The 53,561-nt window shown below is 66.0% G+C and carries 50 protein-coding genes; 26 read left to right on the plus strand and 24 right to left on the minus strand.

Going from position 1 to position 53,561, the window contains the following annotated elements; translation table 11 throughout:
* Positions 1-89: 89 nt before the first annotated feature.
* Positions 90-1,589 carry a basic amino acid/polyamine antiporter gene (locus tag H8S61_RS09285; protein WP_186938769.1) on the minus strand — a complete coding sequence of 500 codons (1,500 nt, stop codon included), beginning with the start codon at positions 1,587-1,589 and terminating at the stop codon, positions 90-92.
* A 78-nt stretch (positions 1,590-1,667) separates the two neighbouring features.
* Entirely contained in the window at positions 1,668-2,621 is a 954-nt protein-coding gene (gene hdcA, locus H8S61_RS09290) for a histidine decarboxylase, pyruvoyl type (RefSeq protein WP_160941180.1), read from the minus strand.
* A 212-nt stretch (positions 2,622-2,833) separates the two neighbouring features.
* Between hdcA and H8S61_RS09295 the strand changes: the two genes are divergently transcribed.
* The 5 genes from H8S61_RS09295 (at position 2,834) to H8S61_RS09315 (ending at position 6,429) form a co-directional block, all read left to right on the plus strand.
* Entirely contained in the window at positions 2,834-3,391 is a 558-nt protein-coding gene (locus H8S61_RS09295; protein ID WP_160941179.1) for a TetR/AcrR family transcriptional regulator, read from the plus strand.
* Positions 3,392-3,447: 56 nt separating this feature from the next.
* Positions 3,448-4,272 carry a 4Fe-4S binding protein gene (locus H8S61_RS09300; protein WP_186938770.1) on the plus strand — a complete coding sequence of 275 codons (825 nt, stop codon included), beginning with the start codon at positions 3,448-3,450 and terminating at the stop codon, positions 4,270-4,272.
* Positions 4,269-4,775, plus strand: a complete 507-nt coding sequence (locus H8S61_RS09305; protein ID WP_186938771.1) for a flavodoxin family protein — start codon at positions 4,269-4,271, stop codon at positions 4,773-4,775. The genes H8S61_RS09300 and H8S61_RS09305 overlap by 4 nt, the downstream gene beginning before the upstream one ends.
* Entirely contained in the window at positions 4,772-5,419 is a 648-nt protein-coding gene (locus H8S61_RS09310; RefSeq protein WP_186938772.1) for an NADPH-dependent FMN reductase family protein, read from the plus strand. The genes H8S61_RS09305 and H8S61_RS09310 overlap by 4 nt, the downstream gene beginning before the upstream one ends.
* Positions 5,420-5,619: 200 nt before the next feature.
* Positions 5,620-6,429, plus strand: coding sequence for a MerR family transcriptional regulator (locus H8S61_RS09315; RefSeq protein ID WP_255466552.1), 810 nt, complete (start codon positions 5,620-5,622; stop codon positions 6,427-6,429).
* 94 nt (positions 6,430-6,523) lie between these two features.
* Here H8S61_RS09315 and H8S61_RS17460 read toward each other — a convergent pair whose 3' ends face one another.
* From H8S61_RS17460 to H8S61_RS09330, 3 genes are all read right to left on the minus strand, one after another.
* Positions 6,524-6,859, minus strand: a complete 336-nt coding sequence (locus H8S61_RS17460) for a DUF1016 N-terminal domain-containing protein (RefSeq protein ID WP_366458172.1) — start codon at positions 6,857-6,859, stop codon at positions 6,524-6,526.
* Between the two features lie 105 nt (positions 6,860-6,964).
* The gene (locus tag H8S61_RS09325) at positions 6,965-8,479 is read right to left on the minus strand and encodes an AAA family ATPase (RefSeq protein ID WP_186938773.1); all 1,515 of its coding nucleotides are present in this window, start codon (positions 8,477-8,479) and stop codon (positions 6,965-6,967) included.
* An 11-nt stretch (positions 8,480-8,490) separates the two neighbouring features.
* Positions 8,491-10,059 carry a vWA domain-containing protein gene (locus H8S61_RS09330; RefSeq protein ID WP_186938774.1) on the minus strand — a complete coding sequence of 523 codons (1,569 nt, stop codon included), beginning with the start codon at positions 10,057-10,059 and terminating at the stop codon, positions 8,491-8,493.
* A 171-nt stretch (positions 10,060-10,230) separates the two neighbouring features.
* Between H8S61_RS09330 and H8S61_RS09335 the strand changes: the two genes are divergently transcribed.
* Positions 10,231-12,153, plus strand: coding sequence for a leucine-rich repeat protein (locus tag H8S61_RS09335; RefSeq protein ID WP_186938775.1), 1,923 nt, complete (start codon positions 10,231-10,233; stop codon positions 12,151-12,153).
* Positions 12,154-12,187: 34 nt separating this feature from the next.
* On the opposite strand, the gene H8S61_RS09340 is transcribed toward H8S61_RS09335, so the two are convergent.
* Positions 12,188-13,534 carry an MFS transporter gene (locus H8S61_RS09340; RefSeq protein WP_186938776.1) on the minus strand — a complete coding sequence of 449 codons (1,347 nt, stop codon included), beginning with the start codon at positions 13,532-13,534 and terminating at the stop codon, positions 12,188-12,190.
* 292 nt (positions 13,535-13,826) lie between these two features.
* Between H8S61_RS09340 and recN the strand changes: the two genes are divergently transcribed.
* A complete protein-coding gene (gene recN / locus H8S61_RS09345) occupies positions 13,827-15,512 on the plus strand; it encodes a DNA repair protein RecN (RefSeq protein ID WP_186938777.1) in 1,686 nt (561 codons plus the stop codon).
* Positions 15,513-15,534: 22 nt separating this feature from the next.
* On the opposite strand, the gene H8S61_RS09350 is transcribed toward recN, so the two are convergent.
* From H8S61_RS09350 to H8S61_RS09365, 4 genes are all read right to left on the minus strand, one after another.
* Positions 15,535-17,019, minus strand: a complete 1,485-nt coding sequence (locus H8S61_RS09350) for an MFS transporter (RefSeq protein ID WP_186938778.1) — start codon at positions 17,017-17,019, stop codon at positions 15,535-15,537.
* Between the two features lie 272 nt (positions 17,020-17,291).
* Complete coding sequence (locus H8S61_RS09355) at positions 17,292-17,819, minus strand: PadR family transcriptional regulator (RefSeq protein ID WP_160941169.1); 528 nt, start codon at positions 17,817-17,819, stop codon at positions 17,292-17,294.
* A 94-nt stretch (positions 17,820-17,913) separates the two neighbouring features.
* Complete coding sequence (locus H8S61_RS09360) at positions 17,914-19,302, minus strand: hypothetical protein (RefSeq protein WP_186938779.1); 1,389 nt, start codon at positions 19,300-19,302, stop codon at positions 17,914-17,916.
* A 153-nt stretch (positions 19,303-19,455) separates the two neighbouring features.
* Positions 19,456-21,429: an MDR family MFS transporter gene (locus H8S61_RS09365; RefSeq protein WP_186938780.1), complete on the minus strand. Its 1,974-nt coding sequence runs from the start codon at positions 21,427-21,429 to the stop codon at positions 19,456-19,458.
* 212 nt (positions 21,430-21,641) lie between these two features.
* Here H8S61_RS09365 and H8S61_RS09370 point away from each other — a divergent pair, with 212 nt between their 5' ends.
* Complete coding sequence (locus H8S61_RS09370; RefSeq protein ID WP_186938781.1) at positions 21,642-22,280, plus strand: TetR/AcrR family transcriptional regulator; 639 nt, start codon at positions 21,642-21,644, stop codon at positions 22,278-22,280.
* A 117-nt stretch (positions 22,281-22,397) separates the two neighbouring features.
* Positions 22,398-26,357 (plus strand): S8 family serine peptidase, encoded by a 3,960-nt coding sequence (locus tag H8S61_RS09375; protein ID WP_186938782.1) that lies wholly within the window; start codon positions 22,398-22,400, stop codon positions 26,355-26,357.
* Between the two features lie 9 nt (positions 26,358-26,366).
* Here the strand turns inward: H8S61_RS09375 and H8S61_RS09380 are convergent, their stop codons facing one another.
* A complete protein-coding gene (locus H8S61_RS09380; protein WP_186938783.1) occupies positions 26,367-27,026 on the minus strand; it encodes an HXXEE domain-containing protein in 660 nt (219 codons plus the stop codon).
* A gap of 131 nt (positions 27,027-27,157) precedes the next feature.
* Here H8S61_RS09380 and H8S61_RS09385 point away from each other — a divergent pair, with 131 nt between their 5' ends.
* The 5 genes from H8S61_RS09385 (at position 27,158) to H8S61_RS09405 (ending at position 31,490) form a co-directional block, all read left to right on the plus strand.
* Positions 27,158-27,736 (plus strand): TetR/AcrR family transcriptional regulator, encoded by a 579-nt coding sequence (locus H8S61_RS09385; protein WP_186938784.1) that lies wholly within the window; start codon positions 27,158-27,160, stop codon positions 27,734-27,736.
* A 475-nt stretch (positions 27,737-28,211) separates the two neighbouring features.
* Complete coding sequence (locus H8S61_RS09390; protein ID WP_186938785.1) at positions 28,212-28,838, plus strand: tryptophan transporter; 627 nt, start codon at positions 28,212-28,214, stop codon at positions 28,836-28,838.
* A 191-nt stretch (positions 28,839-29,029) separates the two neighbouring features.
* A complete protein-coding gene (locus tag H8S61_RS09395) occupies positions 29,030-29,869 on the plus strand; it encodes an energy-coupling factor ABC transporter ATP-binding protein (protein ID WP_186938786.1) in 840 nt (279 codons plus the stop codon).
* Positions 29,866-30,723 carry an energy-coupling factor ABC transporter ATP-binding protein gene (locus H8S61_RS09400; RefSeq protein WP_186938787.1) on the plus strand — a complete coding sequence of 286 codons (858 nt, stop codon included), beginning with the start codon at positions 29,866-29,868 and terminating at the stop codon, positions 30,721-30,723. The genes H8S61_RS09395 and H8S61_RS09400 overlap by 4 nt, the downstream gene beginning before the upstream one ends.
* Positions 30,720-31,490: an energy-coupling factor transporter transmembrane component T family protein gene (locus H8S61_RS09405; protein WP_186938788.1), complete on the plus strand. Its 771-nt coding sequence runs from the start codon at positions 30,720-30,722 to the stop codon at positions 31,488-31,490. Before H8S61_RS09400 ends, H8S61_RS09405 begins: the two co-directional genes overlap by 4 nt.
* A 6-nt stretch (positions 31,491-31,496) precedes the next feature.
* On the opposite strand, the gene H8S61_RS09410 is transcribed toward H8S61_RS09405, so the two are convergent.
* Positions 31,497-31,946, minus strand: coding sequence for a GNAT family N-acetyltransferase (locus H8S61_RS09410; protein ID WP_186938789.1), 450 nt, complete (start codon positions 31,944-31,946; stop codon positions 31,497-31,499).
* Between the two features lie 94 nt (positions 31,947-32,040).
* On the opposite strand from H8S61_RS09410, the gene H8S61_RS09415 reads away from it, so the two are divergent.
* On the plus strand, positions 32,041-32,499 hold the full coding sequence (locus tag H8S61_RS09415; RefSeq protein ID WP_186938790.1) for a GNAT family N-acetyltransferase: 459 nt from the start codon (positions 32,041-32,043) through the stop codon (positions 32,497-32,499).
* On the opposite strand, the gene H8S61_RS09420 is transcribed toward H8S61_RS09415, so the two are convergent.
* The 3 genes from H8S61_RS09420 to H8S61_RS09430 all read right to left on the minus strand — a co-directional run bounded on the left by H8S61_RS09420 (position 32,496) and on the right by H8S61_RS09430 (position 35,178).
* Positions 32,496-33,146 carry an SdpI family protein gene (locus tag H8S61_RS09420; protein ID WP_186938791.1) on the minus strand — a complete coding sequence of 217 codons (651 nt, stop codon included), beginning with the start codon at positions 33,144-33,146 and terminating at the stop codon, positions 32,496-32,498. The genes H8S61_RS09415 and H8S61_RS09420 overlap by 4 nt on opposite strands.
* 105 nt (positions 33,147-33,251) lie before the next feature.
* On the minus strand, positions 33,252-34,412 hold the full coding sequence (locus tag H8S61_RS09425; protein ID WP_186938792.1) for an ABC transporter permease: 1,161 nt from the start codon (positions 34,410-34,412) through the stop codon (positions 33,252-33,254).
* The gene (locus H8S61_RS09430) at positions 34,405-35,178 is read right to left on the minus strand and encodes an ABC transporter ATP-binding protein (protein WP_255466542.1); all 774 of its coding nucleotides are present in this window, start codon (positions 35,176-35,178) and stop codon (positions 34,405-34,407) included. Before H8S61_RS09430 ends, H8S61_RS09425 begins: the two co-directional genes overlap by 8 nt.
* A 125-nt stretch (positions 35,179-35,303) precedes the next feature.
* On the opposite strand from H8S61_RS09430, the gene H8S61_RS09435 reads away from it, so the two are divergent.
* Complete coding sequence (locus H8S61_RS09435; RefSeq protein ID WP_186938793.1) at positions 35,304-35,918, plus strand: TetR family transcriptional regulator; 615 nt, start codon at positions 35,304-35,306, stop codon at positions 35,916-35,918.
* Here H8S61_RS09435 and H8S61_RS17710 read toward each other — a convergent pair.
* The gene (locus H8S61_RS17710) at positions 35,881-36,168 is read right to left on the minus strand and encodes a GNAT family N-acetyltransferase (protein ID WP_186938794.1); all 288 of its coding nucleotides are present in this window, start codon (positions 36,166-36,168) and stop codon (positions 35,881-35,883) included. The genes H8S61_RS09435 and H8S61_RS17710 overlap by 38 nt on opposite strands.
* A gap of 86 nt (positions 36,169-36,254) precedes the next feature.
* Here H8S61_RS17710 and H8S61_RS09445 point away from each other — a divergent pair, with 86 nt between their 5' ends.
* The 5 genes from H8S61_RS09445 to H8S61_RS09465 all read left to right on the plus strand — a co-directional run bounded on the left by H8S61_RS09445 (position 36,255) and on the right by H8S61_RS09465 (position 39,739).
* A complete protein-coding gene (locus H8S61_RS09445) occupies positions 36,255-36,902 on the plus strand; it encodes a LysE/ArgO family amino acid transporter (protein WP_222617649.1) in 648 nt (215 codons plus the stop codon).
* Positions 36,903-37,046: 144 nt separating this feature from the next.
* The gene (locus tag H8S61_RS09450; RefSeq protein WP_186938795.1) at positions 37,047-37,886 is read left to right on the plus strand and encodes a deoxyribonuclease IV; all 840 of its coding nucleotides are present in this window, start codon (positions 37,047-37,049) and stop codon (positions 37,884-37,886) included.
* Between the two features lie 52 nt (positions 37,887-37,938).
* Complete coding sequence (locus H8S61_RS09455) at positions 37,939-38,775, plus strand: deoxyribonuclease IV (RefSeq protein ID WP_186938796.1); 837 nt, start codon at positions 37,939-37,941, stop codon at positions 38,773-38,775.
* 323 nt (positions 38,776-39,098) lie between these two features.
* Complete coding sequence (locus H8S61_RS09460) at positions 39,099-39,446, plus strand: type II toxin-antitoxin system RelE/ParE family toxin (RefSeq protein WP_186938797.1); 348 nt, start codon at positions 39,099-39,101, stop codon at positions 39,444-39,446.
* Positions 39,447-39,451: 5 nt separating this feature from the next.
* Positions 39,452-39,739, plus strand: coding sequence for a helix-turn-helix transcriptional regulator (locus H8S61_RS09465; protein ID WP_222617650.1), 288 nt, complete (start codon positions 39,452-39,454; stop codon positions 39,737-39,739).
* A gap of 9 nt (positions 39,740-39,748) precedes the next feature.
* Here H8S61_RS09465 and H8S61_RS09470 read toward each other — a convergent pair whose 3' ends face one another.
* A complete protein-coding gene (locus H8S61_RS09470) occupies positions 39,749-40,615 on the minus strand; it encodes a C39 family peptidase (RefSeq protein WP_186938798.1) in 867 nt (288 codons plus the stop codon).
* A 250-nt stretch (positions 40,616-40,865) separates the two neighbouring features.
* Here H8S61_RS09470 and H8S61_RS09475 point away from each other — a divergent pair, with 250 nt between their 5' ends.
* A complete protein-coding gene (locus H8S61_RS09475; RefSeq protein ID WP_186938799.1) occupies positions 40,866-41,675 on the plus strand; it encodes a MerR family transcriptional regulator in 810 nt (269 codons plus the stop codon).
* Positions 41,676-41,739: 64 nt separating this feature from the next.
* Here the strand turns inward: H8S61_RS09475 and H8S61_RS09480 are convergent, their stop codons facing one another.
* From H8S61_RS09480 to H8S61_RS09490, 3 genes are read right to left on the minus strand one after another with little or no spacing between them, the layout of a single operon-like run.
* Positions 41,740-43,158: an aldehyde dehydrogenase gene (locus tag H8S61_RS09480; protein ID WP_222617652.1), complete on the minus strand. Its 1,419-nt coding sequence runs from the start codon at positions 43,156-43,158 to the stop codon at positions 41,740-41,742.
* 36 nt (positions 43,159-43,194) lie between these two features.
* Positions 43,195-44,382, minus strand: a complete 1,188-nt coding sequence (locus H8S61_RS09485; RefSeq protein WP_186938800.1) for an iron-containing alcohol dehydrogenase — start codon at positions 44,380-44,382, stop codon at positions 43,195-43,197.
* A gap of 29 nt (positions 44,383-44,411) precedes the next feature.
* Complete coding sequence (locus H8S61_RS09490; protein WP_186938801.1) at positions 44,412-44,951, minus strand: D-alanyl-D-alanine carboxypeptidase; 540 nt, start codon at positions 44,949-44,951, stop codon at positions 44,412-44,414.
* 204 nt (positions 44,952-45,155) lie between these two features.
* Between H8S61_RS09490 and nrfD the strand changes: the two genes are divergently transcribed.
* Genes nrfD through H8S61_RS09505 form a run of 3 tightly spaced genes read left to right on the plus strand, consistent with a single transcriptional unit; the run spans position 45,156 to position 47,372 of the window.
* Positions 45,156-46,028: an NrfD/PsrC family molybdoenzyme membrane anchor subunit gene (gene nrfD / locus H8S61_RS09495; RefSeq protein ID WP_186938802.1), complete on the plus strand. Its 873-nt coding sequence runs from the start codon at positions 45,156-45,158 to the stop codon at positions 46,026-46,028.
* Positions 46,029-46,044: 16 nt separating this feature from the next.
* Positions 46,045-46,422: a GntR family transcriptional regulator gene (locus H8S61_RS09500; protein ID WP_186938803.1), complete on the plus strand. Its 378-nt coding sequence runs from the start codon at positions 46,045-46,047 to the stop codon at positions 46,420-46,422.
* A gap of 23 nt (positions 46,423-46,445) precedes the next feature.
* Positions 46,446-47,372: a slipin family protein gene (locus H8S61_RS09505; RefSeq protein WP_186938804.1), complete on the plus strand. Its 927-nt coding sequence runs from the start codon at positions 46,446-46,448 to the stop codon at positions 47,370-47,372.
* Between the two features lie 66 nt (positions 47,373-47,438).
* On the opposite strand, the gene H8S61_RS09510 is transcribed toward H8S61_RS09505, so the two are convergent.
* The 3 genes from H8S61_RS09510 to H8S61_RS09520 form a co-directional block, all read right to left on the minus strand.
* On the minus strand, positions 47,439-48,056 hold the full coding sequence (locus H8S61_RS09510; RefSeq protein ID WP_186938805.1) for a TorD/DmsD family molecular chaperone: 618 nt from the start codon (positions 48,054-48,056) through the stop codon (positions 47,439-47,441).
* Positions 48,057-48,118: 62 nt separating this feature from the next.
* Positions 48,119-48,736 (minus strand): 4Fe-4S dicluster domain-containing protein, encoded by a 618-nt coding sequence (locus H8S61_RS09515; RefSeq protein ID WP_186938806.1) that lies wholly within the window; start codon positions 48,734-48,736, stop codon positions 48,119-48,121.
* 13 nt (positions 48,737-48,749) lie between these two features.
* Positions 48,750-51,161: a molybdopterin-containing oxidoreductase family protein gene (locus tag H8S61_RS09520; RefSeq protein ID WP_186938807.1), complete on the minus strand. Its 2,412-nt coding sequence runs from the start codon at positions 51,159-51,161 to the stop codon at positions 48,750-48,752.
* A gap of 477 nt (positions 51,162-51,638) precedes the next feature.
* On the opposite strand from H8S61_RS09520, the gene H8S61_RS09525 reads away from it, so the two are divergent.
* Positions 51,639-53,099, plus strand: coding sequence for a S1C family serine protease (locus tag H8S61_RS09525; RefSeq protein WP_160941147.1), 1,461 nt, complete (start codon positions 51,639-51,641; stop codon positions 53,097-53,099).
* Between the two features lie 124 nt (positions 53,100-53,223).
* Here the strand turns inward: H8S61_RS09525 and H8S61_RS09530 are convergent.
* Positions 53,224-53,561: aldehyde ferredoxin oxidoreductase C-terminal domain-containing protein (locus H8S61_RS09530; RefSeq protein WP_301332064.1), on the minus strand; the 338-nt coding region annotated here is incomplete at its 5' end.

Here is a 53,561-nt window from a genome sequence, read left to right on the forward strand (position 1 = left end):
GCGCGGTGCCTCGACCTGCGGCGCAAAAAGGCCCGGGGCCGCGGGGCGGCCTCGGGCTTGGGGACGAGCAAGCGCGGAGCGAGCAGGCGCTAGATATGGATGTTCCCGAACGTGATGACCGAGTAGACGAGGCCGGCGATGCCGAGCGCCAGCACCACGGCCAGGATGATCTTGTCGGACCTCTTCTCGAACAGCTTCCCCTTCGGGTCGTGCTCGCGCACGCCCACGATGTACAGCGGCAAGCCGATGGCGTACACGATGCAGGCCACCATGAGGTAGTTGAGGCCGGCGGCGTAGATGAGCCAGATGCCGTACAGCGAGCCGGCCGCGCCGGTGAAGATGGCCATGCTGCGGCTGGCGAAGATGCCGGAGGGGTATTCCTTCTTGATGGCGATCTTGAACAGGAACAGGGTGCAGAAGAAGTAGCACGGAAGTGCCATGACGCTCGTGATGCTGATCATCGTGGTCCAGGCGTTGCTGCCGATGAAGAACGAGATGATGAGCACCACCTGCACGACGATGGTCGTCCACAGCAGCGCGGTGGAGGGCGAGCCGTTCTTGTTCTCCTTCACGAACATCTTGGGGAAGATGCCGCTCTTGGAGGCTGCCAGCGGCATCTCGCCCAGCATGAGCATCCACACGAGCCAGGAGCTCAGCACCGAGATGATCACGCCGGCGTTCACCATGATCTCGCCCCATTTGCCGAACGAGTCCAGCATGATGGCGGCCATGGACGGGTCGGCCATGTTGCCGATGGTCTCCTGCGAGTACACGCCCAACGGCAGCAGCGACACGACGATGTAGAGGGCCAGCGTGACGAGGAAGCCGATGGTGGTGGCTTTGCGCACGGCGGCCTGCGACTTCGCCTTGCCCGACACGACCACGGCGCCCTCGATGCCGAGGAACAGCCACAGCGTGACCAGCATGGTGGAGGATACCTGCGGCATGACGTTGTCGAAGTTCAGCGTCAGCGCGATGCCGTCCTTCATGCCCCAGAAGCCTTCCATGAACACCGAGAACTTGAAGATGGTGGCCACGGCCAGGATGAAGATGATGACGGGCACGAGCTTGCCGATGGTGCCGATGATGTTCAGGAAGCTCGTGGACTTCGCGCCGCGCAGGGCGAGCAGGTACATGATCCACGTGATGATGGACCCGCCGATGATGGACGGGATGTTGTTGCCGCCCGAGAAGTCGGGCACGAAGTAGTTCAACGTGGCCATGACGAGCACTGAGTAGGCAACAAGCGCGAAGCAGTTGCAAATCCAGTAGCCGTACGCCACGAAGAAGCCGATCAGCTTGCCGAAGCCCTTTTCGGCGTACGTGTACAGGCCGTTCGTGAGCTCGGGTCGTGCGGCCGACAGGATGCGAAACGTGTTCGCGATGAACCAGATGCCGATGCCGGTGACGACCCAGGCGATGATGATGGCTCCTGCGGAGGCGTCTGCCGCCATGTTCTGGGGGAGGTTGTAGATGCCTCCGCCGATCATGGCGCTTATGACGATGCCAACCAGGCCGATCAGGCCAACTTTTTTCGAGCTGGCCTGGGCTGATGATCCGCCGGAACCGGAAGCGGTTTTATCTGCCATGTTTCCAGTCCTTGTCTAAACGTGATCGAGCCGCCCGGGGACCACCTGGACGGCTCGAAAGATGAAAAATGCCGTCGATTACGCGATGTCGGTGAGAGGCTCGAAGTCCATGTCCTTCAGCCAATCGGTGAGATGCATGTTGTTGAGCGAGCCGAAGCCGGTGGCAGGCACGGCGTTGCGGGCCAGCGTGACGTAGGGGCCGACGGTGATGGCGTTGCCGATCTCGCCCGGCTTCATGATGCGGTGCGCGAAGCCCACGTAGGTGCGGTCGTACAGGACGTTCTGGTCGCGGCCGCATTCGACGACGGACCAGACGATGGCCTTGCGGTGCTGCTCGAGGAAGGCGACCATGTCCTCTTCGCTGTCGTTCTCGGTCCAAATGCCGGCGTCCTCGATGAACAGGTCGGCTGCGAAGTCGCGGTCGGCGGACAGGGAGATGGCGATGAAGGACCACACGCCGTAGCCTTCGCCCTCCTTGAGCGCACGGTCGGTCTTCGGGCGGTAGGCGACGACGCCCTTGTTCGCGCAGATGGTGTGCGCACCCGGGATGGGGTGGTAGCGGCGGTTCTGCTCGGTGCCGAACAGCTCGACGCCGGCGCTCAGCAGCGGGGCGGCGTCGTACACTTCCAGCTCGCGGCCGTTCCACTGTTTTTCGGTGAACAGCGGCTTGCTCTTGCCGTTGTCGACGGAGTCGTGACGGGCGAGGTCGTAGCCCCATACCTGGCCGGCCATGCCGCAGAACGACGAGGCGGTCAGCATGTTGATCTGGCCGACGTAGGCGTCGGCGGCCTCGGCCTTGTCGTAAGCGACGATGCGGTCGACCAGCTCGTCGTTGGTCTTCTCCACCGTGCCGGCCGAAACCTTCAGCACGGACACGTAGCCGTTGCCGTAGGCGCCGGGCATGCCGTAGCCGTCGCAGTAGTCGTCGTACGGGCTGATGGCCGTCTTGTCGATGTGCGGCGCGCGCATGGTTGCATGCTGATCGGCCTCGCGGGCGATAGTGCGGTTGCGTCGCTCCTCAACGTTCTTCATGGATGGGTCTCCTTTCGTATGTGAACGATTTCAGCGCCGATTGTAGGGCCCTTCGCGCGCGCTGAATTTCGAATACGGGTTTCGATGGCGAGCCGTGCCTTCCCCGATGACTGGTCGTCATGCGCTCGAAACGGGGGCGTGATCTTGACAAGCCGGTTGAGAGGTGTATATTACAACTGTAATATAACAGATGTTATACACGGGAGGAACGTATGCCGGAACAGCGGGTGAGCAGGGAGCAGGTGCTCGATGCGGCGCTTGCCATCGTGCGCGAGCAGGGGGAAGCGGCGCTGAGCGCGCGGTCGGTGGCGCAGCGGGCGGGATGCTCGGTGCAGCCGATCTACAGCCTGTTCGGCGACATGCAGGAGCTTGTGCGGCAGCTGTACGACCACGCCCGCGCATGGGTGGGCGCCTACAACCGCGAGCACCGGCACGATGGGGACAACGCGTTCGAGTCCAACGGCCTGTCGCACCTGCGGCTCGCGCGCACGGAGCGCGCGCTGTTCCACTTCCTGTACCTGTCGCCCCACATGGAGGCGACGGGCTTCAACGAGGTGTACGAGAGCGTCGCCATCGACGGCGTGCAGCAGTGCATCGAGGAGCTGGGGCACCTGTCGCCTGAGGCGGCGCGCGAGCTGTACCTCAACATGATCGTCTTCGTACACGGCATGGCCGCGATGCTGGCCACGGGCGCGCAGTTCTCCGACGAGGAGCTGCACGCGCGCATGGACCGCGCGTTCGAGGGCTTCGTCGCGATGGTGCGCTCGTGAGCGCCCCGGACGCCTGCACCGATGTTTCACGTGAAACATCTGGTCGTACAGAACGAATGTTTCACGTGAAACATGCAGCGGCGGCATGCGACGCCGCCGAGGGTTCCCGCGGGGCGACGGCCGGGCTGCGCGAGCGGCGGGCGCGCGGGCGGAGGCGCCAGAGGGTGCGGCGGCTGGTGTTGCTCGTGTCGTTCCTGCTGTTCCCGATCACCATCTTCTACTTCTCGCCCGTGCTGGTCATCGAGGGCGCCCTGTCGGGCGCGGTGGTGGGCAGCACGATCGCGTTCGGCCTGCAGTTCTTGCTGGCGATCGTGCTGCGCCGCGCGTGGTGCGGGTGGCTGTGCCCGGCGGGCGGCCTGCAGGAGCTGGAGGCCGACGCGGTGGGCAAGCCCGCGAAGCTGGGCTGGAGGGTGCGCATCAAGTACGTCATCTGGGTGCCGTGGATGTGCTCCATCGCCGCGTGCGCGTGGGTGGCCGGCGGCTTCGCGCTGGTGGACCCGTTGGCCGGCATCCCGGGCGGCGTGTCGATGAACAACCCGCTGGGGCTGCCCATCTACTTCGGCATCGTGGCGCTGTTCTTCGTTCCCAACCTGGTTCTGGGTCGGCGCGCCATGTGCCACTGCATCTGCTGGATGGCGCCGTTCATGGTGCTGGGCGAGAAGCTGGGGAGCGCGCTGCGCGTCCCGCAGCTGCACGTGAGCGCCGAGGCCGACCGCTGCGTCGGCTGCGGGAAGTGCGACCGCGCCTGCCCGATGAGCCTGCCGGTGGAGCAGCTGGCGCAGGGCGGCGCGATCGTCGACGCCGAGTGCATCCAGTGCGCCGCCTGCGCCGACGCGTGCCCCAAAGACGTGTTGAAGCTGCGCATGGGAGGCGTGCGATGAGCGGGCGGTTGATCGTGTACGATGCGGGCGAGCGGGATGCGGGGGAGTTCGCTCGCGGCTTCGGGGCCGACGACGCGCTGTTCTCGGCGACGCCCCCGGTGAAGACGTGCGTGGGCTGCTTCGGCTGCTGGGTGAAGACGCCGGGCCGCTGCGTGATCGCCGACCGGGCCGTCGACATCCCCGCGCTGTTCGCGCGCAGCGACGAGGTGGTCGTCGTCAGCCCGCTCGCCTGGGGCGGTTACTCGCGCAACGTGAAAGCGGTGCTCGATCGCTCGATCGGCTACCTGTTGCCGTTCTTCCGCACGGTGGACGGCGAGATGCACCATCGCATGCGCCACGACCACGCCTTCGCCTTCGCCGTGCATTTTTACGGCGAAGCAGCGCCGACCGCGCGGGAGAACGCGCGGCGCCTCGTGGAGGCGAACGCCGTGAACCTGGGCGCCCGCAGCGTCGACGTGCGGTTTCACGAGGGGATCGCGGCGGCGAAGGAGGCCGTGCTATGACGGCGCGCAGGGTGCTCTTGCTGTGCGGCAGCCCGCGGCCGAGCGGCAGCAACTCAGCCGCCCTGCTGAACGGGCTGCGGGACAGGTTGGACGGCCGCGCGGAGACGACGCTCTGCCGGGCTGCGGACGTGCTCAAGGAGTCGCGCGGGCCGTCGGCAGCGGAGGTGCTTGCCTTCGACGCGGCGGTGCTCGCGTTCCCGCTGTATGTGGACGGCGTTCCGGCCAGCTTGTACGATCCGCTCGAGGCGATCGGGCGGGCGGCGGCGAACGATCCGGAGGTGGCGCGCACGCTGCGGTTCCACGCGATCGCGAACAACGGCTTCTACGAGGCGCGGCAGAACGCCGTGGCGCTCGATATGCTGGGGAGTTGGTGCGACGCGTGCGGCATCGCGCGCGGTCGCTCGCTCGCGCTGGGCGCGGGCGAGATGGCGCAGGCGGCGCCCATTGGCCGCGGGCCGTTGACCAGCCTGGGGAAGGCGCTCGACCGGCTGGCGGACGATGTCGCGGAAGGCCGTCCGGGCGAGCCTCTGTTCGTCGAGCCCGATTTCCCCCGCGCCCTCTACCAGCTGGCCGGCCACGCCCAATGGAAGCGCCAGGCGAAAGCCAACGGCCTCAAGCCGAAGGAACTGCTGCGGCGCGGGTAGCGTTTGCATCGAGGTGTGGAGGACGGAGAACGGAAAGGGGGAGGCACGAACGTGGTCGCGGGCATCTTGTCGATAGCGTCGTTGAGCGGGGTATTCTCGTCGTTGAGCACCGTCTGGCTGTTGCTCTTGGGGGCTTGTCTTCTCTAGGGATCGAAATTCACCCTTGACCCTTACGTTACGTGAGGGTGTAGGCTGTGAGCATGATCGCGATCGAAGGAAGGAGGCTGCTCATGGAGCGCGAGCGGGAAGGCGACGGCTACACGGTTCACGAGCTGGCTGCGTTGTCGGGATGCACGGTGCGCACGCTGCATCACTACGACGAGCTGGGGCTGGTGAGGGCGCGGCGCGCGGCGAACGGGTACCGTCGCTACGGGCCCGCCGAGGTGGACCGGCTGCAGCAGGTGCTGCTGTATCGCGAATGCGATATGCCGCTGGCCGACATCGGGCGGCTGCTGGACGACCCGGCGTTCGACGCGCGCGATGCGCTGGCCGGTCATCTGCACGAGCTGCATGCGCGCAAGGAGCGCCTCGACGGATTGATTGCGAGCGTGGAGAAAACGCTCGCCTGTATGGAAGGTTCCACCGTCATGGAAGACCAGGAAAAATTCGAGGCTTTCAAGCAGGGCCTTGTCGACGAGAACGAGCGGCGGTACGGCGAAGAGGTGCGCGAGCGCTGGGGCGACGACGCCGCCGACGCGAGCAACGCGAAGCTCATGGGCATGAGCGTGGAGCGGTACCGCCAAACCCAGGAGCTTGAGCAGGGCGTCAAGGACGCGCTGCGGGCGGCGATGGAGGCGGGCGATCCGGCGGGCGAGGACGCGCACCGCGCGGCCGACCTGCATCGCCAGTGGTTGTGCGCCTTCTGGAAGGACGGCACGTACTCGAAGGCTGCGCATCAGGGCCTCGCCGAGATGTACGTGGCCGACGACCGCTTCAAGGCCTACTACGAGGCCGTCGCGCCCGGCGCCGCCGAATTCCTCCGCGACGCCATCCGCGCCTACTGCGCGTAAAGCGTCCGCCCGCGTCCCGTCGGTGAGTGCGGAATACCTGGCAACCGCCTCGTTGCGATTCGCACAGAGGACGATGCCGATCGTGGGATTGTCGTCAGGCTGGGTGCATTGATCGCTCCTTGACGGCGGAGCGTACGTAAAAGTCGCGACGAATAGGGTCTTCTATACGGATGATCAGGCGATAATGCGACCAGCTCAATTCGGCACACAGTGTGTGCCGAATTGGGAAGGCCAGATACAGTTGCCGCATGGCGCGAAGGTTTCTCTCTGTAAACCCCTTGCCGAACTCGGTTGTCAGCCGCTCTGACAGATACTCCATCAGATGCTTGCCGTATTCGGCGCGATCCCCCTGCGCTTCGGCGATTTCGAGCGTGTCACGAACGGATTGATAGACGGCTTCGTCCGGGGTGGGGTCGTAAATCTGTTCCACGGACAGCCTCCTTTCAAGAAGGCGGCTGTCCTTTGCGGGAAAGTTAGGATAGCACCCAGCCAAGGTATACGATGCACTCCATTATATAGAACACAAGTTCGTATTTCAAGCGTTTTCTTCCGTCAGATCGAGGCGGTTGATGCGGTCGACCAGGTCGGAGCCTCGTTCGTAGAACAGGAGGTCCTCGTTGTGGGCGAAGTAGCGCTCGCAGCCGTGGTCGTTGATGAAGGCCATGCCGTAGCGGTTGACGGACAGGTCGGTGACGAGCAGCAGCATCTCCTGGCCGCCGCCGAACGCGTCCTCGACGAAACGGAAGGCGTTGTCGAGCGCGCTCGAGGTGGCTGCGATGCGCGCGTCGAGCGCGTCGATCTGCTGGGAAAACAGCTCTTTGACGCGCGAGAACGGCACGCCGCCACCCGCCGCGTCGCAGCGCAGCGCGCGGTCGATCAGCGCGAGCGTGCGCTCGTACGCCACGTACTTCTCATCCGACAGCAGCCCCGCTTTGCGCTCGGTGGTCAGCCGCGCCTGCAGCGAGGCGGCTTCTTCGCGCAGGAGGGGCAACGCGTTCGCGTCATCGCCTTCGAGCGCGTCGCGCATCGCGGCCAGCCTCCCGTGCATGAACGCCACGGCGCGCTCCTCCAGCACGGCGTCGCGCAGGCGGCTACCGAGGGCGTCGGTGATGAGGCCCATGAGCGAGACGCGCTCGTCGAAGGCGGCCTCGCGGGCGCGGTCGAGCACGGAGGCGTCGGCCTCGCCGGCCAGGATGCGGTCGATCTGGTAGTCGGCGCGGTACTTCGTGAACAGGTCGTAGTACACGCTGAACCGCTTCGCGATCTCGGCGTTCTGCACGTATTGGCCGATCAGCAGCTCGTCCACGGGAATGTCGCGCTCCTCGTAGAGCTTCATCATGGCCGAGAGGTCGTCCCAGCCGCGCGCCGTGACGAACGACTTGCCGTCCACGGTGGTCTCCACGCGGTAGAAGTGATCGCGCTCGATGTCGAGGTAGGTGAGCACGGCGGGGTGCACGCCCGTCTCCACGGCGAAGTCGCGCCAGGCGGCGAAGTCGGGCTCCACGTCGATGCGCTTGAGGCGGTCCCAGGTGGCGATGTCGAAATCGTGCGCCGTGCGGTTGTACTCGGGCGGGTTGCCGGCCGTCACCACGATCCAGCCGTCCGGCACGCGGTGGCGTCCGAAGATCTTGTATTGCAGGAACTGCAGCATCGCGGGCGTCAGCGTTTCCGACACGCAGTTGATCTCGTCGAGGAACAGGATGCCCTCGCGCTTGCCGGTGGTTTCCATGGCGTCGTACACGGCGGCGATGATCTCGCTCATCGTGTACTCGGACACGTCGTATTCCACGCCGTCGTACGTCTTCTTCGCGATGAACGGCAGGCCGAGCGCGCTTTGGCGCGTGTGGTGCGTCATCGAGTACGACACGAACCCCACGTCGAGGTCCTGCGCGATCTGCTCCATGATGGCCGTCTTGCCGATGCCGGGCGCGCCCAGCAGGAACACGGGCCGCTGCCGCTCGGTGGGCAGGCGGTAGTTGCCGAACTCGTCCTTCGAGAAGTAAGCGACCATCGCGTTTTTGATCTGCTGCTTTGCCTGACGGATATCCATGGCTTTCCTTTCTAGCGTGGGCGCGGCCTGCTCGCCGCGTGCGGGGCGTCGTCCAATATGACGGTTTCGTCGAGTTCCACCTTCATGGCCCACGCGGGAACGTGGGGGCTGGCGGCGGCGGACGCGTCGTCGACGAAGACGAACGCGGTATCGTAGTCGGGCTTGCGGGCGGGGTAGGTGCCCTGGCCGTCGGTGAAGTAGATGAGGCCGCCGAGGTTCGTGAGGTCGCCGCGCTCCACGGCGTCGTCCACGTAGGCGAAGACGGGGCGGAAGTCGGTGCCGCCCAACCCCTTGATCTCGAGGTCGTCCAGGTAGTCGTCCAAATCGCGCAGGTTCGCGATGCGCGCGACGTCCGTGATGGCGGCGTCGCACTGCACGATGAGCACGTTCATGTCGGCGAAGAAGCTCGTCTCCTGCTCGAGGATGGCGTACGTCTTCTCGATGAAACGGCGCACGAGGCCGTCCTTCGTCGAGGCCGAGGTGTCGATGGCGATGACGAAGTCGCGGATGCGCTTCTCCTCCACGTACTCGAGCGGCTCGATGAGCGGGAGGTTGCCGTAGCGCTCGAGGCCGTAACAATAGTAGACGTAATCGAACTCGTCGTCGTTCACGCGGATCTGCTCGCCCATGCGGGCGAATTTGCGCAGGAACGCGCGGTAGTCCTGCTTCTCGCGCGTGACGGCGCGCAGATTCATGGCGAGGTTCGCGCCCTTCACGCCCCACAGCTTCGCGTACGCGTCCAGCTGCACGCCCATTTCGAGCGCAGCGTTCTTCCATTGCTCGCGCGAGCGGTCGAGGTTCACGGTGTCGGCGAACCGTTCGCCCACGGAGGGCTTGGCGTTCTCGGGCGCTTCCTTTTGCGTGATGTCGTCCGGATCCATGCCGCGATGCGAGGCGTGGCTGCGCTTGGCGCGCGCAGCGTCGGGCGGCAGCTCGGCATCGGTGCCGTTCTCGGCGGGGCCCGACGCGGGCGCCGTGGATGCGCCGTCGTCCTGCTCCTCGGCGCGGCGTCCCTCCTCGGTATCGCCGCCGTCTTCGCCCTCGGCGGCCGTCAGGCGGTACCAGGGATCGTGGTCGTCCACGTAGAACGGCGCGCGCAGCTCGGCAAGCTCCGCCTCGGTGAAGCCCTCGTCCTGCAGGTAGCGGTAGACGGTTTCGGCGGTGGCCAGCGGTAACGCCGCATCGATGCGGGCGAGGACGGCTTGCTGGCGCGCGGCGCGCACGGTGCGGGTGGCGGGCAGGTCGAGTTCGGCGATGGTGCGCTCCACCACGATGTCGCAGGCCGCGTCCCAGCGCGCGGCGTCCACGTGCGGCCCAGGGTAGAGGTGCAGGAACACGTTGTGCAGCACGATGTGGAGGTAGGCCCGGGTGAGCTCGGCCGGCTCGGCGGCGTAGAGGCGCGCGAGCGCGGCGGGATCGTAGCGGAGGTGCGTACCGTCGGTGGCCAACGTGGCGCCCGCGATGGGGAAGGGATGCAGGCGCGCGAACGCTGCGTTCATGAAGCGCAGGTTCACGAGCAACGCGTTTTTCGCAAGGTCGAGGGCTTGGCGGGCAAGCGGCTCGGCGGCATCGGACGCCATGGGGCCTCCTTCGACGGATGGTGCGCGGGGCGGCGGGCGGCAGCGCGGCGCGCGCGTGCTCGACACGCGTCGGCTTGGTGCTTGCCATCGCCACCACGGGCAGTGTAGCATGGGGGAAGCGGGTGGTAAACACGCAGCGTGGCGATAAGTTTTGGGAGGTAGCACGAAACTATGCCTATGGATGATCTGGTGTTCTTCGATGTGGAAACCCCTATCGACAATCTTATTGTGCAAGTGCATAAAAACGAGCCGATGCTGGACATCGCCGAAGTCGACGTGGTGGACGCGGCGCGGGCCGTGGACGGCGAGGTGTGGTCGCCGCAGCTTCCGGCCTATCGGGCGTGGGCGTCGCACGGTGCCGACGAGGGCACCGACGGCGACCTGCTGGTGGTGGGATCGCTGGGGATGGGCCTGACGGACGAGGAGCGCGAGGCGCTGCTTGCCCAGGCCACCGAGCGGGAGCGCCGTGCAGCGAAGGCGCGGGAGGAGGGGGCGAAGCCGGAGGCGGTCGACCTGCGCGGGGCGCTCGGCGTGCGCCGCGACGAGGACGGCTACGCCATCGTCGCCGTGGACCTCCGACGCTTCGCAGCGGCCGTCGGGCGAAGCGAGGGGCTCGTGGTAGCGCTGCCTGCGCATCTGGAAGGCGTGCCGGTGGTGCGCATCGCGGCCGAGGCATTCGCGCGCCGTTTTGTGCAGGGCGTCGGGGTGCGGCTGCTCGCGATTCCCGACACGGTGGAGCGTATCGGCGCGAACGCGTTTTTGGCGCTGTCGGTGCAGCGCATCCATCTGGGGGCGGGCGTGCGCATTCTGGGCGAGCAGCCGTGCGACCTCGCCGGCGTGTCGCCGCGCCTCAGGCGACGCGAGTATTCCGTCGACGCGCGCAACGGGCGGTTCTCCGCGCGCGACGGCAACCTGTTCGCCGATGGCGGGGCGTCGCTGCTGTTCCTGGCTTCGCCGTACGACGAGCGCATCGAGCTGCCGGCGGGGGTCGAGCGCATCGGCGCGGCGGCGTTCGCCGCCGGGTGCGAGCCCCCTTCGGTGGTGTCGTGCCCGGCGACGCTCGCGCGCGTGGATGCGAAAAGCTGGGACGATGCCGTGTGGCTGTGCCCGCCCGAAGCGTTGGCGCACCGCCCGCTCGCGGCGCGCGGCGTGCGGCTGGCGGGGCCGCGTGCGGTGGAGCGCGAAGGGTGCTGGTACGACTTCGACGACGCGGGCGCGGTGCTGGTGGCCGGGCCGCCCGCGCCCACCTCGGTGTCGAAGCGGTTCGCGGCCGCCGCGGCCGTGCGCGCGGCGACCTTGCGCGGGCAGAGCGCGGTGGCGCAGGCGCCGTCGCCGGGGCAGGTGGCGCACGTGGCCGCGCATTCGGCTGCGCCGGAGGACGTGCTCGTGCTGCCGCGCGCGGTGGAGGGACGGCCGCTCGTGCGCATCGGCGTGCGCGCGCTGCCGTACGCTCCCGCTTCGCTCGTGGTGGCCGATACCGTGCGCGTCGTCGAGCGCGACAACGCGTGCCGCAACGCGAAGCGGCTCGCGCTTCCCGAGGGGCTCGAGGTCATCGGCGCGCACTGCTTCTGCTCGCGCGTCCTCGAAGGTCCCGTGTCCATCCCGGCCAGCGTGCGCTCCATCGGGGAGGGCAGCTTCGAATACGCGGTGTGCCGCCTCGAGCATACGGGGACGATCGTGCACGTATCCGCCGATCAGCTGCTCACGTGCTTCGTGGCGGACGCTTCCGACGGTGTGCCGTTCGACTACGGTTGCTACGACGACCTGCTGCGCTCGGGAAAGAACCTGCCGGACAAGCTGGGCGCGGTGCTGCATCGGCTGACCGTGCCGTACCGCTTGGAGGACGCGACGCGCGCGGCGTTGGTGGCGTATCTGCGCGACTGCGAGCGCGCAGCTCAGGAGCGGGTGGCCCAGGAGGGCGACCGGGCGATGGTGGAGGCGCTCGTGCGGGACGGCTTCATCGACGAGCGCACGTTCGATCGGCAGATCGAGCTGCTGCGCGCCTGCAACCGAACCGACTGCGTGCTCTATCTCATGGAGCAGCACCGCGCCCAGACCAAGCCGACGAGCGCGAAGGAGCGGTTCGCCCTGTAGCCCTCTTGCGCTCGAGCATCCACCTGCCCGCTCGCTACTCGGCGGCAACCGCTTCCGCGTCGGCGGCGTCGGCTGCGGGTTGCGCGGCGGCCAGGGCGTTCGTGCGCGCGTCGAGCGCCCGCACGCTCGGCATGAGCAGCAGCGCCGCACCCAGCGCCAGGATGACCGCGCCGTCCGCCACGAAGAAGCTCGTCACGCCGATGCCCTGGGCCACCGCGCCGCCGATGGCGGTTCCCAGCGGTATGCCCAGCCCCATGAAAGCCGACAGCAGCCCCATCACGCGCCCGAGCTTCTCCTCGTCCACGTTCTTCTGCATGAGCGTCATGAGCGGCCCGTTGAAGCCGGCGCACGCCATGGCCATCACGCCGATGGCGATCACGAACACGGTGAACATGCCGGTGGGCAGCATGCCCGCAACCATGGTGGCCAGCCCCACCACGATGGCGGCGACGGCGATGATGCGGGCGAGCCAGGTGCTGCCGCCGCGTACCATGAGCGCTGCCGAGCCGGCCAACATGCCGATGCCGAACACGGCCGTCACGAGTGAGGCCATGTACCCGTTGCCGTTGAAGTGCGACGACACCATGAGCGGCAGGATGGAGTCGAGCGGCCCGTACGCCATCATGCCCAGCACGACGCACAGCACCACGACCGGCAGCCCCTTGGCCGCCGACAGCTCGCGCCACCCCGACTTCACGTTCTGCAGCGCGCTTTGGCTCGCCACGTCATGCGCGACGATCGTGGGGACGCTGGCGGCCAGCATGGCGAGCACCGACAGCAGCGCGCCGGCGACGTCGACGAACATGACCGCCTGGAACCCGAGGGTGGTGTACAGGAAGATGCCGAGCGCGGGCGCGCAGATCATCGAGATGCTGCTCAGCAGGTTGTCCAGCGCGTTGACGCGCAGCAGGTGCTTCTCGGGGACGAGCAGCGGCATGGTGGCGTTGAACGAGGGCGTGCGGAACGCCTGCGCCACGCCGCACGCCGTGGCCATGACCAGCACGAGCGGGAACGACACGTGCCCGACGGCGATGGCCACGCCCACGACCAGCGCCATGGCGGCGATGAAGAGGTCGCAGACGATGATGACTGTTTTGCGGTTGAAGCGGTCGGCCACCACGCCGCCGAGCGGCGCCAGCAAGCCGACGGGCAGGAAGGCGCACACGTACACGACGGCCAGCGCGAGCGGGCTGCCGGTGGTTTCGGTGACATACCACACGGCGGCGTAGTTCGCGGCCATGCTGGCGAAGCTGGTGAAGGCGAAGCCCGCCCACACCGCGACGACCGCCGCCAGCCAGCGGCGCGGCAGCCGTCGGCCGCCCACGGCGGCGACGGGTCCGCGGTTGTTGTCGATGTCGGGTGCGTTCGATGGCGTGTTCATGGGGTGCTCCTTGCGATCGGGGAAGGACGGGTCGTTCGATTCCCCAACAGTTTGCGGTTGCGCCTTGTTCGTCACCAGCGCTTTTGGTTGGAATTCCCCGCAAGAATCGGTTGCGGAGGCAGGTTCGCGTCGGAAACGCGTTGACAGCGCGTTGGATCGGAGAGCCATCCGCGTTGGATCGGCGTGAGAACCGCGCTGGGTTTGCGCGACTGGGGGAATCTCTCCGATGAGGCTCTTCGACGCTGGTATACTTGATGGTTCCAGAACGATCGAAGGTGTGAAGAGGTGCGCGATGATCGATGAGATCCAGGTTGAGAACCTCGCGTTGATCCGCGAGGCGACACTCGTGCCGGCGCGTGGGTTGACCGTGCTCACGGGCGAGACGGGTGCGGGCAAGACGGCGCTGCTCTCGGCGTTGAAGCTGCTCATGGGCGCGCGCGCCGACAAGGACGCCGTCCGCGACGGCGAGGAGGCCCTCGCCGTGTCGGGAAGGTTCTACGGCATCGCCTCCGCCGACGGCGCCGAATCCGACGCTGACCTGGATGCGGGCGACTTCGACGACCTCCGGGAGCTCGTGGCCACCCGCCGCGTGACGGCCGACGGCCGCTCGCGCGTGTCCATCGACGGCCGCATGGCCAGCGTCGGCGAGCTCGCGCGCGCCGTGGCGCCCACCATCGACCTGTGCGGCCAGCACGAGCACCAGCAGCTCATGAAGACGTCCCAGCACGTGCGCATGCTCGACGCGTGGGCGGGCGAGGCGGTGGCGCAGGCGCATGCCGTCTACGAGGATGCGTTCGCGACGGCGAACGCGGCTGCGGCCGAGCTGGCGCGGGTGCGCGAGGCGGGCGAGGCCTCCTCGGCCAAGCTCGACGAGGCGCGCTTCGTGCTGCAACGCATCGACGCGGTGGACCCGCGCGAGGGCGAGTACGACGAGCTGCTCGACGAGCTGGCGCGCGTGGAGCACGCCGAGACGCTGGCCGTGTCCGCGAACGCGGCTCACGAGGCGCTCGCGGGCGAAGAGGGGGCCATCGACGCGCTGGGCAGCGCCATCTCGGCGCTCGACGGCGCGGCGCGCTACGACGCGAAACTCGGCGAGTTCGCCGACGCGCTGCGCGAGGCGGGCTACGTGTTGGAGGACATGGCGCGCGAGACGCGCGACTACCGCGAGGGCGTGGAGTTCGATCCGGAGGTGCTCGCCCAGCAGCAGGAGCGCATGGCTTCGCTGCAGGGGCTTTTGCGCACGTACGGCCCGCGCATGGAGGACGTGCTCGAGCGTCGCGCGGAGGCGGCCGATCTCGTGTCGCTCGTAGACGATGCCGCCGAGCGCGAACGCGCGGCGCAGCAGGGGCTCGATCGGGCCGAAGAGGCGCTCGCGCAGGCGGCGGCCGCGCTGACCGAGGCGCGCGCCGAGGCCGCGCCGCGGTTCGCCGAGGCCGTGACGGCGCAGATGGGCCGCCTGGAAATGGGCGGCGCGCAGCTCGTGTGCGACCTCGTGCCGCTCGAGCGCGACCAGTGGACGAAGGTGGGGCCGCAAGCGGTGGAGTTCCTGTTCCGCCCGGGCGCCGGGATGCAGGCGCGCCCGCTCGCGCGCATCGCGTCGGGCGGCGAGGTCAGCCGCGTCATGCTGGCGGTGAAGGTGGTGCTCGGCGAGGTGGACGAGGTGGACACGCTCGTGTTCGACGAGGTGGACGCCGGCGTGGGCGGCTCGACCGCCGTGGCCTTGGCCGACGTGCTGGCCGACCTCGCGAGCACCCACCAGGTAATCGTCGTCACGCACCTCGCGCAGGTGGCCGTCCGCGGCCAGGCGCACTACGTGGTGCAGAAGGCCGCGGGGGACGAGGGCGCCATGCCCGAGACCGATCTGCGCAAGCTGGACAGCGCCGAGCGACCTGCCGAGATCGCGCGCATGCTGTCGGGCGACGCCACGGAGACGTCGCTCGCCCACGCGCGCGAGCTGCTCGAGCGGGCCGTCGACTAGCGCGTTCCCGCCGCCGCGCCCTCTACCTGCGGCGTTCGATGAGCCGCGGCAGCGTGCCCGACAGCGCGAGGCCCGCGACCGCCGCGCCGATGCAGAGGGTGAACACGGGCAGCGCGGCGCTCGCGAACGACGCGCCGGCCACCGCGCCGCATGCCGCCGATCCCACCGTGCCGCCCAGCCCGCGGAAGAACAGCGCGAGCGAGGTGACCTTGCCCATGTCGCGCGGCTCGACGGCGGTCTGGGCGGCGATGTTGGTCATGGGCATGTTCACGCCGATGCCGAACCCCAGCACCGCCGACGAGCACGCGAGCTGCACCATGCCGGTCTCGGGGTTCACCAGGCACAGCAGCATCGCCCCGACGCCCAGCGCGAGAAACCCGATGCGGCTGATGATGCGCATGCGGCCGTTCGCCCCGAACACCCGCCCCGCTAGCGTGCTGCCCACCACGAGCGCCAGCGTCATGGGGATGGTGGCCAGCGCCGAGGCGGTCGACGACAGCCCCAGCCCCTCCTGCACGAACCGCGGCACGAACATCACGCCGACGAGCAGGGAGAACTGCGAGCAGAACCCCATCGCCACCGCTCCGTTCACCTGCACGCGGCGGAAGAACCGCACCGGCACGATGGCGTGATCGCGACGCCGTTCGATCAGCGCGAGCGCCGCGATCATGACGCCCGCCAGCGCGAGAAGCCCGAAAAACGGCACGGAGAACCAGGCGAACGCGTTGCCGGTCAGGCTGAACGCCAGCGTGAGCGGCACCACGGCGGCGGCTGCGCTTGCGGCGCCGGGCAGGTCGAACGACCGCTCCGCATGGGCCTGCTTCCCGGGAAGGAACCGCACCACCAGCACGAGCGCCACGATGCTCAATGGCAGGTTGACCAGGAATATCCAGTGCCAGCCAACCGTGTCGGCGATCAGCCCGCCGGCCAGCGGCCCCGCGATGCTGGCCAGGCCGTACATGGACGAGAGGATGCCCATGTACTTCCCGCGCACGCGCGGTTCGAACAGCTCGGCCATGGCGATGAACACGCCGGCCTCCACGAGCCCGCCGCCCACGCCCTGCACGGCGCGCCACGCCGTGAGCGTGTCGAGGCTGTTCGACAACGCGCAGCACACCGACGCGACGGCGAACACGCTGATGCCGCAGGCGAACACCCGCTTGTGCCCGAAGCGCGTCGCGCATGCGCCGCACAGCAGCGTCGCCAGCGTGCAGGTGAGCAGATACGAGGTGAACGGCCAGGTGTAGTGGTCGAAGCTGCCCAGGCCCGCGGCGATCTTCGGCATGGCGGTGCTCACGATGGTAGCGTCGAGCGCGGCCATGAACAGGCTCAACGCCAGTCCTCCCAGCACGGCGGCGGTGGGGAAGGGCCTGCTCTCCATCTGCGTCCGCCCGTCGCGCCGGGCCGCGCCGCGCGTCGCGCCCTCGAGCGCCCTGGTGCGCGCGGCTGCGGCCGAAGTGCGCGTTCCCGCGTCGAGCGCCTGTTCCCTCAAATCTTCCACGTCCATGATTTCTCCTATCTACAATACTACTATCAATGATAGTTAGTGCCGAAAAAGAAACCGGGCAACCCGGTTCATCAATTCGTTCGTGCGTTGGCGCCCCCTCCTTCCCCACGGTGCGACCGCGGGGATCCTCGTCGATCCACACGGCTCTCCACGGACGCACGCGGGGCCGATTCGGGGCCGATGGGCGAAACAAGGGGGAAGCAGGCGCAACGCGGGGGAGGGCGTCGGGCGACGCAATGTTTCACGTGAAACATTCGTTCGCGTTTTGCGCGTCAAGCATCGCCGTACAGATTCTTCTCGAACTGCTCGAGGTGCTTGGCGACCAGGCGGTAGGTGTCGGCGCACAGCTCCATGGTCGCTTGCGCCTCGAGGCGCCCGTATGCGGGAATCAGGCGATCCACGCGCTCGGCCGTACTTTGGTGCGTCTCGATCAGCTCGTCAATGAGGGCGCGGCCGGTCTCCTCGTCCACGAGGCTGATGTTCGCCAAGACGGGCAGGAAGCCGAAGTCCACCCGCGCGGGCAGCGCCGCCGCCACGCCCATGAGCTCGGCGAACCGCTCGCGACCTTTGTCCGTGATGGTGTACACCGTCTTCTCGGGCATCTCGCCCTCCTTGACGACGGTGCCGTCGGCGTAGCCTTCGTCGCACAGGCGGATGACGTTGCGGTACACCGACGGCGAGCTGATGCGTATCCAGCGGCGGACGTTGCGCTCTTCCAGCGTCTTGTCCATCTCGTACGCGCTCATCGGCCGCTCGATGAGCGCTCCCAGGATCATGATCTCGATCGACGTGCTTGCCATGGGTGCTCCTTCCTGTCGCTGCAAATACTATCACTGATAGTATTCAACCGCAAGGGGAAAGAACGGGGAGCAGGAAGCGGGAAGCAAGAAGCGCTTAACGACGCGAGCGCTTCCGGCGGTTCGCGACGCACAGGGCAAGCGCGCCTCCGGACAGCAGGGCGATGCCGAGCACGATCTGCGGCAGCGCGCCGTCTCCCGTTGCGGCAAGAGCGGTGGCGCTCGACGGGACCGCGGGAGCCGCCGCATCCGTGGGCGCGGGGTCGGGCATCGAAGGCGTCGGCTCGGGAGGGATCGGCGGTTCACCTGCGACAACGCCGTTCGCGACGACGAACAGCGGGCCGGCAACGGAGCTCTTCTTGATGGCGATCGCGCCGGATGCCGCATCGTAGGCGTAATCGACGCCCGCGACGAGCTCCGGCCCGTCCGCCGTCCCACAGCGCACGGAGATCGCGTCGGGCAGCGCGTACCCTTCGCCGGCGACGAGCGTGAGGCGATTGCTCTCGTCGCTGTCCTTCTCGTACGTCGCGACCAGCTCCGCGTCTTCGGCTTCCGCTATCGAAAGCCCGGTCAGGGTTACACGCACCGGATAGACGCACGCGTTCGTCGCTCCGCCCTGCTCAATGACGGGAAGCGCGAAGAATCCGCCTTCGATGGTGCCCGCGTTGGTCACGTTGCCGAGGAACGTCCCGTCTTCGATGGTGTCGTGGTTCGCTACCGCGCCCGCGAACGTGCCGCCCGTGATAGTGGCACGGTTGTATTCGGGGTCGAAGTCGGAGTCGCAGTTGCTGACGGGGCCGTCGAACGTGCCTCCCGCGATAATGCCGCCGTACTGGCTCGAAACGGAGCCGGTGGACGCGAACGTGCCGCCCGAAATAGTGCCGCCGTTCGACTCGACCGCTTTGCCGAACGTTCCGTTGCGTATCTCGCCGAAATTGTAGGTCGTGTCGCTGTTGAACACCCCGTCGCCGATGATGCCGTTATTGAAGAACATCACGCCGCCGAACGTGCCGCCCGAAACGATTCCATCGGAGTCGTTTTCCGCGCCGTCGTTGAACGTGCCGTCTTCGATGGTCCCGCTGTTGTATACGTTTACGTTGAACTCGCCGCCGCGTATCGTGCCGTAGCTGGTCACGCTGTTGTTGCCGCCGTTGAATACGCCACCCGAAACGACGCCGCCCTCGTAGTTGTACACGTAGCCGCCGAACTCGCCGCCGACTATCGTGCCTGTATTGGTGGTTGACCCGGTGTATGCGGCTCCGGTAAGCGAGAACGCACGTCCGGCATCGAGCGTAAGCCTCCCTGCGTCCGCGTCGTAGCGCCAACCTTCTCCCCATGCGGCGACGGGCGTTCCGCCCGCGCCGATCTCGATCTCGACGGCGATGAGAGCGCCGGAATCGCCTCCTTCGTCCGAAAACGCGACGCTCGGCGCGAGCGAGCAGACAAGGGTAAGGATTGCGACCAGGGCGAACAGTCGTTTTCTCACAGAGGGCCTCCTTCGAGTACGGTGACCCTCGAATGCTAGCATGGGGGAGGGAGTTGCAGGCGTCCTTTGCGAAACCGGGCGGATGCACTGCGAAAAAAGGCGGCAGCCATCGGGCTGCCGCCTTTTCGGAGCGGAACAGGGGCACGAACGGCGCTAGATGGACGATGCCACCGCTTCGTCGTCGGGGAGCGCCGCGGCCTCCTCGGCGCGCTCGAGCTTCGACACGCCCTCGGCGTCGCGTTCGGCCAGGTACTGCTCCATGGAGTAGTGGGTGATGTCGGATCGGTTGATCACACCCACCACCTGGCCTTCGTCAAGCACGGGCACCTTCTTCAAGTGGTTCTCGCCCAGCACGCGGCACACCTCGGGCAGGTCGGCATGCACGTCCACGCCGATGATGCCCTTCGCGCCGATGCTCTTCGCCGGCATCGTCATGAGCTCGTCGAGCTTGCGCGCGAAATCCTGGTTGCCGCCGTCGGTATCCACGGTCTGCATGATCATGACCACGGGGTCCATCATCATGGTGCTGCGCTTCGACAGGTAGCGCATGATGTCGCCGTCGGACACGAAGCCCACGGCCTTGCCCTGCGCGTCCACGAGGGGAGCAGCGCTGATGTGCTTGTCCACGAGCACCTTCATGGCCTCGGCCACGGTCGCGTTCGCGGGCAGGGTGTACACGTCGCGCTTCATGATGGACTCGAGCACCGTGCGGCGCGCGTTGTCCTTGTCCTTCTCGGCGGCCTCGCCCGGCTTGTTCTTCACGAGTGCCACCACCATGATGAAGCCGATGAGGCACAGCACGCCGGCCAGGGCGAACGCCACGTCGATGCCGAAGATGCTGCCCTGGAGCTGCCCCATGGACTCGGAAGTCATGTTCGTGGCGATGGTGGACGCCGACACGATGATGGCGGTGCCCAACGAGCCTGCCACCTGGCGGAACGTGTTGTTCACCGAGGTGCCGTGGTTCACCAGCTCGTTGTCGAGCGCGTTCATGCCCCAGGTGGTGATGGGCATGTTCACCAGCGACAGCGAGAACAGGCGCACCGTGTACAGGATGGTCAGCGTGATGATGCCCGTCTCGGTGCCGAGGAACGCGAAGCAGAACGTGGTGAGCGTCAGCACGCCCATGCCCACGAGCGCCAGCACGCGCGGGCCATGCTTGTCGAACAGGCGGCCGGCGATGGGCCCCATGGCGCCCATGATGATGGCGCCGGGCAGCAGCACGAGGCCCGACACGGTGGCCGAGTAGCCCATGAGCGACTGCAGGTAGATGGGCACGAGGATGCCGGCGGCAAGCAGGGCGCCCTGCACGAGCATGCCGACGATGGTGGCGATGAGGAACTTGCGGTTCTGCAGCACGCGCACCTGCAGCATGGGATGCTCCATCTTCAGCTGGCGGCGGAAGAAGAACACGAGCGCCACGACGCCCACGAGCGTGCCCGCGATGGCGTCGACGCGCAGGCCGTACGAGCCGATGGTGGACAGGCCGTACAGGAGGCCGCCGAAGCCGAACGACGACAGGACGACGGACGGCACGTCGAGGCTGACGTCCTTGTTCGTCTCGCCGCCCTTCTCCAGCACGAACGCGCCGATGAGTACGACGATGGCCGACAGGACGGTGATGATGTAGAACATGTCGTGCCAGGTGTAGCGGTCGATGATCACGCCGGCGACGGTGGGGCCGATGGCCGGGCCGAACGCGATGACGATGCCGAACAGGCCCATGGCCGTGCCGCGCTTGTCGACGGGGAACGTCCACATGAGCACGGTCATCACGAGCGGCATGAGGATGCCGGCGCCGGCGGCCTGCACGAGGCGGCCCAGCAGCAGCAAGGCGAAGTTGGGACCCCAGCCTGCCAGCAAGCTGCCTGCGGTGAAGATGACCATGGACACGAGGAAGAGCCGCTTCGTGGTGAAGCGGTCCGTCAAGAATGCCGTGATGGGGATCATGATGGCGTTCACGAGGGTGAAGCCCGTGGTGAGCCACTGCGCCGTCGAGGCGTCGACGCTCATCTCGGCCATGACCGACGGCAGCGCCGGGGCGACGACGGTCTGGTTCAGAACCGTCACGAACGTGCCGAACACGAGAACGGCCAGTATGACGATCTGCTTACGCGATAAACCCATATACCTGTTCCTTCCGAGTATGCGCCGCGAACAAAAGCGCCTTTGAAGGGGAGCTTGCAGCAAACCCGACTTCAAAGACGCCCGTTTTCATGCGGTTGACGTAATTTACACTCAGTATAAATATTCATTCGGTAGATGAAAAGTCCCCGCCTGAAAAGTTGTGGTACCCTGCACGGAAACGGCACATCATCGGCATCGAAAGGGCGCGCGTCGTGGAACAGGAACAACCTTCGGCGGAAGGTCTGCGGTATCGCAAAAAGCTCAAGGCGCGGCTCGCGGTGGAGCGATCGGCGTTGGAGCTGGTCATCGAGCGGGGATACGACGGCGTGACGGTGGAGGATATCTGCGCCCGCGCCGAGATCTCCAAGAAGACGTTCTTCAACTACTTCTCGTCGAAGGCGGCGGCCATCATGGGCCGCATGGACTCGTTCCCCGACGACGAGCGGCTGGCCGAAATCCTCGAGGAGCACGACGAGGCATGCTACCTCGACGTGCTCGTGGGGGTGGTGGGCACGAGCCTCGCGTCGGGCGTGGACGAGAGCATCGTCAGCCTGCGCCGAGAGGCCCTGCGCTCCATGCCCCAGCTGTTCTTCCAAGGCCAGCGCGACCTGCTGGCCGTGCAGCGCTCCATCGCCGCCGCGCTGCGCACGTACCTCGTCGAGCATCCCGAGCGCCGCATGCTCCCCGGCCGACCCGTCGAGGAAGAGGCGCTCGTGGCGTCGTCCACGGCCATCGGCCTGGCCCGGACGCGCTCCATGCTGCACGTGTGCAGCGACGTGGAACCCTCGGCGGCCGACACGCGCCGCCTTCTCGTCACGTACCTGTCGGCGGGGGACCCCGTTTCGAACTAGGGCGCCGTTCGCGCGGAAACCCCCTGCACCTCGCCGCGTTCGCTCGGTATACTGAAGCGACGAGATGCACGGCGCGCTGCCGTGCGCGTTCGACCGCGTTCCTGAAAGAGGCGCCCCATGCACATTCGCCCCGCTCGCCTGCTGTTCGACCGCTTTGCCGCCGCGCTGTGCGCGCTCGCGCTCGCGCTGGGGCTCGTGCCCCTCGCTCCCGCAGCCGCCGTTGCCGAAGAGCGCGACGACGCGCCTGTCGCGGCTTCCGTCGAGGAGCTGCTGGGTGCCGGGGCGTATCTCGAGGGCGAGGCACTCGTGGTGTACCGCTCCGACGATGCGTCCGCGCGCTCGCGCTCGCTCGATGCGGCCGATCCGCTTGCCGCGGCGGGCTTCTCGGTGGGCGAATCGTGGGACTTCGCGGGGGCCGACGGCGCGTCGGGCGCGAACGCGCTCGCGCTCGACGAGGATGCCCCGCAGGACGATGCGGCCGTGGTGGCGCGCGTCACGAAGCCCGACGCCGACACCGCCGCGCTGCTCGAGGAGCTGCAGGCGATGGACGGCGTGCTGGCGGCGGCCCCGAACTACGTGCACGAGAGCGTCGGGGCCGTGGAGCTTGCCGAGCGCGGGACGGGGCCGGCGTCCGACTCCCTGTTTGCGCCGGCGGGCGAGGCGGAGGTTTCCGAGCAGCCGATCGTCGGGGGCACGGGCGTGCTTTCTGCGAACGGGTCGACCCCAACTGCCACCAACGATCCGCTGTCCGCTCTGCAGTGGTCGCTCAACAACGAGCTCACCTCCGATTCGGGGATTGCGGCCAATTCGGACGTCGACTTTTCCTCCGTGTACACGAGGGCGATAGCGGGCGAGGAGAACATCGTCGCCGTGCTCGATAGCGGCGTCGACTACAACAACGAGGATCTGCGCGAGGCGATGTGGGAGAACCCCGGCGACCTCCCCGGCGTGTCGGGACGCGCGGGCACGCACGGCTTCGATTTCGTCGACGGCGATGACGAGCCGCTTCCGGAAAGCGACAGCCTCGAAGAATCGCACGGCACGCATTGCGCCGGCGTCATCGCGGCGACCGGCAACAACGACACGGGCGTCGCGGGCGTCTCGCCGAACACGAAGATCATGGCGTTCAGGACGAATGGGGCTTCGACCGGCGGCAACGTCAACGACGGCGCCATCCTGTCCTCGTACGAGTTCCTGCTGCATGCGAAGCTGGCAGGCGAGAACGTCGTGGCCGCCAGCAACTCGTGGGGCGGCGTCATCTCGCCGGTGACGGAGTACGCGATGAACCAGGCCGGTCGCGCCGGGGTGCTCACCGTGTTCGCCGCCGGCAACGACGACGCCGACGTGGGCTCGATCGCCGATGGTCGCATCACGTACGGCCTGTCGGACAGTCCCTACATTCTTTCGGTCGCGGCATCGTCGCCGCTGGGCACGTACGCGACCTATACCAATTACAACGAGACCATCGTGGATGTGACCGCACCTGGCTCGACCATCCTGTCGACGGTTGCCGAGGGTGCGCAGACCTACCTGCCCGCCGTGGCGAAACTGCAGGACAACGCGGACGGCACGCCGGGCACGCGTTCGCTCTACTACCACAATATGGTGGACTTTTCCCAGGTGGACAGCGGTGCTGACATACTCCTCTACGGGGAAGAGGGGAAGCCGGCGGCCGATCAGAACAGGCTTGCGGTAACGACGGGCGCCGGCCTTGATGGCAGGCAGGCGCTCAAGCTGATGGTGAACGATATGACAAGTTCGGAAAGCGTCACGATTACCTGGCGCATCGACAACCCCTTCAAGAACATGACCTGGGAGCAGGCCGAAAAAGTATGCGTGAGCGCCCTGCCGGGCGTTTCGGTAGGCGATGGCATCGCCGATGATTCAGTGTGGGCTCTGCCCCTTCTGCTGACCGACGACGGGTATGCGCTTACCAATGCCGCCTATTCGGGAGGGAGTCAGGACAACCAGTCGCTCGCTTCTGCCCATCTGCAAGATCAAGAAGCCTTCGAGAGTATCAAGGATCAAGACACGCTGCGCGTCGGCGTCGACCTGTCGCTCTCTCCAGATGCTTCAACCAAGAACTCCGTTTCGTTAACCGTTACCGATTTCGGCATGGGGTATGCCAGCAGCGATCAGGCGTATGACTACATGTCGGGCACCTCTATGGCGTGCCCGCTGGTGGCAGGAGCCGTCGGTCTGCTGGCGTCGCTCTACCCGGATGAAACGGCGCTTGACCTGCGTGGGCGCATCGTCGGCGGCACGAAAGCGAGCAACCTTGCGAGCGATCCGGTCGAGCAGACTGCGTCGGACGGCACGCTCGATTTGGCGGTGGCTGCGGACGACGCCGTTCATCCGAACACGTGGGGCGCACACGAGGGGGAAGATGCTTCGGGCGGCGCGGCGCTCGTGCTGGAGGGGTACGGGCTGGCGGCCACGACGCAGCTCTCGATCGACGGCGCGGCGGTGGACGCCGCCGCGTGGTCGGTTGACGCTGATGGTTCCGAGCTGGTCGTTCGCGACGCGGGGCTGCTCGACGGCGCTCGGCATGTCGTGGAGGTGGAGGACGGCACGGCCGCCCATAAGGCGGCGTACTCATTCCCGAAAACCGATCGGCGGCTATCCTTCGAGCGGGTGGTCGACCTGCCCGATCCGGAGATTCCCGGCGAGGTCGGGTTCGATTCGGGCATGCTGATAGCCGCAGCGGATCGGCTGTTCTGCATAGATTCCAAAGGCCGCTACCTGTACGCGTACGATCCGGAAAGCGCCGACGGGTGGACGGCGTGCGCGTCGCCGAGCGATGCAGGGTTTGACTTGTCGTACTTCCGGGCGAACAGTGCGGCTGCCTATGCCGATGGGAAGCTGTATATGACGGTGTTCCACGATGAGGAAACGGACGATCCCGAGAACCCGTATGCGCTGTTCATGGGAGTTGCCACGTATGATATAGCCACCGATACCTGGGATGGCGAGGTGCTCGATTTTATACAATCGGCCCCCGGAGCAGCCGGCAGGCATTTTCCATCGCCGAGCTTGGCCTCGCTCAAGGGTCGCATCTACTTCAGCATAGGTTCAGGCGAGGATCGTACGATCGTGCAGTACGACCCCGCAACGGGTAACGGGGGACCGATCGATTTCGAGGAAGCTGATCCTCAGGGGAGCTTCGGCACGCTGGCGTCGGGGCGCACGGCTCCGCTTGCGGCGGTCGGCGAAGAACTGCGCTTCGTCGGCTTCGTCCCCGAGGGGGACGGCTATGCGATGACGCTCGGGACGTTCGACGGCGAGACGTTCGGCGTGCTGGAGCCGGGTGCCGACGCGCCCCGATTCGGTGCCGACGAGCTCGACGCGTTGGAAGGGTATGCGCGGCAGGCCTCGGCCGCCACGGGCGACGAGATCGTGTTCGCGGGTGCGTCGGCCGACGGGCTGGGCGACGCCTATGCGGTCGATGCGGCCACCGGCGTCTGGCGTGCGCTCGATGCGAAGGCTCCCGGCGACGGCTCGGCGGCCGTGTCCACCGCGTGCTTCTATCGCGGAACGTACTACGTGCTGGCCGCGAGCTCGAGCGCGGACGGCACGCCGACGACGACGCTGTACCGGCTGCCGGACGAGGCGGCGCTCGCGCCGAACGACCACGTGGCGAGCGCGCAGGCGACCGAGGGCGGCACGGTGGACGTGCGCTACGACGCCGTGTCCGCGGCGCGCGTCGCGGCGTCCTCGCAGGTCGAGCATGTGGCCCTCGGCGACACGGTGACGTGGATCGCCACGCCCGACGAGGGGTACGCGTTCTCGGGTTGGTACGGAGCGGACGGGTCGCTGATCAGCGAAGATGCCAGCTATCGGCAGCCGGTGACCGCCGACGTCGCGCTGAGCGCCCGCTTCGTCGCGACGAGCGGCCCCGCGCCGGCCCCCGATCCCGCGCCGGACGACGGCCTCGATCCGAAGCCGCTGCCCTCCGCCGCCGCGAAGCCCCTCGCCCCCACCGGCGACGGACTGGGCGCCGCGCGTGCACTCGCCGCGGCGGCAGCCGCCGCAGGGCTCGCCGTCGCCCTCGGTGCCCGCCGCCGCCAACGCGGGTGATGCGATCCTCTAGCCCCGCTTCGCTCCTATCTGGGCGAAAGCCCGCACCTTCTCCAGCTGGTCGACCTGCCAATGCGGCACGTCGTAGGGCGAGTCCTTCCGTTTGAGCCCCTGAACCGGCAGCACGACGGTGAGCGCCGCGATGGCGACGAAGCCGAGCGCGCCCAGCGCCCAGTCCGCGCCGGAGGCCAGCCCCTGCGAGGCGACGAGGAAGAAATACCACGCGCTGATGGGCAGGAACAGCAGCAGCGACGTGGCCATGCCGGGGTTGTACCAGGTCTTCATCTTGACGTTCATCTGCACGCCGTGCCCGAGCACCTGGTAGGCGTTGAAGAGCATGGTGGCGATGCCGAGCCAGGTCAAATTCGGAAGCGCAAGCGCCAGGATGTAGAACACGTAGGCCGACAGGTTGACGATCATGACAGAGTTCCAGTTTCCGGGGTAGCGCCGATACAGCTCCTGTTCTCCGTAGAACACGCGGTTGATGACCACCGGGCCGCCGCCGGGGAACGCGTACTCCTCGAACTGGTGCAGCGGCAACGCCATGAGCGAGAACAGCAGCACGGTCTGCACCGCATCGAGTTCGCGACCCCACAGCACCGCCCCGAACGACAGGCAGGCGAAGAACACCATGCCCAGGTAGAACCAGTTGTTTCGTATGAACTTCATGGAACGCCTCCTCAGGTACTTTCTTTTGAAATCGTCCGACAACATGTTGTATGATGATTGTAAGAAACGTGCGTCGAGCCATCAACAGACAATCGACCCTCACGTTGTCGGATGATCGAGAAAGGGGCGTCGTGGCGAACAAGCAACCGGAGGTGCGCGAGAAAACGCGCGCCGCGCTCCTGGAGGCGTTCTGGCGCCATTACGGGGAAGCGCCGGTCGACCGCATCAAGATCCGGGCGATCACCGATGCGGCGGGATACAACCGCAGTACGTTCTACCAGTACTTCGACGACGTGTACGATCTGCTCGACCAGGCCGAGGAGGCGCTGCTCTCCGATGCGCTCGTCTACTTCGAGGAGGCGTTCGAGCATCGTGAGTCGGCTGCGTTCGTGGAGAAGGCGACGGCCGCCTACGAGCACTTCGGGTACTATCTCAGCAAGCTGCTGGGCCCTCATGGCGATCCTTCGTTCGCCACACGCTATCGAGCCGCCATCAAACCGCTCATGGTCAAAGAGCTGGCGCTCGATGGCGACGACCCCCTCGCCGACATCGCGTGCGAGTATTGCCTGGGGGCGTTCGTGTCGGTTGTTTCGGCCTGGTACGGCAAGGGAAAGCCCATTCCTGCAGATCGTCTGGTGCGCCTGCTGCAGGAGCTCACGACCCACGGCATGAGCGGCTTGGTTTCGTCGAATGAGAAAATTTCTTCTTGACAGCTTTCCGGATCATTGTGCTATAGTTTGCGCCACAACTTAATACCTTGAAACCTATGAGGCGAAAGTCAAGCCATCATGAGCACTCACAGAGAGCGGGCGTAGCTGGGATTCCCGCAGTAAGCTGGATGGTAAATGGATCGCCGAGGGAAAGGGGAAAGGGAGGCGCGGCGCGCAAGCGGCCAAACCGACCGAGTATCTGGACCGTGAGCCTGCGTTAAGGGCAGAACATGTGTTGGCATGTTCGTGAGAGGGTTCTGCATTGCAGAATCAACGGTGAAGGTGGCACCGCAGGTTACAAGACCTGTCCTTCGATGAGAAGGACAGGTCTTTTTCATTGTGGGGGAGCGGGGCGCCGAATTCATGCAGTTGTCTGCGAGGTCGATCCTCATCCGCGAAGTTCGTGCCGGCAAACCAAACGCCCCGGGAGGGGCAATGACCGGCGGGAACTCCGCCAAAGAAAGGATTGAGGAACATGGAACAGCAGATCAAGCGCGAGGTTGCAACGCAGACGGCAGCGGCGGGCGAGGCGGCCGCGCCGCGCAAGCGCGAAGTGGCGGCAGCACCCAAGAAGGCGGGCCTCTCCACGCAGGATCTCATCCTCATCGCCGTGCTGCTGGCGGCCGGCGCGGTGCTCAAGCTGACGGTGGGCTCGCTGCTCTCGTCGATGGGCATGAAGCCGAACTTCATCATCGCCATGTACTGCCTGGCCATCATCCTGACGCGGCCGAAGCTGGGCCAGGCCCTGATCATCGGCTTGCTGGCGGGGCTCATCTGCCAGATTCCGCTGCTGAACGCCACGCCGCTCTTGAACATCCCCTCCGAAGTGCTCGGCGCGCTCGCCTGCGGCCTGCTCATCAAGGTGCCGATGCGCATCGGCGGCAAGCTCGACCTCAACCCGCTCGTGAACACGTTCGTCTCCACGGTGGTGTCCGGCGGCACCTTCGCCCTGCTGTCCATCTACATCAACGTCGTGTCCACGGGCGGCGACGTGATGGTGGCGCTGGCGACGTACGCGGCCATCGTCTTCGGTACGGCCACCTTCAACTGCATCCTCGTGCAAGTTCTGGCCGTGCCGCTGAAGAAGGTTCTCAAGCGCTAGGAGGGTTCCACGGGCCTACGTCCCGCGGAACCTGCCGACGCTGCGGTCGGCCGTGGCGCCCGATCTCGCGGCGATGACGAGGGCTCGCGTACGCAAGTACGCGTCGCCCTCGCCCTCCCCACGATCTCGGGTGCCACGGCCGACCTCGCTGACTTACTGCGCCAACCTGCGATTCGGAAGAAAGACTCGACATGATAGAGATACGCGATTTCACGTTTCAGTACCGCGAAAGCGAGCGGCCGGTGGTGAGCGGCATCGACCTCACCATCCCGGACGGCGCGTTCGTCGGCGTCACCGGGGCCGCCGGCTCGGGCAAATCGACCCTGACCTACGCGCTGAACGGCATCATCCCGCATTGCTATCCGGGCGACTTCTACGGCTCCGTCGTCATCGACGGGCTCGACACCTGCGAGGTTGCGCTGACCGACGTGTCGCAGGTGGTGGGCAGCGTTTGCCAGGACGTCGACAGCCAGTTTGTCACGTCGGTCGTGGAGGACGAGGTGCTCTACGGACTCGAGAACTTCGGCGTGCCGCGCGACGAGATCGAGGGTCGCGTGAGCCGGGCGCTGGCCGACATGGGCATCTCCGACGTGCGCGACCGCGTGATCTCGTCGCTGTCCGGCGGGCAGAAGCAGAAGGTGGCCATCGCGTCCATCCTGGCGCTGAACCCGCGGGTGCTCGTGCTGGACGAGCCCACCGCCGAGCTCGATCCTCTGAGTTCGCGCACGGTGTTCGACCTGTTGGCACGCTATGCGCGCGAGCACGGCACCACCGTCGTGGTGGTGGAGCAGAAGATCGCCCTGCTGTCCCAGTACGCCGACCTGCTGGTCATCGTCGACGAGGGGCGCATCCGCTTCGCCGACGAGCCCGCGAAGGTGCTGGAGCACAGCGACGAGCTCAAGCGGATCGGCGTCAACTGCCCGCGCTCGACCACCCTCATGAACCGTCTGCGCGCCGAGGGCCTGTACGGCGGCGCGTCCGTCCGCAACGTGCGCGAAGCGCGCGAGGCTTTGAAGGAGGTGCTCGCATGATCGAGTTCGACGACGTGCGCGCGTCCTACGACGCGTCGCTCCCCATCTTGAAGGGCGTCAGCTTCACGATCCGCGACGGCGAGTTCGTCGCGTTCGTGGGCACGAACGGAGCCGGGAAATCGACCACGATGCGCCTGATCAACGGGCTGCTCAAGCCCGACGCCGGCCAGGTGCTCATCGACGGCGTGCCCACGACCGATCTGCGGACGAGCGAGCTTGCGCGGCGCGTGGGCTTCCTGTTCCAGAATCCCGACAGCCAGATCTGCTGCAACACGGTGCGCGAGGAGCTGCTGTTCGGCTTCAAGGCGCTTGGGGCGGACGGCCCGGACGCCGATGCGCGCGTGCAGGACATCATCGAGGAGTTCCGTTTCAACGCCGACGACGACCCGTTCCTGCTGAACCGCGGCGCGCGCCAGCTTTTGGCGCTGGCCTCCATCGTGGTGCTCGCGCCGCCGGTGGTGGTGCTCGACGAGCCCACCACGGGCCTGGACTACCGCGAGTGCGTGAAGGTGATGGACATCATCCGCCGCATCCACGAGCGGGGCACGACGGTGGTCATGGTATGCCACGACATGGAGGTGGTGGCGGACTACGCCGAGCGCTGCATCGTGATGAGCGGCGGCACGGTGGTAGACGACGCCCCCACGTTCGACGTGCTGCGCAATCGCGACACGCTCGAGCGCGCCTCGCTCGTTCCGCCGCAGATCGTGGACTTGTCGCTTGAGCTGGCGTGCGAGATGCCGCAGCTCGCCGAGACGGCCGTCGCCCGCGCCAACACGGTGGACGAGATGCTGGCCGCCGTCGCGGCGCAGGCTCGAACAACCCCGGATGTCGAAAGGGGCGTGTGCGCATGAGCTCGTTTCTCGAATACGTGCCCGGCACCAGCCTGCTGCACCGCATGAACCCGGTGGCCAAGCTGGTAGCGGCCGTGGCGTTCGCGCTCGCGTGCTTCTGCTCGAGCAACCTCGTGTTCCTGGCCGCGATGCTGGCGGTCGGGTTCGCGCTGGCCGCGACGTGCGGCATGGTCAAACCCACCATCGGCCTGGCGAAAGCGGTGTTCGCGTTCTCGCTGATCCTCGCCATCGTCCAGATTCTCACGACGCCGAGCGGAGCGGTGCTGGTGGAGCTGCCGTGGGGCTACATCGGCACGGACAGCCTGCGGGCGGCGCTCACCACGGTGGTGCGCCTCATGGCCGCCGCCATCCCGCTGTTCCTCGTGTTCTACGTCACCAAGATGAACGACATCACGAACGCCGTGGTGAAGGTGCTGCACGTGCCGTACAAGTACGCGTTCACGTTCACGTCCACCATCCATTTCATCCCCATGTTCATGAACGACATGAAGGGCATCATGGAGGCGCAGACCGCGCGCGGCGTGGAGTTCGACGCGGGCGGCATCGTGCGGAAGGTGCGCCTGATGGTGCCGCTGTGCGTGCCGCTGCTCGTGTCGTCGGTCCGCAAGACCAACAGCGCCGCCATCGCCGCGGAGGTGCGCGGCTTCAACCTGCGCACCGCGACGAGCGGTTACAAGGAGTACCCCTTCGCCGGCTCCGACGTGGTCGCGATCGCGGCCTCGCTCGCGCTGGTCGCCTGCGCCGTAGTGTTGGGCGTCGTGCTGTAGGGAAGGTCAGGCGTCCTTGCGAAGGTACACCATGTCTCGGAGTTGGATGCCGTCTTCGAACATGGGGTGGTCGTAGTTGTCGGTGAAGAAGTTCTTGTCGCGGTGCGAGATGCGGAAGCCGCATCGCTCGTAGAAGCCCAAGGTTTTCGGTACGTCGCCCGTGCCGACATACATGGTTTCGAACGCTCCGAGGTAGCGGTCGGAGAGGTATTCGACCATGGCCTTCCCGTACCCTTTTCCCTGGTGCTGCGGGTACGTGGCGATGTTCTTCAGCTCGCACTCCTCGGCACTCAGCGCGACGACCACGGCAACGCACTTCGTCCCGTCGTCGTCGAGGACGAAGAGTCTGCCGTCGTCCAGGTACCGGTCGATCATGTCCTCCTGCTCGTCCGCCAGCAGCAGCAAGTCGAGGTACCGCTTCTTGTCGGCGGTCACCTCGACGATGCGGTATCCCATGGTCCATCCCTTCGCAGCTTCGGTTCGTTAACGGCTAGTATACCCCGAAGCTTGTGCAATAATAGGCGGCTGTGATGGCGGCGAAGGAGGGCGGATGGAGTACGCGGTGGCTGCGGAAAGCCAGGTCGACGAGCTGTACGAGCTGGTACAGCGCACGATACGGGCGGTGTATCCGCGCTACTACCCGCAGGCGGTGGTGGAGTCGTTCTGCGGGCTGCACAACCGCGACGCCATCGCGGCCGACGTGGCGGCGGGGCGCGAGGGCGTCGTGCTCGTGGACGGCCGCGTGGCCGGCACGGGCTGCCGCGACGGCAACCACATCACGCGCGTGTACGTGGCGCCCGCCTTCCAGGGTCGCGGCGTGGGCAGCTTCATCATGCAGCGCCTCGAGGACGAGATCGCGCCCGATCACGCGACGGCCCTGCTCGACGCCTCGCTGCCGGCGACGGGCCTCTACGAGCGCCGCGGCTACCGCACGCTGCGCCACGAGCAGTTCCCCGTCGAAGACGAAGCCGTGCTCGTCTACGCCGTCATGGAGAAAGAGCTTGCCTAGCCCTGCACATCCTTGCAGGCGAAGTACGAGCCGACGATGCTGACGAGGGTCCAGGCGACGAAGATGACGACGGCGACGACGAACGCAACCTCGCCGTCGAAGAGGATGCCGCAGGCGATCATGAGGATGCCGGCGGGGATGGACGCGTACGCGCCGAACCGCTGACCCTTTCGCCAGGCCTCGTCGCTGCTCTGCGCCCACGGCAAGCGGATGCCGAACGCGGCGTTCCGCGTCGTCTTCGGCATGAGGTTTCCGAGGAACAGCAGCGTGGCTCCCACGATGACAGCGGCGATCTTCGACATGCCGCTGTCGGGCGTGCCCACGGCGACGGCGGTGGAATCGTACGACAGGGTGTTGAGCGACACGAACACCGATACGGCGATGAACATCGCCTGCATGCCGACGTTGAGCTTCATCATGGTGGCGCGGTTCTCCTGCTCGCCGAACCTCGCGAGCAGCATCAGGAACAGCCCGAACACGAACGCGAGCGCCACCACCGTGAAGGTTTCGTAGCGGCTGCCGATGCGGTCGACTTCGCCGCCCGTGAAGTGAACCGGCACCTGATCGGGCATCATCGCCACGAACGCCGCCGTCACCGCCACGTCGATCGCGAACAGGACGCCGACGGCGAGATACCCCTTCTTCATGTTCCGCTCCTTCGGCTCCGCTCTTGCACGACGACCCGCCCCCACGCGTTCCAGTATAAAACTTCCGGGGGGGGGGGGGCGTCAATGCGGGCTTTCCGGGCTGCCCTACGCGCGCTTCTTGCGGAACTTGACGGCGGCCAACGCGAAGAACAACGCGACGAATCCCCAGATCACGGCAAGGTCGAAGCCGACGCTGGCGAAATCGGCGCCGCGCAGCATGACGGCGCGCAGCGCGTCTACGCCGTAGGTGATGGGGAAGCATTGGCTGAGCACCTGCATCCACTCCGGCGCGCTCGCGAGGTCGAACAGCCCCGACAGCAGGATCTGCGGAACCACGAACAGCAGCATGAGCTGGATGACCTGGAACCCGCTTTTGGCCAGGCCCGACACCAGCAGCCCCAGCGTGACCGAGGCGAGCGCCATCGACACCACCACGAACGCGACGAGCCAGACGGGCCCCTCGTTGGGGAAGCCGATGAACGCGAGCGCGATGAACAGGATGACCGCGGCCTGCACCAGCGCCAGCAGGCCGAAGCCCGCGGTGTAGCCGCCGAGGATCTGCACCGGCTTCACGGGCGTGGCCAGAAAGCGCGTCATGGTGCCCGCGCCGCGCTCGTTCACGAGCGACATGCCGCTGGTCAGGAACACGAACACGAATACGAAGATGCCGATGAACACGGGGCCGTAGAAGTCGAACATCTTCCAGTCCTCGGTGCCGTGGAGGTACGTCGTCTCGACGTCCTGCACGGGAAGGTAGGCCGCCATGTCGAAGTCGAAGGCGTCGAGCTCTTCGGCCAGCGGGCTCGCGGCGGCGCCCTGGGCGAGCAGCATGTCCGCGATGCCGTCCTTGCGCTCTTCGACGTCGGCCTGCATCTCGTCGGCCGCCTCCTGCTGCGCCTCGCTCAGCGCTTTCGCCACGACGTTCGCCGCTGCGGCCGTCTTCGTGGAGTCGCTCCCCTCGGCCCACAGCTCCAGCGTGGCGTCGTCGCGCATGCGCAGCACGGCGTCGGCCTCGTTCGCGCGCAGCAGGCGCTCGGCTTCGGCCTCGGTGGTGTCGACGATGCGGGTGTCTTGGCCCTCGAGCGCGGTTTGGAAGCTGGCGGGCAGGTCCACGGTGGCCAGCCGCGGCTCGTAGGCGTCGGTGCCCAGCAGCACCGACAGCAGCCACAGCACCAGGACGGGGGCCACGAACAGCAGGGCGAGCGTGCGCTTGTCGTGCGCGAACTGCGACAGGACGCGCCGCGCGATGGCGAAGGTGTTACGCATGGGAGGCCTCCTCCCGCTCGTTGCCGGCCAGCGCGAGGAACGCGTCTTCCAGGTTCGCGGTGCCGGTCTGCGCGAGCAGCGCGGACGGCGTGCCTTGGGCGATCACGCGCCCGGCGCGCAGCATGGCCACGTCGTCGCACTGCAGGGCCTCGTCCATGATGTGCGTGGTCACGAGCAGCGTGGCGCCCCCGGCGGCCAGCTCGCGGAAGCGTTCCCAGATGCGCCGGCGATGCTCGGGATCGAGGCCCACCGTGGGCTCGTCCAGCACGAGCAGGTCGGGGCGGTGCAGCATGGCCACGCCCAGCGACAGGCGGCGCTTCATGCCGCCCGAGAACGCTCCCACCAGCCTGTTTCGATCGGAGTCGAGCCGCGTGAAGGCCAGCATGTCGTCGATGGCGTCGGCCAGCTCGGGCGCGCGCAAGCCGTTGAGCGTGCCGAAGAAGCGCAGGTTCTCCGCGGCGGTCACGTCCTCGTACAGCGCCGTGTCCTGCGGCATGAAGCCGATGCGTCGGCGCGCCGTGGGGTAGGGCGCCTGCTCGCCCAGCACGCGCACGGTGCCCGCGGTGGGAACGAGGATGCCCATGACGAGGTTGACCATCGTGGTCTTGCCGCAGCCGGACGGCCCCAGCAGGCAGACGATGCGTCCTGCCGGAACGTCGAGATTCACCTGGTCGAGCACTGTTTTGCGCCGGTCGCCCAGCGGCGTTTTGCGCCCGAAGCGCATGGTCGCGTCAGAGAACGCTATCATCGGCTGCGCGTGTTCCATACGGGGTCCTTTGCGGTCGTTTGTCCGTTTCTGCTATCATAAATCAAACAGATTGTTGGAAAAAAGGAACAAGAGCGGAACGCCTGTTGGATTATCGCGTCGTCGCACGTCGGAAAGGAACGCCCATGGCCCGCCCTCGCAAGGATTCGCCCGGCCCCTCGGCGGAGGAGCGCCTCCAGGCAGCGTTTTGGGAGCTCATCGAGGAGCAGCCGCTCGAACGCATGACGGTGGGCGACCTGACGGCGCGCGCGGGATGCAACCGCGGCACCTTCTACTATTACTACGACGATATGTACGAGATGCTCGACGCCATGATCGACCGGAACCTGCCCAAGCAGCTGCCGTCGTTCCTGTTGCAGCATTTCACGGGCGAAGCCCCGTCGGTGGATCACGATCGCGAGCTCGCGGTGGCCCTGCGCACGTTCCAACCCATGATCGACCGGCTGTGCCTGCTGCTGGCGAACGCGTCGTCTCCCCTGGTCACTCGACGCGTGAAAGGGGCTGTCATGGAACTGTGGGCGGGAGAGTTCGCCGCGGGCGGCGAGGCCGCGCTTGCGGGCGACGCCCGCATCGTGCTCGAGTTCGTGGTGAGCGGCATCCTCGGGCTCATGGCGTACCGTGCCGAGACGGGCATGCGCGTGTCCGTGGAGGAGATCGCGCAGGTTCTCGCTCCCGCGCTGCCCGACGCGCTCGCGCCGATACTCAAGCGCATCCTGGAAGCCGACGCCGCTCCTGCCTGAGTCGTCGGCGTTGCAACCGCTTCGCGAAGCAGATGAGGCGGTTCGCTTCCTCGAACCCCGCGTGGAGGTGAAACGCCAGGCTGGCCGCGTTGTCCAACTCGCAATCGCTGGCGAATTCGGTGCAGCCGCGCTCCTTCGCCCACGCTTCGCAGGCGCGCAGCAGCTCGCGCGCGTGCCCCCGATGCCGGCACGCCTCGTCGACGTAGACGCCCTCCAAGTACCCGACGGGGCTCGAGGACGTGCCCTCCACGTAGTCGCGGCGTGCGCCGCACGGGCGTGGCGGTGGGGTATGATGGTCGTCGTCGGATACGGTAGCAGAAACGCAGGTGACTTGTCTTGGATGGTTCGGTGCTGGTGCAGGGGTTCACCATGGGGCTCGCGTACGTCGCGCCCATCGGCATGCAGAACCTGTTCGTCATCAACGCGGCCGTGTCGCAGCCGCGTTCGCGCGCCCTGGCAACGGCCCTGTTCGTCACCGTGTTCGACATGATGCTGACGCTGGCCTGCTTCTTCGGCATCGGGGCCGTCATGGACGCCGTCCCCTGGCTCGGCCCGCTCATGCAGCTCGTGGGCGGCGCGCTCGTGGTGCTCATCGGCGTCGTGCTCGTGCTGCCTCGCAAAAAGGCGTCGAAAACCGAGCCGAATGCGGCGGGGAGCGCTGCGTACGAGCACGCGAAGGGGCCGGGTCTGCGCGGCGTGTTCGTGGCGGCGCTGCTGGTCACCTGGTGCAACCCGCAGGCGTTCATCGACGGCACGATGATGCTCGGCGCGTTTCGCGCCACGTTCGGCGGGGCGGACGGCATCGCGTTCGTGACGGGAGCGTGCGCGGCGTCGCTCGTGTGGTTCCCGGGGATGGCCCTTATCGTGTCGGTTCTCGGCAGCCGTTTCAACGATCGCGTGCTGCGCATCATCAACGTGGTGTGCGGCCTCGTGGTCATCGCGTACGGCGTGCGCCTCATCGCCGCGTTCTTCGGCATCGGGTGATCGGGCCGCAACAGCCTGCCAACAAATGCGCGGCGGCGCGCGCCTGCGCGTCGCGTGCCCGCGGGCCGTTCGCTAGGATAGACGGCATTGTTCCCTGATCGTCCTGATCGGGCCTGATCGGCTCCGATCGGAAAGGATGCCGCTATGTTCACCATCGGCTGCCATCTCTCGGATAAAGACGGATACCTTCACATGGCGAAGGACGCCGTGTCCATCGACGCCAACACGTTCCAGTTCTTCACGCGCAACCCGCGCGGCGGCGGGCAGAAGGCGCTCGACCCGAAGGACGTCGCCGCGTTCCGCGCCTACGCGCCCGAGCACGGCATCGACGTCATCATGGGATACGCGCCCTACACGGTGAACCCCGCCAGCGACAAGATGAGCGAGTACGATTTCACGATGATGGTGCTGGCCGAGGATCTGGCGCGCATGGAGGAGACGCCGCATGCGCTGTACACGCTCCAGCCTGGTAGCGCCCTCGGGCAGCCGGAGGACGTGGCGCTGGCTCAGGTGGCCGCGGCCCTCAACGACGTGGTGACGCCCTCGCAGACGACGCGCGTGCTGCTGGAAACCATGTCGGGGTCGGGGACGGAAGTGGGCAGCACCTTCGAGCAGCTGGCCGCCATCCTCGAGGAGATCGACCTGCGCGACCACGTGGGCGTGTGCTTCGACGCGTGCCGGGTGTGGGGCGCCGGCTACGACATCGTGGACGACCTCGACGGCGTGGTGGAGGAGTTCGACCGCGTGATCGGCCTCGATAAGCTGTGGGCCATCCACTTGAACGACAGCGTGGACGCCTGCGGCTCGCACAAGGACCGCCATGCGCCCATCGGCGACGGGCGCATCGGCCTTCCGGCGCTCGCCGCGATGGTGAACCATCCGAAGCTACGCGCCGTGCCGTTCTACCTCGAGGCGCCGGACCCGACGCTCGCGAAGTACGGTGCGACTATCGAGAAGCTGCATCAGGCTCGCGCGAACGCGTAGGCGCATCTGCTACTATATGCGTCACGATTAAATCACCGGAAAGGACGCGGGCATGTTCACCATCGGATGCCACCTCTCGAGCGCCAAGGGCTACCTTCACATGGCGAAGGACGCCGTGTCCATCGACGCCACCACGTTCCAGTTCTTCACGCGCAACCCGCGTGGCGGCCGCGCGAAGGTCATCGACCCGAAGGACGTGGCGGCGTACGCGGCCTACGCGCCCGAACACGGCATCACGCGCATCCTGGCGCACGCTCCCTACACGCTGAACCCCGCATCCGACAAGCAGCAGACGCGCGATTTCGCGCTCATGGTGCTGGCCGAGGATCTCGGCCGCATGGAGGAAACGCCGCATCAGCTGTACAACATGCACCCGGGCAGCGCCGTGGGCCAGACCCACGAGGAGGCCATCGCGAAGATCGCCGACGCGCTCAACCAGTCGCTGCTGCCCGTGCAGACCACCACGTTGCTGCTTGAAACGATGGCGGGGAAGGGCAGCGAGATCGGCGGGACGTTCGAGGAGCTGGCGGCCATCATCGCGCAGGTGGAGCTCGAGAGCCACGTGGGCGTGTGCCTCGACACGTGCCACGTGTGGGATGCGGGCTACGACATCGTGGGCGACCTCGACGGCGTGGTGGAGGAGTTCGACCGCGTGATCGGCCTCGACCGCCTGCGCGCCATCCACCTCAACGACTCCCAGAACGCCCGCGGCTCGCACAAGGACCGCCACGCGCGCATCGGCGAGGGCGAGATCGGGTTCGCGGCGCTCGCCGCCGTCACGAACCACCCGAAGCTGCGCGACCTGCCTTTCTACCTGGAAACCCCCAACGACAAGCTGTCAGGCTACGCCGAAGAAATCGCCGCGCTTCGAGAAGCGCATGCGGGGTAACCTTCTCCGTTCTTCATGGCGCGGCAGAGGCTCCGGCATGCGTGCGTCTTACGCCGCGCCGACCGCACGGCGCACCCCTGTGGAATCTGCGACAAAAATCGTGCAAATGTTCTTGACTACCGAACCGATGTTCGTTATACTGATGCTATAGCGGCTGGACGTTCATCCTAACCGCAGGGCAACCTGCGGGACAGTCGCCTTCCTTAACGGTTGGCAGCTGAGAGAAGGGATGGACGCATGGCTGCTTTTTCTGATCCTCAAACCCCTGACGCTTGCTTTTTACTATATATATGTAGTAAATTGAATGCGCAAGGCAGGCGAGTATGAAAGTCGAGTGGTACAAGCTTCCCAACGGCGAAGCTCCCGCTCGAACGTATTTGGACTCCCTCGATCGCAAGCTCCGAAGCAAAACACTACGAACTATCGGCTTTTTGGAGGAGAAGGGTCATCTCATCGGAGAGCCCGACTCGAAATATCTTGAAGACGGCATCTTCGAGCTTCGTACGACGATGGGCGACAATACGGGACGCGTGCTGTATTTCTTCTGCGTCGGCGATAGGGCGGTTCTGACGCATGGTTTCAAGAAGAAAACGCAGCGAACGCCAAGGCGCGAGATCGAGCGGGCGAAGCGGTGCCGTAAAGACTATATGGCTCGAACGGCGAAAGGGTGATGCGTGTGGACGACGAATACGAAGACGATTTTACCCGGTATCTCGCGGAGCAGTTGAAAGACCCCGAATTTCGGAAGTTTTGGGAAGAGGACGAGGCGGAGTTCCAGCTGCGGCTCGCCATCATCGACGCGCGCAACGAAACCGGCATGACGCAGGAGCAGCTTGCGAAGGCGTCGGGGCTGAACCAGCGCGTGATCAGCCGCATCCAGACCGGCAACGCGAACCCGACGCTGCGCACCATCGGCAAGCTGGCGCGGGGGTTCGGCAAGAAGGTCGAGATCAGGTTCGTGTAGGCGCGGGCTCTACTTGATGACCACCGCTTGCGCCCCCAGCTCGTAGTAGCGGGCGGCGAACTGCTGCAGGTCGTAGCTCACCTGGCCGGCAAGCGAGTCGCTGACCAGTACCACGCCCGCATCCAGATCGTAGCCGCTCACCACGACGCAGTGGCTGTTCGCGTACAACCGGTACGTGCGGTCGCCCGCGCGCTCCACCTGGTAGGCGGTGCCCGGATCCGCGAGCCCGATCGTGCACCAGGCGATGACGGGATTCCCGGCGGCCACTTCGTCGAGCACGTCTTCAAGCGAGGCTCCGGTGAGGTCGACGGCCTCCAGGGTGGATTCTTGCGCGGCGAGGTAGGCGGTGGCGGTCTGGGTGATGGCGGGTGCCATGCAGCTGTGGCCGTCGGTCGCGTGCGGGTCGCCCATGAACGCCGTCACGAAGTCGCTGTCGCTGAGGGGCAGCCATGCGTCGGCGATCTCGGTTTTCTCCAGCTCGAAGCCGAACGACAGCAGCGCGTTCGTCAGCGCGACGGACTCGCAGCCGGTGGGAAGCTCGGGATATTGTTCGAGCGCGGGCACCTCGAAGGAGGCGGCGCGCTGAGACTGGGAGACGTCCGCTTGCAGGGCGGCCACGTCCTGCGTGGCGCGTTTCTCGGCATCGATGTCGGCAACCGCCAGAGGGGAGGATAGCAGCGAGAACGACACCACGCCCACGAGCAGCACCGTCGCGGCCGAGAAGCACAGGCGCGTGGCGGTCCAACGACCGCGCCGCCGTCTGAAGATCGGGCGCTCGCGGCGCATGTGCGGGAGGAACTGCCGGGCGAACAGCCGACGGCGATACGTGGTGCAACGGACGCGCGAGGTGCGCCTGCGGGGCGGTTCGATGGCCATGCTCGCACCTTTCTCTTGGGTCGGCTTGCTTCTAGCTTATCGGTCGATGTTGAAAACAACCTGAAAGACGCTCGTGGGCAACCCCTTCACCTCGAACACGCCATCCGACGCCGAATTGTTTCACCCGTCGCAAAACCTCCTCATTTTCACGGAGCGCATGCGCGCGGCATGGACGATACTGATTTCGAAGAACCCCTTGACCCTCCTGTTGCAGGAGGCTGTTGAATGCGATGAGAAGGAGGTGAGACACGTGTTCTACATCGGAGAGTTCTCGAAGATGGGCAAGACCACCATCAAGACGCTGCACCATTACGACCGCATCGGGCTGTTGCGCCCGGCGGCGGTGGACGGTGTGACGGGGTACCGCCTGTACACCACCCAGCAGCTTGCCGACCTGCACCGCATCCAATCGCTCAGGCAGGCGGGGCTCACCATCGACGAGGTGGCCTCCATCATCGGCGGCGCCGACCCGCGTCCCATACTGACGCAGCGCCGCGACGAGATCGAGCGGGAGCTCATCGCGCGTGAGGACCGACTCGCGCGCATCGCATTCATGCTTTCAGGCGAAGAAAAGGGGTTTACCATGGACTATCAGGCAACCATCAAGGACATTCCCAGCTGCATCGTGTTCTCCAAGACGATGACCGTACCCGACTATTCCGCATACTTCGAGGTCATTCCCGCCATTGGGCGCGCCGTGCAGGAGACGAACCCCGATCTTAAGTGCGCCACGCCCGAATACTGCTTCATCACGTACCTCGATGGCGAGTACAAAGAGCGCGACATCACGATGAAGTACAGCGAGGCGGTGGAGGCGTTCGGGGTCGAGAGCGACGGCATCGTGTTCGAGGAGGTTCCCGCCGCGACGGTGGTGTCCGTCATGCACCGCGGGTCGTACGCCGACCTGCCGCGCGCCTACGCGTTCGCGATGGAGTGGATCGAACAGAACGGCTATCGCACGACCGACCTGCCGCGCGAGAGCTACCTCGACGGCATCTGGAACGGCATCCCCGAGTCCGAATGGCTCACCGAGATCCAAGTTCCCATCGAGAAGAACTAGTGCCGAATGCGAGGCGGGGCGGATTGCTCCGCCCCGCCTCGTTCGATCGCTTCGGCTCGTCCGTCTACCGCATCAGCATTCTCAGCAGCTTGATCTTGTCGCCGAACGGGGGGTTGCGGATGGGCATCTCGATCCAGGTGCCCTTCGTGAGCGTGGACTTGTAGTGCGTGAAGCAGTCGAAGCCCACCTTGCCATGGTAGGCGCCCATGCCGGAGTTGCCCACGCCGCCGAAGCCCATGTGGTTGTTCGCGAGGTGGATGACCACGTCGTTGACGGTGGCGCCGCCGAACGGCAACTCGCGGATCACGCGTTGCTGCACGTGCTTGTCGTCCGAGAACACGTACGTGGCCAAGGGCTTCTCGAACGTGCGCACGATGGCGAATGCCTCGTCGAGCGTCTTGTACGTGAGGATGGGCAGCACGGGTCCGAAGATCTCCTCGTTCATGACGGGGTCGTCGAGCGTCACGCCGCGCAGGCAGGTGGGCTCGATGCGCAGCGTGTCGGGGTCGCCGTGGCCGCCGAACGCCACCGTGGCGTTCGGGTTGCGCTGCTCGATGAGCCCCATCACGCGCTCGAAGTGGCGCTGCGAGATCATGTGCGGCCACTCGTCGCAGGCGAGGATGTCCTCGCCGTAATACCGATGGAAGCATGCGTCCAGCTGCTCCACGAAGTCGTCCACCACGCGCTCGTGCACGAGGAAGTAGTCGGGCGCCACGCAGGTCTGTCCGCAGTTGATGCCCTTTCCCCAGGCCACACGCTGTGCCGCGCGCTTCACGTTGGCTGTTTCGTCCACGATGCAGGGGCTTTTGCCGCCCAGCTCCAGCACTACGGGCGTGAGGTGCTTCGCCGCCGCCTCCATGACGGTGCGGCCCACGTTCGGGCTGCCGGTAAAGAAGATCTGGTCCCAGCGCACTTCCAGCAGCCAGTCGTTCATCGCGCCCGAGCCGGGGAACCCGCACACGAACTCGGGTGGGAACACGTTCGCCAAGATGTCGATGAGCAGCTCGCTCGTGTGCTTCGACGTGCGCGAGGGCTTGAGCGCCACGCAGTTGCCGGCGGCGATGGCGTCGACCATCGGCACGAGGGCCAGCTGCACGGGATAGTTCCACGGGCTGAGCACCAGCACCACGCCCATCGGGCTGGGGTACACCTTCGATGTGGAATGGAAGTGCACGATGGGGGTGGGCACCCGGCGCGGGCGCGCCCAGCTGTTCAGGTGCTTGAGGCACGTGGCTATCTCGTCGTAGACGATTCCCAGCTCGGTGGCGTAACCCTCGAACGGCGCTTTGCCCAGGTCGGCGGTCAGCGCGGCCAGGACGCGCTCCTCGTTCGCCTTGAGGTACGCCCTGAGCTTCTCGAGGGCCTGGCGGCGGTACTCCACGTCGAGCGTGGCGCCCGTCAGATAGAACGCGCGCATCTTCTGCGCGGCGGCCTCGACGTCGGCGACGCTTTCGTATGCGGGATGTGCGGGGATGACGCTCATGCGGCGCTCCTTCGGAATCGGCAGGGTCGGGCGGGATCAGTAGGCGGCCTCGAGGATGGCGAGCGCGTCCTCCAACGTGATCTCGGTCTCGTTGTACAGCGCGGCGCCGTCGTAGCGTGCCTGCTTGGCCACGGCCGGCAGGTCGTCGCGCGACACGCCCAGCTCGGACAGCCTGAGCGGCACGCCGTACCCGTCGCGGTACAGCTCGTTGAGCGAGAATAAGTGCTCGGCGAACGCCTCGTCGCGCACGCTCGACGCGGCATCGGCGCCCAGGGCCGCGGCGCGCGCGGGGGCGAGGGCGCCCAACAGCTGGCCGTACACTCCGGCGTGGATGCCGCGGTCCAGGTTGAACCGCACGCAGTGGGGGAGCAGCATCATCATGGCCTGGCCGTGCGGGATGTGGCAGAGGCCGCCCAGCGAATGGCCGATGGCGTGGACGATGCCCACCATCGCGTTCGAGAACGCCGCGCCCGCCATGAGCGAGGCCAGCGCCAGGCTCGTGCGCGCTTCGGCGTTCGCCCCGTCGCGGCAGGCCAGCGGCAGGTTTTCGGCGATGAGCTCGATGGCCTTCACGGCGAACGCGTCGGACACGGGGTTCTTCTGGATGGAGGTGTACGCCTCGATGGCGTGCGTGAGCGCGTCCATGCCGGTGGTGGCCGTCAACTTGGGCGGCAGCGAGGACGTGAGCGCGGGGTCGAGGATGGCCGTGTGCGGAACGAGCTTGTACGAGGTGAACGACAGTTTCGCGTGCTTCTTCGTGTCGGCCACCACGGCCACGAGCGTCACCTCGCTGCCGGTGCCGGCCGTCGTGGGCACGGCGATGAACGGCGGCAGGTCGGCGTGCAGGATCTCGGAGCCCTGCAGCGTGGCGAAATCGACGCCCTCGCAGGCGAGCGAGGCGGCCGCGCCCTTCGTCGTGTCGATGACCGAGCCGCCGCCGATGGCCACGAACCCGTCGCAGCCGCGTGCCGTGAACAGGTGCGCCACCTCGTTCACCACGTCCATCGATGAGTCGGGCGGCACCTGGTCGAACACCTCGTAAGCTACGCCGGCGGCGTCGAGCACGTCGGTCAGCTTCGCGGCCACGCCCAGCTTCACCAGGCCGGCATCGGTCATGACCAGCGGGTGCTTCATGCCGCGGTCGGCCATCTCGTCGGGCAGCTTGTCCAGCGCGTGCGCGCCGCAGACGATTTTCGTGGGGCAGGAAAACTCGAATCCTTGCATATGCTCCTCCAGGCGATCAGGGACGGCGATCAGGCGCGCGGGGCGGACGGGGACGACGGGCGGGCGGCGGGCGTGCGGTAGGCGGCGCGCCATCCGAAGAACAGCTTCAGCAGTGCCGTGAACATATAGGTGAGGGAGACGCCCGTGTTGTTGGGCCCGCGCGTGGAGAACGCGCGCTCGGCGAGGGCGGCTTTGAGCGTCGTGCCGCCCGAGAAGCAGCTGAACGCGTAGGCCAGCGAGCGGAACGCGATGACGTAGTCGACGGAGACGGCCTGCGCGTCGGCGCTGGCCAGGCCGCTGCCGGGCTCCACGTCGGTGGCCAGCCGGTCGGGCGGCACGCGCTTGAACGCGCCGGACGCCGTGCGCCGGCACGCGCACGCCAGGTTCGTCCCGTTCACGGACAGCATGAACGTGTAGCCCGGCTCCAGGTAGTCGACCTCCGCGCGGATCTTCGGCGACACGTGCTTGAACAGGTTGATCAGATGCGGCAGCAACCGCAACAACACCCGAACATAGAGCGCCTGCGCGGCCTGCGCGGCGCTTACGCGGGGACGAGGGGAAGAGGGCATGCCGACTCCTTCGTGTTCGCATCTTCGTCAATGTGATCCTTATGATACTCCGTTCAAGCGCATCTGCGATTATCCATGATGCAAATGGCACGAGAATGGCGCGATGAGAGGACGCTCTGTCGGGCGTTTTCGTAAGGGGAACATGGTTGATGCGGGGTATAATGAACTAGTTTGATAGCGCACTGATTCAACTGGAATGAGGATATGTTCGGATTTGGGACCATACTGTATCTTTTCGCCGCCGGTGCCGGAGCCGGGCTGTACGTCGTGCAAGCGTGCGTCGATCCCTCTAATGCGCTTCGGACCCGTGGGCCCCGTGATGCGCAGCTGCTCGTTCGAAAGCTCATTATCGTTGCCCCGGTGCTCGTGTGCGTGGGCAGTATGTTCCTTGTGCTCGACCTCTCGCGTCCCGACCGGTTTTTCCTGGTGTTCCGCAATCCGGACACGTCGCTGATCTCTCTCGGTGCATGCCTGATCGTGCTGTTCGTTGCTTTGTCGGCGATGGAGAACGCTCTGTGGAATTCTTCGGGACCCACCCTGGCTCGCGTTGTGCTTGCGGTCAGGGCGGCAGCGTTCCTTGCTGCGATCGGCGTCATCCTGTACACCGGGTTCTTTCTGATGAGCATGCGGGCGGTGCCGCTCTGGCACTCCGCCTTTATCGTGCTGTTGTTCACGGCGTCGTCGCTGTCATCGGGGCTTGCGTTGCTCATGCTGCTGTACGTCGCGTCGTTCAGGCGGTCGCACATGCCGCTCTTCATGCGCCGCGCCTCTCAGGTTGACACGGCGTTGCTGGTGGTGGAGCTTGCGCTGCTCGTCGGGTTCGTGGGAGTGCAGTTCGGCGGAGCGCCCGCTGCGATCGAGGCAGGTTGGCGATTGCTCGTTGGAGACGTCGCGTGGGCGTTTTGGATCATGCTCGTGGGCGTCGGTTTGCTGTGTCCGCTCGTGATCGACGTGGTGAAGGGAAAGACTCCCGCGCCGGCGGCTTTCGCTCTGAAGGCCATAACCGTGCTGGTAGGCTGCTTCTTTTTGAGGTACTGCATCATGGAGGCGGGCGTGCGCGTTCTGTCTCTCCAATGATGAGGAAGGCGAATTGGTGAAACGGTTCAAAATCGACGAAACGTGCCGCATCCCGATCTGGGTGCAGTTGCGCAACTACATTCTCCACCTGATTCTCTCGGGAACGTACCGAGAAGGCGACCAGCTGCCGTCCGTGCGCGAGCTGTCCGCCGAGCTGGAGATCAACTACAACACGGTGAGAAAAGTGTACAACGACCTCATGAAGGACGGGTTCATCGCAACCGAGCGCGGGCGCGGGACGTTCGTCTGCAATGAGAAGAAGGCGCGTGAAGCTGCCGGTGCCGACGTCGTGGACGTGATGGCGGATGATTTTATCGACAAGTGCTACGAAATGGGGTTCTCGTCTCGCGAGATCATGGATGTCTTCGAACGAAAGCTGGGTGATCGACTATGAAGCGTGAGCATCGTAGGGGAGGAATGCGCCAAACCGACGGCGTTTCGAGGGAAAGGCGCTCCCGTTCGTTCGAATCGGCGGGTTCCTCGTTTGAAATCGAGGAGAATCGTGCGAATCGCAACGGTTCGTACCTGTTTTCGCTCTTGCTGTTCGCTGTCGGCTTTGCGGTCGTGGGTTTGTTGCTATCGCTGGTCCTCGATCCCGTGGTCGCTGCGGTGGCGGCTCTCGTAGCCGCCGTGTTCGCGGCCAGCTCGGTACGCGTAGCCATGTCGTGGGAGCGCGTCGTTATCACCCGGCTCGGCACGGTGCAACGCGTGGTGGGTCCGGGGCTGTATTGCGTGATCCCCTTCGTCGAATCGGCTTCGATGTCGGTAGACCAGCGCATCATCACCACGTCGTTTACGGCGGAGGAGGCGCTTACCTCCGATCTCGTGCCCGTCGACGTGGACGCGGTGGTGTTCTGGATGGTGTGGAATGCGAAGAAAGCCTGCATGGAGGTGCAGGATTACCCGCTTGCCGTCGCGTGGGCGGCGCAAACCGCGCTGCGCGACGCTATCGGACGCACAGAGCTGAGCGATCTTGCCACCCGTCGCCAGCAGCTCGACGCAGAATTGCAGAAAACCCTCGACGAGAAGTCGCAGGATTGGGGCATCACCATCGCGTCGGTCGAGATCCGCAACATCATCGTCCCGGCAGAGTTGCAGGACGCGCTTTCTAAGGAGGCCCAGGCCGAGCGCGAGAAGAACGCGCGCATCCTTCTCGCCGAGGTGGAGAAGGACATCTCCGAAATGTTCGTCGAAGCGGCTGAAACCTACGACCGTAACGAAAAGGCGTTGCATCTGCGCACGTTGAGCGCGGTCGCTGAAAGCACGCGCGAGAAGGGCGGCCTGGTCATCGCCCCCAGCAGCATCGGCGACGTGTTCGCGAATCTCGACGCGTTTTCCAAGTAGCCATGACAACGCCCCCGACCCGTTCGGGCCGGGGGCGTGCGGGGAGGGAAGGTCGTCGCTCGGGGATCATGCGGGGAAGCAGGCGCGCCCGAGGCTTCCGACGAGCGCATATGCAGGTGTTGCAGACTGCTGCTCTACGATCGTGAACATCTCGGGGGCCCATGTTCCCAGATGCCGCTCGACAAACGACGATGCGTCATCGGAGCGTCGTTCGTCGAGCAAAAGCGCCACGTAGGCAAGTTCGGTTCCCAGGTGGTCGGGTGGCACGACGCCGCCGTGCGCGCGAACGTACCCGGCTGCTCGGTACTCGTCGTCGAGCTTGAGGGCGAGGCGGTTCACCACGAGCAGCGGCTTTTCCTCTCCCCGTTGCTCGCATTTGAACTGGGATTCGCAGAGCGGCGCGAGCGGTGCCGTGGGGTGGGAGAACAGCCGGGTGTAGTCTTGTCGCAGCTCAGAGAGCGTCATCGATGCCACCCGCGCTTCGCAGGCGGCAAGGCGAGCCTCGACGCGCTCGCCGGCGACGTCCTCGCGGGCGAGCCAAGGGAGCAGCGCTCGAATGCTTGCAGCCAGCGATCCATCGTCGATGCTCGCGACCAAGTCGGGCGTCGGCAGGCTCACGCAGGCGCTGAGGATCCGGCACGTGTCTGCCATGGCCATCGTTCGCTCTTCGCAGTTTGCGTTCATAGCGCTGTCCCTTTCTCTCGTCCGCCGAGCCACCGTGCAAGGGCGGCTCGGCGGATTGCCTGCTACACGAGGTACAACGTCGTGGGATCGGTGCCCTCGGAATCGAGGTAGTGCATAGTCTCGCGATCCTTGAGCGCCCTGGAGGCATCCGATTCCGGATCGTCCAAGTCTCCCCAGAAGCGGGCGTGCCCGGGACACAGCTCCATGCAGGCGGGCTTGCGGTCGTTCATGATGCGCTGGTAGCAGAAGTTGCACTTGTCGACCGTGCCGCCCACGTGATCTGGCTCGGCGCCGTCTCCCAAGGCGAAATCGAGGTAATACGCCGGCTCGTCCTCGTTGAGGACGCGCACGTCGTACGGGCAGGCGGCGATGCAGGCCTTGCATCCGATGCACGCTTCCGCATTGACGAGCACCACGCCTTCGTCCGAGCGATACGAGGCTCCCGTCGGACAGACCTCGACACAGGCCGGCTTCGCGCAATGCTGGCACGAGATGGGAAGGTACGTCATGTCGATGTTCGGAAACGTGCCGCCGCCGCAATCGACGTCGGAGCTCGCCGAAGTGATGATGTGGTTCCAACGCACGCCTTTCGGCAGGTTGTTCGCGGTTTTGCAGGCTACGGCGCAGGTCTGGCAGCCGAAGCAGCGTTTGGTGTCGATAACCATTCCAAATCGGGTCATGTCGGGCTCCTCTCTACGCCTTCTCGATGGCTACGGCGCAGTCGTTGAAAGGCTGGTTTGCACAGAAGCCGTTGCTTTGCACGGTTCCCAGGTTCGAGAGGTGGCCGTCGATGGACTGGCTTGCCGTCCATCCCTTTACGGCGCTCAAAATTCCCGGAGGGTTGTTGGGTCGGATCAACGCATGCGCGATCAGGTATCCTCGATCGTTGTGCACCTTCACCTTGTCTCCGGTGGCGATGCCGTAGGATGCCGCGTCTTCAGGGCCGATGTACACGTATTGCTCGGCATCTACCTCGAGAAGGGCTTCGACGTCGTACCACTGCACATGGGTGCGGAAGCGGCTGTGCTCGGATATGAGCTGGAGTGGGAACTTCTCGCGCGCCGGGCTGTTGACGCCTACCTCGAGCGCCTCTTCCCAATACGGGAGGTATTCCTTCTCGAAATCCCAATCGGGTTTGTAGTCGTTGGATGCTTTGGGATCCTCGAGGTAGAACGCGGCGCGTTTCGTCGGAGTGGGGAACACCCCGCCTTCGGCGAATACGTACGGTTTGTCCTTCGTGGGGATGCGCTTGAGCGTCCCCTTCTCCTTGAGCGCTTCGTAGGAGAGGTTCATCGAGCGTGCGTCGTCGGTATCGAGCAGCATCTCGATCCATTCCTTGGTGGTGAACTGGAAGTGTTCGCCGTAACCGAGCGCGTCCGCCAGCAGCTTGATGATCTCAAAGTCCGGTTTGGATTCTCCCAGCGGCTCGAGCGCGGGAGCCTGGTACACCAGGCACGAATGCATGACCATCGTCGACATGATGTCCTCGCATTCGAACCAATGGCAGCAGGGAAGCACGTAGTCGGCGTACTCGGCCGTTTCGGACATGGTCATGTCCGTTACCACCAGCAGATCGAGCGCTTTGAACGCCTCGATGGTCTTCGTGCGGTCGGCGACGTTCGCCACGGGGTTGACGTAGGCGACGTACATGCCGCGCAGTTCGCAGGGTTCGTCGTTGTACGTGTGGTTGACGATGGCGTCCTCGAGGCGCAAAGCCTGGATGCTCTTGGCTTTCTCGACCGGGCTGGGCACGTCGGTGACGGCTTTCATATTGAGCGCGTTCGTGCCGGCCGCATTGCATACGCCGATGCCTGCGCCCGAGACGCCAACGTTGCCGGTGAGAAGCGCCAACGCCACCATGCAGGAATAGTTCCAATGGCCGTTGTAGTAGTGGTCGGCTCCGAAGCAGGTGTGGATGGTCGACGGCGTTTCGCAGGCGTACAGACGGGCGAGCTCCTCGATGTCGGCTTCGGGGATGCCGGTGGCTTCCGATGCCCGGCTGGCCGGCCATTCCGCAATGCGGTCTCGCAGCAGCGAATATGCGGTGGTCAAGGTCTGCCCGTCGAGGTCGACCGTGCCTTCGATGACGGGCTGTGCGATGCTGTCGGGCGTGTTGAAGTTCCCTTCGGCATCCATGACCACCGGCACGTCGGCATCGCTGCCCGCCTCGGCCTTTCCGAGGTCGGACAGGCGCAGGAACTTGTGCGTGTCGGGCTTCACGAGGAACGGCGCCACCGTGTGGTTCGTGATGAAGTCGACATCCTCCCAGCCTTGCTGCAGCACGATGTTCATCATGCCGAGCGCAAGCGCCCCGTCGGTTGCGGAGCGGATGGGCACGTACTTGTCCGACAGCGCCGCGTTCGCGTTGTACAGCGGGTCGATGGTGACCACGTTCGCCCCGTTTTGATGCGCTTCGGTGATGAAGTGCATGATCTGCATCTGCGAGACGGCGGGGTTCGCGCCCCAGATGAAGATGGTCTTGGCGTTGGCGAGGTCTTTGGGCTCGTTTGCCGTGTTGAAGAACGAGGCTCCCATCATGCGGCTGCACACGTACTTGGTTGCCGCATCGACGGCGTTCGCCAGCGTGGAAACGCCGGTCGCCTTCTTGAATCGAGCGTAGATGCTGCTGGTTCCGTTGCCCCCGACGCCGCCGAAGTTGCCGGTCAATCCGGCAGCGGCCATGGCCCCGGGGCCGTACTCGTCGGCGATGGCCTTCCATTTCTCCGCGATTTCGGCAATCGCTTCGTCCCAGCTGATCTGCTCCCACGAACCTGATCCGCGTTCCCCGGTGCGTTTGAGGGGCGCGGTCAGTCGTTCGGCGCTGTACACGCGGTAGGGATGGGTGTAGCCTTTTTGGCAGATGCGGTTGTACACCGGGTCGTCCATCTCGCGCATCGACGTGCGTACGAGCTTGCCGTCGCGCACGTGCAGGTTGAGCGAGCACCCTCCGTTGCAGAAGCTTCGGCACGAGCCCGGGTACACGTCCTCTTCGACGGGCTCGAGCGCGGGTACGCCCGGCTTCTCCGCTTGCTCGGTTTTCTTCGGCGCGCACGACGTCAAGCTTGCCGTTCCCGCAGTGGCGACAAGCGCAGCGGTTCCCGTCAAGAAGCTCCTCCGTGTGCACGTGCTGGGCGATGCCGTCTCCTGTACGGCATGGTCCTGTTTCATAGTTCCCCCATTCGTCGTTCGCCTGTTCGAAGGCTCGCCGCTTCCCCCGGGGTATGAAGATCGATCGATGCGCTCGACGCGATTCGTTGCGAATGCGCGTCATGAGCCCCCTCTGGTTCGCATTCTAGCAAAGAAATAGTGTGCTAGCAAGATAGTTCACTATTTCATTTTGGGGATAGAAGGACGCACGGGGATGAGGAGGCGCTCCCCCCCCCTCTCTCTTCCCGGGTCCTGCGCTGGGCGGTGTACGGGTTGGTTTCGCTCCGTACACCATTTGGTGTAATTCCGTGTCGCAAAGGTGACAAATGGTTTCGAGCGTCTTTGAACGGGGGAGGGGAGTGCTAAGGTGACGGCATTCAAAAAAGAAAAGCTTGGCGATCATAGACCAGCACGAATCGAAGGAGCGTGAAGCACATGACCGATACCCATGGCAGCACCCCCGGCAACGGCCCCGTGCCGCCGACGCAGGGCGACGAGCATGCTCAACATGCCGCCCCGACGGGCCAGCAGCCTTATTATCAGCAGCAACAGCAGTACTACCAGCAGCCGCAGCACCCCCAGCATCCGGCGGGCGGGGTGACGGTGCAGAACAAGTCGCACGGCGGCAGGACGTTCCTGCTCGCCTTCTGCGGCGCGGCCGTCGCCTGCGCCATCGGCTTGGGCGGTTTCGGCATCTGGCAGGCCAGCACCGGCGGCAGCGACGCGGGTTCCTCCTCGTCCTCGACGCAGCTCGGCTCGCAGAACTCCGGCAGCATCAACGCCACCGACGCCGAGTCCGACCAGACGCTGGCCGAGGCCGTGGCGCAGAAGGCCCTGCCTTCCGTGGCCGCCATCGACGTGTACACGAATCAATCGTCCGGCATGTCGGGCATGTACGGTTCCGGCAACTCCGGCTCCAGCACCGGCACGCTGACGCAGTCGTCGCTCGGCAGCGGCGTGGTGCTCACCGCCGACGGCTACATCGTCACGAACTACCATGTGATCGAAGGCGCCGACGCGGTGGAGGTCACCGTCGAAGGCGAAACCTACGAAGCCGACGTCGTGGGCAGCGATCCCAGCTCCGACATCGCGGTCGTCAAGGCCAAGGATGCCAGCGGCCTCACGCCCATCGAGATCGGCGATTCCGACGACCTCATCATCGGCGAGTGGGTCATGACCATCGGCAGCCCGTTCGGCCTCGAGCAGTCCGTCGCCACGGGCATCGTGTCGGCCACGAGCCGTTCGCAGATCATGGACAGCTCCACCGACCAGTACGGGCAGAGCACCGGCGAGACCACCATCTACCCGAACATGATCCAGACCGACGCGGCCATCAACCCCGGTAACTCCGGCGGCGCGCTCGTCGACGCGGACGGCAAGCTCATCGGCATCAACACGCTGATCACGTCCTACTCCGGCAACTACTCCGGCGTCGGCTTCGCCATCCCGGTGAACTACGCGGTGAACCTCGCGCAGCAGATCATCGACGGCAAGACCCCGACCCATGCGCAGCTCGGCGTGTCGCTGTCCACGGTGAACGCCCAGAACGCGCAGCGCTACGGCCTGTCCGTTGACTCCGGCGCCTACGTGGCCGCCGTCAGCGAGGGTTCCGGCGCCGCCGAGGCCGGCCTGAAGGAAGGCGACATCATCACCAAGTTCGACGGCGAGAACGTGGAATCTGCCAGCGACCTCATGCTGGACGTCCGCTCCAAGAACCCCGGCGACAAGGTGACGCTCGAAGTGAACAGCAACGGCGAGACCAAGCAGGTCGAGGTCACGCTCGGCTCCGACGAGAGCACGCAAAGCGCTTCGACCCAGCAGAACAACGCCCAGGAGTCCATGCTCGAGCGCCTCTTCGGCGGCGGCTCCAGCAGCTCCCAGCAGGACGCGGCGTAACCCCTCCCTGCCATCTCCTCTCCTTCGACGGCCCCCGCTTCCCCAGCGGGGGCCGTTGTGCGTGAAGGGCCCCGCTGGGAAGCGGGGGCCCGGGGAGGGGAGGAACGTGAGGAGGGAGGCGGGGCTACGGCAGCAGGCCGAGCGATTGCAGGTCGTCCTTCACGTCGGCCATGCCGTACCGATCGAGGCAGGCGGCCGTCGGGCAGCCCTTCTCGTGGTCCCAGCCGAACGTGTCGTACACCATGCCCAGGGCGGTCTGGAAGTCGTCGCGGTCCATCTTGTCGGTTCCTTCGGCGAAGGGCTGGAGATCGGGGTCTTTCGTGAACGCCCATTCCGTGATCACGTCGTGGACGTTGCGCATGTCGTTCTCGCCCATCGTGCCGTCGTCCTTCGTCATGCCGCGCACGGTGTTGGCGCGCTGCAGCGTCATGATCTTGGCGCCGGCCTGGTACAGGTCGTCGG

This window comes from Eggerthella hominis (genome assembly GCF_014287365.1).
Lineage (GTDB): Bacteria > Actinomycetota > Coriobacteriia > Coriobacteriales > Eggerthellaceae > Eggerthella > Eggerthella guodeyinii.

Coding starts and splice junctions, on each gene's coding strand:
- H8S61_RS09300 (WP_186938770.1), top strand. CDS start 3,448: ATGTTTCACGTGAAACATGCAGCGGCGGCATGCGACGCCGCCGAGGGT.
- H8S61_RS09425 (WP_186938792.1), bottom strand. CDS start 34,412: ATGCGTAACACCTTCGCCATCGCGCGGCGCGTCCTGTCGCAGTTCGCG.
- H8S61_RS09410 (WP_186938789.1), bottom strand. CDS start 31,946: ATGGGATACCGCATCGTCGAGGTGACCGCCGACAAGAAGCGGTACCTC.
- H8S61_RS09325 (WP_186938773.1), bottom strand. CDS start 8,479: ATGGATATCCGTCAGGCAAAGCAGCAGATCAAAAACGCGATGGTCGCT.
- H8S61_RS09295 (WP_160941179.1), top strand. CDS start 2,834: ATGCCGGAACAGCGGGTGAGCAGGGAGCAGGTGCTCGATGCGGCGCTT.
- H8S61_RS09435 (WP_186938793.1), top strand. CDS start 35,304: ATGGCCCGCCCTCGCAAGGATTCGCCCGGCCCCTCGGCGGAGGAGCGC.
- H8S61_RS09285 (WP_186938769.1), bottom strand. CDS start 1,589: ATGGCAGATAAAACCGCTTCCGGTTCCGGCGGATCATCAGCCCAGGCC.
- H8S61_RS09455 (WP_186938796.1), top strand. CDS start 37,939: ATGTTCACCATCGGATGCCACCTCTCGAGCGCCAAGGGCTACCTTCAC.
- H8S61_RS09460 (WP_186938797.1), top strand. CDS start 39,099: ATGAAAGTCGAGTGGTACAAGCTTCCCAACGGCGAAGCTCCCGCTCGA.
- hdcA (WP_160941180.1), bottom strand. CDS start 2,621: ATGAAGAACGTTGAGGAGCGACGCAACCGCACTATCGCCCGCGAGGCC.
- nrfD (WP_186938802.1), top strand. CDS start 45,156: ATGTTCGGATTTGGGACCATACTGTATCTTTTCGCCGCCGGTGCCGGA.
- H8S61_RS09450 (WP_186938795.1), top strand. CDS start 37,047: ATGTTCACCATCGGCTGCCATCTCTCGGATAAAGACGGATACCTTCAC.
- H8S61_RS09420 (WP_186938791.1), bottom strand. CDS start 33,146: ATGAAGAAGGGGTATCTCGCCGTCGGCGTCCTGTTCGCGATCGACGTG.
- H8S61_RS09305 (WP_186938771.1), top strand. CDS start 4,269: ATGAGCGGGCGGTTGATCGTGTACGATGCGGGCGAGCGGGATGCGGGG.
- H8S61_RS09350 (WP_186938778.1), bottom strand. CDS start 17,019: ATGGACGTGGAAGATTTGAGGGAACAGGCGCTCGACGCGGGAACGCGC.
- H8S61_RS09470 (WP_186938798.1), bottom strand. CDS start 40,615: ATGGCCATCGAACCGCCCCGCAGGCGCACCTCGCGCGTCCGTTGCACC.
- H8S61_RS09430 (WP_255466542.1), bottom strand. CDS start 35,178: ATGGAACACGCGCAGCCGATGATAGCGTTCTCTGACGCGACCATGCGC.
- H8S61_RS09355 (WP_160941169.1), bottom strand. CDS start 17,819: ATGGCAAGCACGTCGATCGAGATCATGATCCTGGGAGCGCTCATCGAG.
- H8S61_RS09525 (WP_160941147.1), top strand. CDS start 51,639: ATGACCGATACCCATGGCAGCACCCCCGGCAACGGCCCCGTGCCGCCG.
- H8S61_RS09390 (WP_186938785.1), top strand. CDS start 28,212: ATGGAACAGCAGATCAAGCGCGAGGTTGCAACGCAGACGGCAGCGGCG.
- H8S61_RS09415 (WP_186938790.1), top strand. CDS start 32,041: ATGGAGTACGCGGTGGCTGCGGAAAGCCAGGTCGACGAGCTGTACGAG.
- H8S61_RS09515 (WP_186938806.1), bottom strand. CDS start 48,736: ATGACCCGATTTGGAATGGTTATCGACACCAAACGCTGCTTCGGCTGC.
- H8S61_RS09315 (WP_255466552.1), top strand. CDS start 5,620: ATGATCGCGATCGAAGGAAGGAGGCTGCTCATGGAGCGCGAGCGGGAA.
- H8S61_RS09400 (WP_186938787.1), top strand. CDS start 29,866: ATGATCGAGTTCGACGACGTGCGCGCGTCCTACGACGCGTCGCTCCCC.
- H8S61_RS09365 (WP_186938780.1), bottom strand. CDS start 21,429: ATGGGTTTATCGCGTAAGCAGATCGTCATACTGGCCGTTCTCGTGTTC.
- H8S61_RS09405 (WP_186938788.1), top strand. CDS start 30,720: ATGAGCTCGTTTCTCGAATACGTGCCCGGCACCAGCCTGCTGCACCGC.
- H8S61_RS09310 (WP_186938772.1), top strand. CDS start 4,772: ATGACGGCGCGCAGGGTGCTCTTGCTGTGCGGCAGCCCGCGGCCGAGC.
- H8S61_RS09330 (WP_186938774.1), bottom strand. CDS start 10,059: ATGGCGTCCGATGCCGCCGAGCCGCTTGCCCGCCAAGCCCTCGACCTT.
- H8S61_RS09340 (WP_186938776.1), bottom strand. CDS start 13,534: ATGAACACGCCATCGAACGCACCCGACATCGACAACAACCGCGGACCC.
- H8S61_RS09335 (WP_186938775.1), top strand. CDS start 10,231: ATGCCTATGGATGATCTGGTGTTCTTCGATGTGGAAACCCCTATCGAC.
- recN (WP_186938777.1), top strand. CDS start 13,827: ATGATCGATGAGATCCAGGTTGAGAACCTCGCGTTGATCCGCGAGGCG.
- H8S61_RS09485 (WP_186938800.1), bottom strand. CDS start 44,382: ATGCAAGGATTCGAGTTTTCCTGCCCCACGAAAATCGTCTGCGGCGCG.
- H8S61_RS09375 (WP_186938782.1), top strand. CDS start 22,398: ATGCACATTCGCCCCGCTCGCCTGCTGTTCGACCGCTTTGCCGCCGCG.
- H8S61_RS09505 (WP_186938804.1), top strand. CDS start 46,446: ATGCGCCAAACCGACGGCGTTTCGAGGGAAAGGCGCTCCCGTTCGTTC.
- H8S61_RS09395 (WP_186938786.1), top strand. CDS start 29,030: ATGATAGAGATACGCGATTTCACGTTTCAGTACCGCGAAAGCGAGCGG.
- H8S61_RS09490 (WP_186938801.1), bottom strand. CDS start 44,951: ATGCCCTCTTCCCCTCGTCCCCGCGTAAGCGCCGCGCAGGCCGCGCAG.
- H8S61_RS09480 (WP_222617652.1), bottom strand. CDS start 43,158: ATGAGCGTCATCCCCGCACATCCCGCATACGAAAGCGTCGCCGACGTC.
- H8S61_RS09380 (WP_186938783.1), bottom strand. CDS start 27,026: ATGAAGTTCATACGAAACAACTGGTTCTACCTGGGCATGGTGTTCTTC.
- H8S61_RS09510 (WP_186938805.1), bottom strand. CDS start 48,056: ATGAACGCAAACTGCGAAGAGCGAACGATGGCCATGGCAGACACGTGC.